Origin of the sequence: Streptosporangium vulgare (genome assembly GCF_042428775.1) — a bacterium.
In the GTDB taxonomy this organism is placed as follows: domain Bacteria; phylum Actinomycetota; class Actinomycetes; order Streptosporangiales; family Streptosporangiaceae; genus Streptosporangium; species Streptosporangium vulgare.
On sequence record NZ_JBHMBS010000007.1, the window covers coordinates 172,242 to 229,912 of the forward strand.

The window sequence follows — 57,671 nt, forward strand, 5'->3', positions numbered from 1 at the left end:
CACGTCTACGGCGTCGACCACGGGGTCTCCTTCTCGGCCGAGGACAAGCTCCGCACCGTGCTGTGGCAGTGGCGAGGCAAGCCCCTGTCCCGCGAGGCCATGAACGTCCTCACCCGCCTGGAGTCCGACCTGGAGCAGGGCCGCCTCGGCCGCCGCCTCCGCGAGCTCCTCACCCTCCACGAGGTCGAGGCCACCTGGTCGCGGGTCCGCAGGCTGCTCGACACCGGCCTGCACCCCCTTCCCTCCAAGGACTGGCCCGCCATCCCCTGGCCGCCGATCTGAGGCCACGCGGCGCTCTCCCGCCCCGGGCGCCGGGCGTCCCGCGAGGAGGCGGGGTCACCCCGCCGCGGCTCCGGTGACCTCGGTCCTCCTCCCGGCGGAGGGCCCCGGTACGCGCCCGTCTCCGGCGGGGGCGTAGCCTCCGGGCATGTGCACGGTTGTCGTCAGCATCGATCCGAGCGCCGAGATCCCCCTGATCGTGGTCGGGGTGCGCGACGAGTTCACCGACCGCCCCTGGGTCCCACCGGCCGCGCACTGGCCGGAGAGCGGGCCCGGCCTGATCGGCGGGCGTGACCTTCGGGCGGGCGGCACCTGGCTCGCCGTCGACCCCGGGGCCAGGCGGGTCGGTGCCCTCCTGAACGGGCTCGGCGTGCTCGCCCCCGAGGAGGGCCGTCGCTCGCGGGGCGACCTGCCGCTCCTGGCGGCGGCCGGGGGCGAGCCCGCGGAGAGCGATCTCGGGCACTACGACCCCTTCCACCTGCTGCGGGCCGATCCCGCCGGGGCCCGCCTGTGGCACTGGGACGGGATCACCCTGGAGCGGGACGACCTTCCCCCGGGAACCCACATGATCGTCAACAGCGGCTGGGAGCGCGGCGCGGAGAACGAGCGGGTGGCGTTCTTCCGCCCCCTGTTCGCCAAGGCGGGCCGTCCCACGGAACTCGACGGCCCCTGGGAGGAGTGGCGGGAACTCGCCACCGGGGCGGGCGTCCCCGCCGAGGACCCCCGTACGATGATCGTCCATCACGAACTGCCCGACGGGCGGACCTTCGGCTCCGGGTCCGTCACCCTGCTCGCCCTGGCGCCCGATGGCGTCCGCTACGACTTCACCGCCGCCCCTCGCGATCCGGGCGCCTTCCGCGAGATCCGCACGGAATGATCCGGTCGGCTCCCGGAGTTGAGGTGAGTGCCCGTACATCCACCGCCCCGGGCCAACCGGGGTGGTCTGACCGCTGGATAGGCTTCATTTTATGAAATCGTGGTCTGAGCCGAAGGTTCCTCGGCTTCCCGGTGCCGGTGTCCCGCTGCGGCTGTTCGACACCGCCGCGCGAGAGGTCGGCCCCACCAAGCCGGGCCGCACGGCGCGGATGTACGTCTGCGGCATCACGCCCTACGACGCCACCCATCTGGGCCACGCCAACACCTACCTCGCCTTCGACCTGGTCAACCGGGCCTGGCGCGACGCCGGCCACGAGGTGCACTTCACCCAGAACGCCACGGACGTCGACGACCCCCTGCTGGAACGTGCCGAGCGGACCGGTGTCGACTGGCGCGACCTGGCCGAGCGTGAGATCGAGCTGTTCCGGACCGACATGGAGGCGCTGCGCATCCTCCCGCCGCGTGACTACGTCGCGGTGACCGAGGTGATCGACCAGGTCGCCGACCTGATCGTGTCGCTGCGCGACAAGGGCGCCACCTACGAGCTCGACGGCGACGTCTACTTCGACGTGGCCGCGGCCCCCAAGTTCGGGGCCGTCTCCGGCTACTCCGAGGAGCGCATGCTCGCCCTGTTCGGCGAGCGCGGGGGAGATCCCGACCGGCCGGGCAAGAAGCACCCGCTCGACTGGCTGCTCTGGCGCGCCGAGCGCCCGGGGGAGCCGTCCTGGCCCTCGCCGTTCGGCCTGGGCAGGCCCGGCTGGCACATCGAGTGCACCGCGATCGCCCTGGCGAACCTGTCCAGCGGTTTCGACGTCGCGGGCGGGGGTTCCGACCTGATCTTCCCCCACCACGAGTGCGGCGCCCACGAGGGCCACGTGGCGTGCGGGGAGTGGCCCTTCGCGAAGGCGTACGTGCACGCGGGCATGGTCGCCCTGGACGGCGAGAAGATGTCCAAGTCGAAGGGCAACCTGATCTTCGTCTCCCGGCTGCGCCGGGAGACCGACCCGATGGCCATCCGGCTGGCCCTGCTGGCGCACCACTACCGTTCCGACTGGGAGTGGACCTCCGAGCAGCTGGGCTCGGCGGAGGTGCGGCTGGCGCGCTGGCGCTCGGCGGCGGGGCTGCAGACCGGCCCCGGCGCCGGTGTCGTGCTGGAGCGGGTGCGAGCCCGGATGGCCGACGACCTGGACGCCCCCGGAGCCCTCGCGGTCGTCGACGACTGGGCCGAGCGGGCCCTGTCCGAGGGGGGCAACGACCCGGACGCGCCGGGCCTCGTCAGGGCGACCGTGGACGCGCTGCTCGGGGTCGCGCTCTAGGGTCTCCGGGCCCCGGCGGTGCGGCCTCTGGATGCCCGGGGTCGCGCTCTGGGGCCTCCGGGCTCCGGGCGGTGCGGCCCCTGGAGCGCGGCGGCGTCCCGTTCCGGGGCGCCGCCGGCGCGGGGCCGTGAAAACGACGTGAAAACGACGGAGCCCGCACCGCTTGCGCGGTGCGGGCTCTGCCTGAAGCCTTTGAGGTCAAACCAGATCAGATGACCTGAACCTGGTCGGCCTGCGGGCCCTTCTGGCCCTGCGTGGTGACGAAGCTGACACGCTGGTTCTCCTCCAGGCTGCGGTAGCCGCCGGAGTTGATAGCCGAGTAGTGCACGAAGACATCGGCGGTGCCGTCATCCGGTGCGATGAATCCGAAGCCCTTTTCGGCGTTGAACCACTTAACGGTGCCCTCAGACAAAACTACTTCTCCTCATTGGGAGCCTCACCGAACCACCAGGTCGGCGGCACGGGGCTGCGTTGCGGACCCTACCATGCACCCGCGGAAACCATCCGGAGAAACTGTGTAACGTCCGCTGTCGGCGGACTTCTCATAAGCACTTGAGATGATAAGGCTAAGCGAGAACTACGACTGCAACCAGACAACCTTATCCGATGTCCTCGTGATGCGCAAGTCACAAGTTGGATGCGAAGAACCGCTCGCGTTCCTCCTCGGGGAGGTGGTCGACGAAGAGGGTGCCGTCGAGGTGGTCGGCCTCGTGCTGCAGGACGCGGGCGAGCATGCCCAGGGCGCGGACGGTGACGGGCTTGCCGAACATGTCGCGACCACGCGCGGTGACCATGTAGGAGCGTTCCAGCGGCCACCAGCGGTCCGGCGCGGACAGGCAGGCCTCGTCGGCCACGATCCTCCGCTCGGACAGCTCCAGGCGCGGGTTGACCAGGTGGCCGGACCTGCCGTCCAGCTCGTAGACGACGACCCTCAGGGGGACGCCGATCTGCGGGGCGGCCAGTCCCGCGCGGCCCGCGCCGGCCCGCATCGTGGCCTGGAGCGACTTGACCAGGACGCGCAGCGCGCGGTCGAAGGTGGTCACGGGCTCGGACACCGTGCGGAGCACGGGATCGGTGAACGGTCGGATCGGCTGGACGGCCACGCGCACTACTCCCCGAGGCGAACGAATTGGCACCGGAGACGATTCCCTTTGTCGCGCTGACTCAACCGTTACCCCGTCCCCCTTCAGGTTTCCGGAATGTTGCCGCTGTGCGACGTGTGCATTGCGTATTTCCATGGTTAGTTACACGTAACCGGCGCACCATCACAGATAGTAAATGTGCGTAATGCCGTCCTCCTAGATTTCGGGATCGACGCCCCCGAAACCGCAGGAGGAAAAGATGGCCAAGCCCTGGATCAGCGACTGGCGGCCCGACGACCCCGACTTCTGGCAGGGGCAGGGCAAGAAGGTGGCCCGCAGGAACCTGATCTTCTCCATCTTCGCCGAGCACCTCGGGTTCACGCTGTGGACCGTGTGGAGCATCGTGACCGTGCAGCTCGGCTCCTACGAGTTCTCCACCGACCAGCTCTTCTGGATCGTCGCGCTGCCCAACCTGATCGGCTCGGCGCTGCGCATCCCGTACACCTTCGCCCCGGCCAGGTTCGGCGGCCGGAACTTCACCGTGGTCAGCGCACTGCTCCTGCTCGTGCCCGCGGTGCTGCTCGCCGTCGCGGTCGGCAACCCGGCCACCCCCTACTGGGTGTTCCTGGTCATCGCGGCCACGGCGGGCCTGGGCGGCGGCAACTTCGCCTCCAGCATGGCCAACATCACCTACTTCTACCCCCAGCACAGGCAGGGGTCGGCGCTCGGGCTCAACGCGGCGGGCGGCAACATCGGGGTGAGCTCCGTGCAGCTCGTCATGCCCCTGGTGATCGGGGCGTTCGGCCTCGCCGCCGCCGGGCTGTTCTGGATCCCGTTCATCCTGGCCGCCGCGATCGGCGCCTACTTCTTCATGGACAACCTGACCTCCGCCAAGGCCAATCCCGCCGACCAGCTGAAGGTCGCCGGCCGGGCCCAGACCTGGATCATGTCGGTCCTCTACATCGGCACCTTCGGCTCCTTCATCGGCTACTCCACCGCGTTCCCGCTGCTCATCAAGAGCCAGTTCCCCGAGCAGGCCTCCCTGGTGGGGCTCGCCTTCATCGGCCCGCTGCTCGGCTCGCTGATCCGCCCGGTCGGGGGCTGGCTGTCGGACCGGCTCGGCGGGGCGAGGGTGACGCTCGTCAACTTCGCCGCGATGGCGGGCGCGGCGGCGCTGGTCTGGCAGGGTCTGTCCCAGCACGCCTTCACGCTGTTCTTCTGCGCCTACATGCTCCTGGTCGCCACCACCGGCATCGGCAACGGCTCCACCTACCGGATGATCCCGGCGATCTTCCGGGCGAAGGCCGTGGCGGGCATCGCCCCCGGTACGGAGGCCCACGAGGCCGCAGTGGCCGTCGGGAAGCGGGACGCCTCCGCCGCGATCGGGATCATCTCCGCGATCGGCGCCTTCGGCGGGTTCTTCATCAACCGTGGATTCGGCAGCTCCATCGCCGCGACCGGGGGAGCGGGCGCCGCGCTCGCCTTCTTCGCCGCCTTCTACATCGTGTGCGCGGCCATCACCTGGGCCTGCTATCTGCGTACCGCGGGATCCGTGCCGAGCCTGGCGGCGGCCCGCGTGTGACCCCGGCGCACGGGGCCCGTCGCTCACATCCGGCACCGGCCGCGCCGACGGACAACTCACATCCGCCTCATCGCGAATGTGAACGCGGTTAGCGGCTTGTAGCACATCGGTAACAGGGGAGACCTCGCGGTGAAACCGCCTGAAAGCACCATCGGATCCATGCCGGTCTCACTTCCCCCCCAGACGCCTGTGAAGGCTGGGGCGGATCGGACGAGAAGGGAAACACCCCCTATGTCACGGCTCGTCGTGGTAGGACACGGACCGACGTCGCACCGCCTGGTCGAGGCCCTCGTCGCCAAGGGCTTCGCGGGCAGCATCACGGTGCTGGGGGAGGAGCCCCGGCCGGCGTACGACCGGGTGGCGCTCACCTCCTACCTGACGGGCAGGAGTGTCGAGGACCTCACCTACCCGACGCCGGAGGGGGTCGTGCTGCGGCTGTCGTCCAGGGTCGTGGACATCGACAGGCCGGCGCGCGAGGTCGTCACCGCCGACGGCCACCGCGAGCCGTACGACGTGCTGGTGCTGGCCACCGGCTCCAGCCCGTTCGTGCCGCCGGTGCCGGGCAGGGAGCTGGACGGCTGCTTCGTCTACCGCACGATCGACGACCTCGACGCGATCAGGGAGGCCGCCTCGCACGCCACGAGCGGCGTCGTGATCGGCGGCGGGCTGCTGGGGCTGGAGGCCGCCGACGCGCTGCGCGGACTGGGCCTGGCGACGCACGTCGTGGAGATGGGCGGCTGGCTCATGCCCCGGCAGGTCGACGAGGGCGGCGGCGCCGTCCTGCGCGGCCACGTGGAGGCGCTCGGCCTGAGCGTGCACACCGAGGCGGGCGCCAAGGAGATCGTCGCGGGCCCGGACGGGCGGGTGGCGGGCCTGGTCAAGCCGGACGGCGAGACCGTCGAGGCGCAGATCGTGGTCTTCTCCGCGGGCGTGCGGCCCCGCGACGAGCTGGCCAGGCAGGCCGGCCTGGAGGTCGGCGGGCGCGGTGGGATCGCCGTGGACGACGGGATGCGCACCAGCGACCCGGCGATCTACGCGATCGGCGAGTGCGCCCTGCACGAGGGCATGGTCTACGGGCTGGTGGGGCCGTGCTTCACGATGGCCGAGGTCGCCGCCGACCGCGTCCTCGGTGGCGAGGCGGTCTTCACCCGCGCCGACCTGTCGACCAAGCTCAAGCTCCTCGGCGTGGAGGTCGCCCAGTTCGGCGCGATGGAGGGCGCGCTGGACGTGACCTTCATGGACCCGGTGGGCGGCGTCTACCAGAAGCTGTTCGTCAGCGACGACGCCCGCACCCTGCTCGGCGGGATCTGCGTCGGCGACGCCACCCCGTACAACACCCTCAAACCCTTCGTCGGCCGCGACCTGCCGGGCTCGCCGAGCGAGCTGCTGTTCACCGGCGGGCCGGCGAACACCGAGCTCCCCGACGACGCGCAGATCTGCTCCTGCAACAACGTCACCAAGGGCCAGGTGTGCGCGGCCATCGCCGAGCACGGCCTCACCGACGTCCCCGGCATCAAGGCGTGCACCCGCGCGGGCACCACCTGCGGCAGCTGCGTCCCGACGCTCAAGCAGGTCCTCGTCTCCTCCGGTGTCGAGGTCTCCAAGGCCCTGTGCGAGCACTTCGCCCACAGCAGGGCGGAGCTGTTCGACATCGTCCGGGTACGCGGCATCACGACGTTCTCGCACCTCATCGCCGAGCACGGCACCGGGCGCGGCTGCGACGTGTGCAAGCCCGTCGTCGCCTCGATCCTCGCCTCGCTCGGCAACGGCCACATCCTCGACGGCGAGCAGGCCGCCCTGCAGGACACCAACGACCACTTCCTGGCCAACATCCAGCGCAACGGCACCTACTCGGTGGTGCCGCGCATCCCCGGCGGGGAGATCACCCCGGACAGCCTCATCGTGATCGGCGAGGTGGCCCGCGACTTCGGCCTCTACACCAAGATCACCGGCGGGCAGCGGATCGACCTGTTCGGAGCCCGGGTCGAGCAGCTCCCGCTGATCTGGAAGCGCCTGGTGGACGCGGGCTTCGAGTCCGGGCACGCGTACGGCAAGGCGCTGCGCACGGTGAAGTCCTGCGTGGGCTCGACCTGGTGCCGGTACGGGGTGCAGGACGCCGTCGGCCTGGCCATCGCGCTGGAGCTGCGCTACCGGGGCCTGCGCTCGCCGCACAAGCTGAAGTCGGCCGTCTCCGGCTGCGCCCGCGAGTGCGCCGAGGCCCGCGGCAAGGACTTCGGCGTCATCGCCACCGAGAAGGGCTGGAACCTCTACGTCGGCGGCAACGGCGGCTTCACCCCGCGCCACGCCGACCTGTTCGCCTCCGACCTGAGCACCGAGGAGCTGGTCCGCGTCATCGACCGCTTCCTGATGTTCTACGTCCGCACCGCCGACCGCCTGCAGCGCACCTCCGCCTGGCTGGAGGCCCAGGGCCTCGCCTACGTCCGGGAGGTCGTCCTGGACGACTCCCTGGGGATCTGCGCCGACCTGGAGGCCCAGATGGAGCGGCACGTGGCCGGTTACGCCGACGAGTGGCGGGCCACGATCGAGGACCCGGAGAAGCTGCGGCGGTTCGTCTCCTTCGTCAACGCCCCCGGGACCCCTGACCCGTCGATCGCCTTCGAGCCCGAGCGCGACCAGGTGAAACCGGTCCTGATCCCGCTCGAGGTGGTCCGTTCCTGATCCGGACCGCCCGTACCCCGAGGACCCCAGGAGAGGAGGCCTTCACCGATGACCGCCCTGAGAGAAGACCTGGAGACGATCGCCTGGACGGCGGTCTGCTCCTACACGGACCTGCTGCCCGAGCGCGGAGCGTGCGCGCTCGTCGACGGCAGGCAGATCGCGTTGTTCCGCGCCTTCGACGGATCCCTGTTCGCGATCGGCAACCGCGATCCGTTCAGCGGCGCCCACGTCCTGTCCCGGGGGATCGTGGGCACCAGGGCGGGCGAGCCCGTGGTGGCCTCCCCGATGCACAAGCAGGTGTTCTCCCTCGCGACGGGGGTGTGCCTGGACGACCCCGCGGTGACCGTGCCGACCTATCCGATCCGCGTCACCGACGGGACGGTGGAGGTGGGGCCCGGGTGAGCGCGGGCGGGCACGGGGTGAGGCCGCGGGCGGCCGGATACCGAGGAAACATCGAGCGAGAAGTGGTGAACGACAGATGAGCATCGCCGTTCTGGACAGTCCCGTCGGCTCTCCCGAGACCGCGCCCGACGCGCTGGCCGGGTTCACGATCGGGGTCACCGCCACCCGGCGGCGCGAGGAGTTCTGCGCGCTGCTGGAACGCCGGGGCGCGAGAGTGGTGCGCGCCCCGGCGATCCGGCTGGTGCCCCTGGCCGAGGACGCCGACCTGCTGGCCGCGACCCGCGCCAGCCTGTCCGCCCCGGTCGACGACGTGGTGGTCACCACCGGTGTCGGCTTCCGCGGCTGGATGGCGGCGGCCGAGGGCTGGGGGCTCTCCGGCGACCTCTCCGAGCACCTGACCGCGGCCCGGCTGCTGACCCGCGGGCCCAAGGCGCGCGGCGCGGTCAGGGCGGCGGGCCTGACCGACCACTGGACCCCGCCCACGGAGTCGTGCGAGGAGGTCAAGCAGCACCTGCTCGCCCAGGACCTGCGCGGGCGCCGCATCGCCGTGCAGCTGCACGGGGAGCCGCTGACCGGTTTCGTGGCCGCGCTGCGCGAGGCGGGCGCGGAGGTCATCGAGGTGCCGGTCTACCGGTGGCTGCCCTACCGCGACGTGTCGCCGCTGCGGCGCCTGGTCAGCCAGGCGATCTCCGGCGGGGTGGACGCGGTGGCCTTCACCAGCGCCCCGGCCGTGCTGGCCATGCTCAACTCCGCCCGCGCCGACGGCCTGGAGGACGCGCTGATCGCGGCCTTCGCCGGGCCTGTCGTCGCCGCCTGCGTGGGACCGGTCACCGCCGCGCCGCTGGAGGCGCGCGGGGTGCCCACCGTGCAGCCCGAGCGCTCCCGCCTGGGCACGCTGGCCCGTACGCTCGCCAGGCACCTGCCCGAGCACAGCGTCACCCGCCTGGTCGCCGGCGGCCACCAGCTGGAGATCCGCGGCCACGCCGTCGCGGTGGACGGCGAGCTGAAGCCGCTGCCGCCCGCGCCGATGGCGGTCCTCAAGCGCCTGTCCGACAAGCCGGGACACGTGGTGGCCCGCTCCGACCTGCGGACCGTGCTGCCCGGCGGCCCGTCGCGCGACTCGGCCGAGCACGCGGTCGAGATGGCCATCACCCGCCTGCGCCGCGCCCTCGGTCCCGCGGGGATCGTCGAGACGGTCGTCAAGCGCGGCTACCGCCTGGCCTGCGACCGGGGCGAAGGCCTGTGACGACGCTCGTCCTGGCCGGGCACGGGACACGTAGCGCGAGAGGCGAGGAGACCCTGGCGGGACTGCGGGACCTGGTGCGCAGGGGCCGCCGGGGGACGCGGGTGGAGCAGGCGTTCCTGGAGATCAGCTCGCCGTCGCTGGCCGACGTGCTTCCCTGCCTGCCCGGCCCCGTCGTGGTGGTCCCGCTGCTGCTGGCGGGCGGCTACCACGTCCACATCGACCTGCCCTCCGTGGTCGCCTCGGCGCGGCCGGACGCCGTGATGGCGGCCCCGCTGGGACCGCACCCGCTGCTCACCGCCGTCCTCGCCAGGCGGCTGGCCGCCGCGGGGCTGAGGGCGGCCGACTCGGTGATCCTGGGAGCGGCGGGGTCGTCCGATCCGGCCGCGCTGGCCGACGTGCGGGCGGCGGCCCGGCTGCTGTCGGTGCGGCTCTCCCGCCCGGTCACCGCGGCCTTCGCCGCGACGGGCACCCCGTCGGTCGGCGAGGCCCTGGAGCGGCTGCGCTCGGGACCCGCGCCGCGGATCGCGCTCGCCTCCTACCTGCTCGCCCCCGGCTTCTTCCAGGACCGCCTGGAGGCGTCGGGGGCCGACCTGGTCGCCGCCCCCCTGGGGGTGGACGCCGACCTGGCCGCGCTGGTGTGGGCCCGGTTCGACCAGGCCCGCCTGGCGTCGATGGCGGCCGGCCTCGACCGGGGCGCCCGGTCCTCGAACGTCAGGACACCGGCGTGATCCACCCGGTGCCGGTGGTCGCGGGGGGGGGTGATCGAGCCCCGGCGGGACCGATCGCGGGGGGCGACCGGTCCCGCCGGGGCTCGATCGCGAAGGCAGGTCGGGCTCGCCAGGAGCCGAAGGGGGACGGGCTCGCCGAAGCTGAAGGCGGGTCAGGCCGGCGGGGGCTCCAGCCTCAGCTCCCGGACGATCTCCTCGGCCACCTCGTCCCGCGAGGGCAGGAAGTCGTCGGCGCCGAGAAGCGTCTCGTAGTAGGCGTGGCTGAAGCAGCCGGCGAGCAGCAGCCGGGCGCTGGCGACCGGGACGACGTCGGGGGAGACGCGCCCCGCCCGCTGCTCGGCCGCCAGGTACGCGGTGAGCGGGACGATCTCTGACATCGGCCCGATATCGCTGTCGCGCATCGCCTCGCGGAAGCGGACGGTGACCGAGGGGGAGGTGAAGGCGGGCAGCGACGCCGCCTGGACCTCGCAGTAGTAGTCGATGCCCGCCCGCGCGATGGGCAGCAGGTTCTCGCTCACCCGGCCCTTGCCGACCAGGTACATCAGGTCGTCGAGGATGCGCAGCCAGACCGGGAGCCGGTCCTGCAGCAGGGCGAGGAACATGTCGACGGCGTGGCCGGACGCGGTGCCGCGCGAGCGCGGTTGCGCGGCGTCGTCGGCCTCCTCGCGCTTCATGAACGCGGCCAGCTCCAGGACGCGGCGCCGCGCCTCCTGGGCGTTCCGGTGCGGATCGACGGTCCGCCGGTGCTGGTCGAGCTGGTACGGGTCGATATAGGGAGTCGCCATGGTCGCCCCAACATGCGCAGTCACATGGACAGATGGTCGTAACGGTGATGCGTCGTCCACCGGTGTCCACGGGGCCGTGTCCTGCTGGCCGTGGAGTCGCCGACGTCCGGTCTTTCCGCCCGGCTCGCCCCCGGCGATCCGGGGCGTGCCCGATCCGTGCCTGCCGACCCGGGACCGACCCCAGGCTCGACCGATTCAACCTAGGCGAAAAAGAGCCTCCGGTGGTAACCGTAGGCCGTGAGTTCAGCCGTCGGAGTCACGGTCGCGCCGGCGCAGATAGCGCTCGAACTCGGCGGCGATGGCGTCGCCGCTCGCCTCGGGCAGCTCGGCGGCGTCCTTGCGCTCCTCGAGCTCCTTGACGTACTCGGCGACCTCGCTGTCCTGGGAGGCGAGCTCGTCGACGCCGTGCTCCCAGGCCCGGGACTCCTCGGCCAGCTCGCCCAGCGGCATCGGGATGTCGAGCAGGTCCTCCATCCGGCTGAGCAGCGCCATGGTGGCCTTCGGGTTGGGCGGCTGGGCGACGTAGTGCGGCACCGAGGCCCACAGCGACACGGCGTGCAGCCCGGCGGCGCCCAGGGAGTGCTGCAGGACGCCGACGATGCCGGTCGGCCCCTCGTAGCGGCTCAGCTCCAGGTTGATCGCCCTGGCCAGGCCCTCGTCGGTCGCCGACCCCACGATCGGCACCGGGCGGGTGTGCGGCGAGTCGTTGAGCAGCGCGCCGAGCAGGACCGCCAGCTCGACCCCCAGCTCGCGGCAGACCAGCACGATCTCCTCGCAGAAGGCGCGCCAGCGCATGTTGGGCTCGATGCCGCGCAGCAGCACCACGTCACGGTCGACGCCCGGGGGCCTGGCCACCGACAGCTTGGTGGTCGGCCAGGTGATGGAGCGCGTCAGCCCCTCGCCCATCTCGACGATCGGGCGGGTCACCTGGAAGTCGTAGTATTCCTCCGGGTCCAGGGAGACCAGCGGGGTCGCCTTCCACTCCTCCTCGAGGTGCGCGATCACTCCGCTCGAGGCCTCACCCGCGTCGTTCCACCCCTCGAACGCGGCGATCATCACCGGGTCGACGAGCTCGGGCAGACCTTCGATCTCGATCACGCGCCCCCTCCTTCTCACCTCACGTCCTATCCGGCTAAGCCTATGCGGTGAGGGGGCCTTCACGTCACCTTCCCGACATGGTGCGGGCGATCGGGACGTCGCGGCCCGATCGCCCGCACCCGCCCGGCGGCGCCGGGCCTCGCGCCCTGTCCCACCGCTGTCCCACCGCTGTCCCACCGGGCCGGTGGGCTCCCGGCCACGGCGGCCACGGCGGGCCGGGGCCGCCGCCGATCAAGGGGGCGGCCCGAGGGCTCCCAGTACTCTTGTCCCATGACAAGCACTCCGTCTTTCCGTGAAGTCCTGGCCGAGCGCGTGATGGTCGCCGACGGGGCAATGGGGACGATGCTTCAGGCCCACGACGTCACCATGGATGACTTCCAGGACCATGAGGGCTGCAACGAAGTGCTCAACGTCACCCGTCCCGACATCGTCCGCGCCGTGCACGAGGCCTATTTCGAGGTGGGGGTCGACTGCGTCGAGACCAACACCTTCGGGGCCAACCTTTCAGCTCTCGGCGAATACGACATCTCCGAACGCGTCTTCGAGTATTCCGAGGCCGGTGCCCGCGTCGCCCGCGAGGCCGCCGACGCCTGGTCCACCCCCGACCGCCCGCGCTTCGTGCTCGGCTCCATCGGCCCCGGCACCAAGCTCCCCACCCTCGGGCACAAGCCGTACGCCGAGCTGCGCGACGCCTACTACGACAACGCCGCCGGCCTGGTCGCCGGTGGCGCCGACGCGCTGATCATCGAGACCTCCCAGGACCTGCTCCAGGTCAAGGCGGCGGTGATCGGCGCCCGCCGGGCCATCGCCGACTCCGGCCGTGACGTGCCGGTCATCGCCCAGGTGACCATCGAGACCAACGGCGCGATGCTGCTGGGCTCGGAGATCGGCGCGGCCCTGACCGCGATCGAGCCCCTCGGCGTCGACGTGATCGGCCTCAACTGCGCGACCGGCCCCGCCGAGATGAGCGAGCACCTGCGCTACCTGGCCCGCCACGCCCGGGTCCGCCTGTCGTGCATGCCCAACGCCGGGCTGCCCGTGCTCACCTCCGACGGCGCCTACTACCCGCTGAGCCCCGAGGAGCTGGCCTCGGCGCACGAGAACTTCACCCGCGACTACGGGCTGTCCCTGGTCGGCGGCTGCTGCGGCACCACCCCCGAGCACCTGCGCCAGGTCGTCGAGCGGGTCCGCGGGCGGGAGACGGCCCCGCGCCGCCCCCGCCCCGAGGCGGGCGCCTCCTCCCTCTACCAGAGCGTCCCCTTCCGCCAGGACACCTCGTACCTGGCCATCGGCGAGCGCACCAACGCCGTCGGCTCCAAGGTCTTCCGCGAGGCGATGCTCGCCCAGGACTGGGAGGAGTGCGTGGAGATCGCGCGGGGGCAGGCCCGCGACGGCGCGCACATGCTCGACCTCTGCGTCGACTACGTGGGCCGCGACGGCGTGGCCGACATGAGGGAGCTGGCCTTCCGCTTCGCCACCGCCTCCACGCTGCCGGTCGTCCTCGACTCCACCGAGCCCGCCGTCCTGGAGGCCGGGCTGCAGATGCTCGGCGGGCGCGCGGTCGTCAACTCGGTCAACTACGAGGAGGGCGACGGCCCCGAGACGCGCTTCCACCGGAACATGACCCTGGTCCGCGAGTACGGCGCCGCCGTGGTCGCCCTCACCATCGACGAGCAGGGCCAGGCCCGCACCGCCGATCTGAAGGTCGGGATCGCGGTACGTCTCGTCGAGGACCTGACGGCCAACTGGGGGATGAGAGTCGAGGACATCCTCGTCGACATGCTCACCTTCCCCATCGCCACCGGCCAGGAGGAGACCCGGCGCGACGCGCTGGAGACGATCGAGGCGATCAAGGAGATCAAGCGGCTGCACCCCGGCGTGCAGACGGTCCTGGGCCTGTCGAACGTCTCGTTCGGCCTCAACCCGGCGGCACGGATCGTGCTCAACTCGGTCTTCCTCAACGAGTGCGTCAACGCCGGTCTCGACGCGGCGATCGTGCACGCCTCCAAGATCCTGCCGATGGCGCGCATCCCCGAGGAGCAGCGCGAGGTCGCCCTGGACATGGTCTACGACCGGCGCAGAGAGGGCTACGACCCGCTGCAGCGGTTCATGGAGCTGTTCGAGGGCGTCGACGCCGCCGCGCTCAAGGAGAGCAAGGCCGAGGAGCTCGCCGCGCTGCCGCTGTGGGAGCGGCTCAAGCGCCGCATCGTCGACGGCGAGCGCAAGGGCCTGGAGGCCGACCTCGACGAGGGCCTCGCCCGGCGCCCCGCCCTGGAGATCGTCAACGACGTGCTGCTCGACGGCATGAAGACCGTCGGCGAGCTGTTCGGCTCCGGCCAGATGCAGCTGCCGTTCGTGCTCCAGTCGGCCGAGGTGATGAAGACCTCGGTCGCCTACCTGGAGCCGCACATGGAGCGGGTCGAGGGCGAGATCAAGGGCCGCATCGTGCTCGCCACCGTCAAGGGCGACGTGCACGACATCGGCAAGAACCTGGTCGACATCATCCTCTCCAACAACGGCTACGAGGTCGTCAACCTCGGCATCAAGCAGCCGGTGTCGGTCATCCTGGAGGCCGCCGAGGAGAAGAGGGCCGACGTCATCGGCATGTCCGGGCTGCTGGTGAAGTCCACGGTCGTCATGAAGGAGAACCTGGAGGAGATGAACTCCCGGGGCATCTCCGAGAAGTTCCCCGTCCTGCTCGGCGGGGCCGCGCTGACCCGCGCCTACGTCGAGCAGGACCTCGCGGAGCTCTTCCGGGGCGAGGTCCGCTACGCCCGCGACGCCTTCGAGGGACTGCGCCTGATGGACGCCTTCATGGCGGTCAAGCGCGGGGAGAAGGGCGCGAGCCTGCCGCCGCTGCGCGAGCGCCGGGTCAAGGGCGGCGCCACGCTGGTCAGGACCCCGGTGGAGGAGCTGCCCGCCCGCTCCGACGTCGCCGCCGACAACCCGGTGCCGTCGGCGCCCTTCCTCGGCGAGCGCGTCGTCAAGGGCGTGCCGCTCGCCGAGTACGCCGCGTTCCTGGACGAGCGGGCGACGTTCATGGGCCAGTGGGGCCTCAAGGCCGCGCGGGGCGGCGACGGGCCCTCGTACGAGGAGCTGGTCGAGACCGAGGGCCGCCCGCGCCTGCGGATGTGGCTGGAGCGGATGCAGACCGACGGGCTGCTGGAGGCGGCGGTCGTCTACGGCTACTTCCCGTGCGTCAGCGACGGCGACTCGCTGATCATCCTGGACGAGGGGGGCGACGAGCGCACCCGCTTCACCTTCCCGCGCCAGCGGCGCGACCGGCACCTGTGCCTGTCCGACTTCTTCAGGTCCAAGGACTCCGGCGAGGTCGACGTCGTCGCCCTCCAGGTCGCGACGATGGGCAACAGGGTCTCCGAGGCCGCGAACGAGCTGTTCGCCAAGGACGCCTACCGCGACTACCTGGAGCTGCACGGCCTGTCGGTGCAGCTGACCGAGGCCCTGGCCGAGTACTGGCACGCGCGCGTGCGCTCCGAGCTCGGCATCGGCGGCGACGAGTCCCTGGAGGACATGCTCAAGGTCAACGTCGCGGGCTGCCGCTACTCCTTCGGCTATCCGGCCTGCCCCAATCTGGAGGACCAGGTCCAGCTGATGGGGCTGCTCGACCCGGCGAGGATCGGCGTCGAGCTGTCGGAGGAGTTCCAGCTCCACCCCGAGCAGTCGACGTCCGCGCTGATCGTCCACCATCCCGAGGCCAACTACTTCAACGTATGACCGGCGTGTGATCGGCAGGGGGTTCACCGGGAATGGAAGCGGTTCTCTTCGACATGGACGGGCTTCTCGTCGACAGCGAGAAGATCTGGTTTCAGGTCGAGACCGAGGTGATGGAACGGCTCGGCGGTGAGTGGGGGGAGGCCCACCAGGAGAATCTGGTGGGCGGCTCCATGCCAGCCACCGTGGCCTACATGCTCGCCGTCTCCGGCGGGGGCGCCACCCCCGACGAGGTGGAGACCTGGATGCTGGAGGGCATGACCGCCAGGCTCGCGGGCGGGGTGGAGATGATGCCGGGCGCCGCCGAGCTGCTGGCGGAGGTGCGCGGGCACGGCCTGGCCACCGCGCTGGTCACCTCGTCGGTCCGGCCGATCGCCGAGGCGTGCCTGAGGAGCATCGGCGCGCACAACTTCGACCACGTGGTCACCGGCGACCACGTCACCAGGACCAAGCCCCATCCCGAGCCCTACCTGACGGGGGCCCGGCTGCTGGGTGCCGATCCGGGCCGTTGCGTCGCCCTGGAGGACTCCCCGAACGGGGTGACGTCGGCCACCGCGGCGGGCTGCCGGGTGGTGGCGGTGCCGAGCGTGCTGCCGATCACCGCCGCGCCCGGCCGCCTCGTCGTCGGCTCGCTGCTGGAGGTCGACGTGGCGATCCTACGCGCGCTGTCCTTGGGTGAGCCGTCCCCCGACGGGCTGTCCTCGGGTGAGCCGTCCCCCGATGGGCTGTCCTCCGGTGAGCCGTCCGGGGTCGGGGATCGCCCCTGATCTTTCCCGCGAGCCGGCCCGTATCCCCTAAGGGGTGATCCCTCCTCAGGAAGGAGGGCCTGTCCCGGTTCGACGTGCCAGGATGGAGATCGGGTAAGCCGATACGAGGGGCGGTCCGCTATGTCGTTCGAACAGATCGCGTGGTTGCCGATCTGCGCAGGGGTCACCGGCGTGGGACTGGTGCTGAGTGTGCTGCTGATGCGGCGCCGGGGCGCCGCGGCGGGGTTGCGCGCCGCGGCCTGGTCGCTGCTGCCGGTCGCCGCGTTCCTGACCGGCGCGCTGCCGACCCTGTGGAACATCGGCACGGCGGTCGTCACCTTCGTCGCCAACCTGGTGCTCAACCCCACGGTGTGGGCCGGGGTGGGGGTGGCCGGGCTCTCCGCGCTGCTCTTCCTGGTCTCCGGCTTCCTGCGCGGCCGCCGCCTCAGGGCCGCCGCCTCCTCCGGGGCCTCACCGGCGCCCGTCGCGAGTGCCCCGGCCGCGGGGCAGCGCCGGGCCGTGCCGCAGGGGACGCCGGGATCGACGGGAACGCCGGGCGCGACCGCCGTCACGCAGCCGCTGCCCAAGCGCACCCCCGCGCCCTCGCCCGTTTCCAGGACCGCCGGGTCCAAGCCCGCGGCGAAGCCGGCCGCCGACGACGACTTCTCCGATATCGAGGACATCCTGAAGCGCCGGGGGATCGGGTGACGCTATGTCACCGCATCGTTTCAATGTCACGAATCCGAGACATAAGCGGAACGGCTTCCGGACATTACCTTCAAGATCAAAACGAATGAATTTCACGTGAATCACAGTTGAGCCACATAGCGCCTCAGAGGACTGGTCAGCGCAGTTCAGCCCATAGATTCTGCGCACGGGACCACTAATAACGGCCCGTAGACTTACGGCGCGCTGCCCCGACCCGGGGGACGCGTTGACGGACAACGTCGTCTGGGATCCAGGGGGCCACTGTATGACCGCACCGCTCGACGTCCCCGGCACGGCCATGGAGGCCCAGCCGGAGGCTGTTCTCGAAGGGGTGGGCGGAAAAGCCATCGAAGGCCGGTCTCTCGGCCAGATCGCTTGGCTGCGCCTGAAGCGCGATAAAGCAGCGATTATCGGCGCTTTCGTCGTGGTCTTTCTGACGCTGATCGCGATCTTCGCGGAGCGTCCCTTCGGCGGGCTCATCGCGCTGTTCGGCGACTCTCCGAACATTCCGAACAACGACCTCATCGACCCCATGACGAGCGCCCCGATGGGCGCCTGGGGCGGGATAAGCCTTGAGCACCCGTTCGGGCTGGAGCCGGTCAACGGCCGTGACATCTTCGCCCGGATCCTGTCGGGCGCCCAGATCTCGCTGCTGGTCGCCTTCCTGGCCACGCTGGTCTCGGTGGTGCTCGGCTCGCTGCTGGGCGTGCTCGCGGGCTTCTTCGGCGGCTGGGTCGACACCCTCATCAGCCGGGCGATGGACGTCTTCCTCGCCTTCCCCCTGCTGCTGTTCGCGATCGCCATCGTCGGCGCCGTCCCCGACCAGGCCCTCGGGCTGAAGGGCAACGGCCTGCGGATCGCGGTGATCGTTTTCATCATCGGCTTCTTCAACTGGCCGTACATCGCGCGCATCGTGCGAGGCCAGACCCTGTCGCTGCGCGAGCGCGAGTTCGTCGACGCGGCCCGATCCCTGGGCGCGGGCAACAGATACATCATCTTCCGTGAGATGTTCCCCAACCTCGTGGCGCCGATCCTCGTCTACGCGACCCTGCTGATCCCCACGAACATCCTGTTCGAGGCGGCTCTGTCGTTCCTCGGCGTCGGTGTGAACGAGCCGCAGGCCTCCTGGGGCGGCATGCTCACCAGCGCGGTCACCTACTACACGATCGCGCCCCACTTCATGATCGTCCCGGGCCTGGCGATCTTCATCACCGTCATGGCCTTCAACCTTCTGGGCGACGGGCTCCGGGACGCCCTCGACCCGCGAGCCCGGTAGCGAACAAGCGACCGTCCTCTATATCACCGTCACTCATGACAAGGGGTATACCACCACGATGAGGAAGATCAACGTACTGGCGCTCGCCGCGCTGGGTACCGCTCTGACCATGGGACTGGCCGCCTGTGGCGGAACGGCCGGTGGCGGTGGCAACACGTCCTCCGGATCCCAGGGAACGGGTGCCGCGGCCTCCGCCGCCAAGTACAACGACGGCTACACCAAGGTCGTCAACCCGTCGGACGCCAAGGGCGGCACCCTCAAGTTCGCCCTCTCCGACGAGCCCGACTCGATGGACCCGGGCAACACGTACTACGCCTGGAACTGGAACTTCACCAGGCTGTACGCCCGTCCCCTGCTGACCTACTCCGCCGAGCCCGGCGACGCCGGTCTGAAGCTGGTCCCGGACCTCGCCGAGGGCCCCGGCGTGGCGAGCGAGGACGGCAAGACCTGGACGTACAAGATCAAGAAGGGCATCAAGTACGACGACGGCACCGAGGTCAAGGCCGCGGACGTCAAGTACGCCATCGCCCGCAGCAACTTCACCGAGGAGCTCACCGACGGTCCGAAGTACTTCGCGGAGTACCTCGACGCCGGTGACTACAAGGGTCCCTACAAGGACAAGAACCTCGACAACTTCAAGGGCATCGAGACCCCCGACGACCAGACCGTCGTCTTCAAGCTCAAGGCGCCCTTCGCCGAGTTCGACTTCCTCGTCGCCAACCCGCAGTCCGCGCCCGTCCCGCAGGCCAAGGACACCGGCATCGACTACGAGAAGGCCCTGGTCTCGACCGGCCCCTACAAGCTCGAGAGCTACGAGGTCGGCAAGCAGTTCAACCTGGTCAAGAACGAGAACTGGGACCAGTCGACCGACTCCACCCGCAAGCAGCTGCCGGACCGCATCGAGGTGCAGTTCAAGCAGAACGCCGACGACATCGACCAGCGGCTCATCAACGGCCAGATCCACGTCGACCTCGGCGGCACCGGCGTCCAGCCGGCGGCCCGTGCCAAGATCGTCACGGACCCCAAGCTGAAGGACTCCACGGACAACCCCTTCACGCCGTTCAACCGCTACGCGATGATGTCGACCGCGGTGAAGCCGTTCGACAACATCGACTGCCGCAAGGCCGTGCAGTACGCCACCGACAAGACCGCCACCCAGGCTCCCTGGGGCGGCCCGCTCGGCGGCGAGATCGGCACCACCGCGATGACCCCGACCACGGTCGGCTACAAGCAGTTCGACCTGTACCCCAACGGTGCCGACCACAAGGGCGACCTGAACAAGGCCAAGGAGCACCTGACGGCCTGCGGCCAGCCGAACGGCTTCGAGACCAACATCGCGGTCCGCGGTGACCGCGTGAAGGAGGTCCAGGTCGCCGAGGCCCTCCAGGCCTCCCTCGACCGCGTGGGCATCAAGGCCACCATCAAGAAGTACCCGTCGGGTGACTGGAGCGCGCAGTACGCCGGCCGTCCGGACTTCGTGCACAAGAACGGCCTGGGCATCATGATCGCCGGCTGGGGCGCCGACTGGCCGTCCGGCTTCGGCTTCCTGTCGCAGATCGTCGACGGTCGCTTCATCAAGGACTCCGGCAACTACAACATGATGGAGCTCAACGACCAGTCGGTGAACGACCTGCTGGACAAGGGCATCCAGACCACCGACACCGCGGCCCGCAACGAGATCTGGGCCCAGGTCGACCAGAAGGTCATGGAGTCTGCCGCCTTCATGTCCTTCGTCTACGAGAAGACGCTGATCTTCCGTCCGTCGACCCTGACCAACGTGTACGTGCACCCGGCCTACGGCATGTACGACTACACGTGGCTCGGCGTCCAGCAGTAGCCCTTCCCTAGTTAGCCAAAGGCAGGTGAAGGCCTGACAGTGCCCGGGAGCGACCCTCCCGGGCACTTTGGCCGAACGATCGTGGTCGCTTTCATCGTCCGCCGCGTGATCGCCGCCGTGCTGATGCTCGCCATCGTCAGCATGGCCACCTTCGCGATCTTCTTCCTCATCCCGCGTGCCCTGGGACAGACCCCCGAGGGCATGGCGTCGCGTTACGTCGGGCGAGACGCCACCCCTGAGGCGATCCAGGGTGCCGTCAAGCGGCTGCACCTGGACGACCCGATCCTGGTCCAGTACGGCCGGTTCGCGCAGGGCATCGTCGCCGGCCAGGACTACTCCCTCGGCCCGCGCAAGGCCGAGTGCCCGGCACCGTGCTTCGGCTTCTCGTTCAACAACAACCAGCCGGTCTGGCCGACACTGCTCGACCGGCTCCCCGCGACGGTCTCCCTGGCCCTGGGCGCCGCGGTCACCTGGGTCGTCGTCGGCGTCAGCGTCGGCGTCATCTCCGCGCTGAGACGCGGCAGCGTGCTCGACCGGGCCGTCATGACGGTCGCCCTGGCCGGAGTCTCGCTCCCCATCTACTTCACCGGCCTGGTGTCGCTGTCGCTGTTCGCCTACACGCTGGGGATCTTCCCCGGCGGAGGCAGTTACACCGGCTTCACCGAGAACCCGGTCATGTGGTTCCAGTCGCTCGTCATGCCCTGGGTCACCCTGGCGTTCCTGTACGCCGCGCTGTACGCCCGGCTCACCCGGGCGGGCATGCTGGAGACCATGGGCGAGGACTACATCCGCACGGCCCGGGCCAAGGGCCTCAAGGAGCGGACGGTCGTGACCAAGCACGCGCTGCGGGCCACGCTGACCCCGATCCTCACCATCTTCGGCCTGGACCTCGGCCTGCTGCTGGGCGGCGCGGTGCTCACCGAGAGCACCTTCTCCATCCCCGGCATCGGCAAGCTGGTCATCGACGCGATCCGGGGCAACGACCTGCCCGTCGTCCTGGGCGTGACGCTGTTCGCGGCGATCTTCATCGTCGTGGCCAATCTCATCGTGGACGTCCTGTACGCGGTGGTCGACCCGAGGGTGAGGCTCTCATGACGACTCCCGCACCGGAGTCCTTCCTGGAACTGCGCGACCTGCGCATCCACTTCCCGACCGAGGACGGCCTGGTCAGGTCCGTCGACGGCCTGTCGTTCAAGCTCGACCGGGGCAAGACCCTGGGCATCGTGGGCGAGTCGGGCTCGGGCAAGAGCGTGACCAGCCTCGGCATCCTGGGCCTGCACAAGGGCGGGCGGGCCAAGATCTCCGGTGAGATCTGGCTGGACGGCGAGGAGCTCGTCGGCGCGAGCGCCGACCACGTGCGGACCCTGCGCGGCAAGAAGATGGCGATGATCTTCCAGGACCCGCTGTCCGCCATGCACCCGTACTACACCGTGGGCGCCCAGATCATCGAGGCGTACCGGATCCACCACGACGTCAGCAAGGCCGTCGCCCGCAAGCACGCGATCGACATGCTCGGCCGGGTGGGGATCCCGCAGCCCGACAAGCGGGTCGACGACTACCCCCACCACTTCTCCGGCGGCATGCGCCAGCGCGCGATGATCGCGATGGCGCTCTCCTGCGACCCCGAGCTGCTCATCGCCGACGAGCCCACCACGGCCCTCGACGTGACCGTCCAGGCGCAGATCCTCGACCTCATGCGCGACCTGCAGAGCGAGTTCAACTCCGCGCTGATCGTCATCACCCACGACCTCGGCGTGGTCGCCGAGCTGTCGGACGACATCCTGGTGATGTACGGCGGCAAGTGCGTCGAGTACGGCACGGCCGAGGACACCTTCTACCGGCCCGAGCACCCCTACACCTGGGGTCTGCTGGGGTCGATGCCCCGCCTGGACCGCGAGCCCACCGAGCGGCTGCTCCCGATCAAGGGCTCCCCGCCCTCCCTGATCAACGTGCCGTCCGGCTGCGCCTTCAACCCCCGGTGCGCCTTCGCGGGCCGTACCGAGGGCAAGGCCACCTCGGAGGTGCCGCAGCTGCTGGAGACCGACGGCGGCCACCTGGTCCGCTGCCACATGCCCCGCGCGGAACGGCGGTCCATCTGGGAGAACGAGATCAAGCCGATGATGGAGAGCACGTGAGCGAGCGAGCCGGTCAGCACAGCACGCCTCGGGTTAGGGAGGACACGTGACCTCGGTCAACGTCGTTGACGACAAGGGCGGCGCGGCCGAGAGGTCTCCCTCCGACGCGCTGCTGTCCGTGCAGGGCCTGCAGAAGCACTTCCCGGTGACCAAGGGCCTGCTGCGCAGGCAGGTCGGCGCGGTCAAGGCGGTCGACGGGATCACCTTCGACGTCCGCAAGGGCGAGACGCTCGGTCTGGTGGGCGAGTCGGGCTGCGGCAAGAGCACCACGGGACGGCTCATCACCCGCCTGCTGGAGCCCACCGACGGCAAGATCGTCTTCGAGGGCCACGACATCACCCACATGTCCCAGGCCAAGATCCGCCCGCTCCGCCGCGACATGCAGATGATCTTCCAGGACCCCTACTCGTCGCTCAACCCCCGGCACACGGTCGGCGCCATCGTCGGCGCCCCGTACCGCATCCAGGGGATCCAGACCGAGCAGGGCACCAAGAAGGCGGTCCAGGAGATCCTGGAGCTGGTCGGGCTCAACCCCGAGCACTACAACCGCTACCCGCACGAGTTCTCCGGCGGCCAGCGCCAGCGCATCGGCATCGCCCGCACGCTCGCGCTCAAGCCCAAGCTCATCATCGCCGACGAGCCGGTCTCCGCGCTGGACGTGTCGATCCAGGCCCAGGTGGTCAACCTCCTGGAGGACCTGCAGAACGAGCTCGACCTGACCTACGTCATCGTCGCGCACGACCTGTCGGTCATCCGGCACATCAGCGACCGGGTCGCGGTCATGTATCTCGGCAAGATCGTCGAGCTGGCCGACCGCAAGGAACTGTACGACTCGCCCATGCACCCGTACACCACCGCGCTGATGTCCGCGGTGCCCGTCCCCGACCCGGCCCGGCGCAAGGACCGCGAGCGCATCCGCCTGCAGGGCGACGTGCCCAGCCCGCTCAACCCGCCGCCCGCCTGCCGGTTCCACACCCGGTGCTGGAAGGCACAGGAGATCTGCAAGACGGTGGAGCCGCCGCTGGCGACGCTGGCCCCGGGACACCAGGTGGCCTGCCACTTCCCGGAGAACGCCCCCGCCGGGCAGCAGGCCCCGCAGGCCGTCTCCGGCTGACCGCCCTCACCCCGCCCCACCCCCGCCCGTACGGACGCCCGTGCGGGCGGGCGCGTGAAGCGGGTCAGGGAAGCGCGCCCGGCGTGATCAGGCCGGTCTCGTAGGCGAGGACGACGGCCTGCACGCGGTCGCGCAGGCCCAGCTTGGTGAGCACGTTGCCGACGTGGGTCTTCACCGTCGTCTCGCTCACCACCAGCTGGGCGGCGATCTCCGCGTTGGACATGCCCTTGGCGATCAGCCGGAGCACCTCCAGCTCACGCTCGGTCAGCCGGTCCAGGCGCGCGGGGGTCGACTGCTGGTGCGCCGAGGGCAGATGCGCCCCGAACTTGTCCAGCAGCCGCCTGGTGACGCTCGGCGCGACGATCGCGTCGCCCGCCGCGACCACCCGGATGGCCTGCACCAGCTCCTCGGGCGGCACGTCCTTCAGCAGGAACCCGCTCGCCCCGGCGCGCAGCGCCTCCACGATGTACTCGTCGAGGTCGAAGGTCGTCAGCACCAGCACCCGCGGCACGTGCGCGCCCGCGGTGGCCTCCCGCACGATCCTGCGGGTCGCCTCGATGCCGTCCACGCCCGGCATCCGGATGTCCATCAGCACCACGTCGGGCAGCAGCGCCCGCGACTGGTCCTGCGCGGCCTTGCCGTCGCCCGCCTCGCCGACCACCGTGAGATCGGGCTCGGCCTCCAGGATCAGGCGGAAACCCGTGCGCAGCAGCGGCTGGTCGTCCACCAGCAGCACTCTGATCGTCATCACGTGTCCTTGAGGGGGAACCGGGCATTGACCTCGAATCCGCCCCCGTCGCGCGGGCCGATCCTCAGAAGTCCACCATAGAGGGCGACACGTTCCCGGATGCCCGCCAATCCGTGCCCGGCCACCTCCTCGTCCGCGTCGCGCGCCTCCGGGCCGAGGCCGTCGTCCTCGACCTGGATGGCCAGCTCGCCTGGCTCGTGGCGCACCGTCACCCAGGCCCGCGCCTGGGGCCCCGCGTGCCGCAGGCTGTTGGTCAGGGCCTCCTGGACCAGCCTGTAGGCGGCCAGGTCGACACCGGGAGGCAGCGACCCCAGCGATCCCGGTGATCCCGCCCTTCCCGGTGCTCCTGCCGCTTCCGCCGCTCCCGGCGTTCCCTCCGCCCCTCCCGCGGGAGAGGCGCCCCGCTCGTCCTCGATCCACAGCTGCGTCCGCAACCCCGCCTCGCGCATCTGGTCGACCAGGGCCGGGATCTCACGCACCCCCGGCTGCGGGTTGCGCTCCGCGGGCGTCCCGTCGGTCCTGAGCACGCCCACCATGCTGCGCATCTCCGACATCGCGGTCCGGCCGAGCTCCTCGATCGCCGACAGGGCCTCCCGTGCCCCGTCGGGGTTGCTGGCCAGCACCCGCCGCGCCGCGGCGGCCTGGACGGTCATCACGCTCACGTGGTGGGCGACCACGTCGTGCAGCTCGCGGGCGATGCGGGAGCGCTCCTCCGCCCTGGCCGCCCGGGTGTCGGCCTCCCGGGCGCGCTCCATGCGCCGCGCCCGGTCGCGCAGCTCCGCCTGGTAGGCCCGGCGCAACCGCACGCTCCGGCCGGCGACCCACAGGGAGGCGGTGAACACGGTCATCAGCAGGAGGCCGCCCCAGCCGCCGAGCCCGCCGAGCCCGTAGAGCCCGTAGAGCCCGTAGAGCCCGTAGAGCCCGCCGAGCCCGGCGCCCGCCGCCGACGACAGGACGTGACCGGTGAGGGCCAGGGCCGGAGCGCACAGGCTGAGCGCCAGGCCGCGCCCGGCGGCGATCGTGTAGACCAGCACCAGGGTGACGAGCCAGAGCAGGGAGGGGTTCCGGCCCGTGGCGGCCAGTGTGACCTCGGCCACGCAGACCAGCAGGAGCATCAGGAACGGCCGGTGGCGGCGCAACGTCACCGACAGGCAGCCGGCCACGATCAGGCCGAGGCCCATCGCGTCGGGCGCCCTCAGCCGGTCGGGGTCGCCGAAGACGTGGGCCGCCTGGGCGAAGGGGACCGAGGCGGCGGCCAGCGCTCCACCGAAGATCGCGTCAGGAATCAGCGGGTGCCCGCGGAACCAGGTCCGAAGGCTGCCGATGGTGTTGCGCACACAATCAATTTAGGCGCCCTTCTCCGGGCGCCACCCTGCCAGAGGTGGATATCGCCCTCATCCCCGCGAAGGATCCGCCCCGGGAAACGGTCGGGCACATGCCCGGGACAGACGGGCACCTGCCCGGGACCGGCCCGGGGAGCGCCGTGAGGCCGCGCCGGGGTCGGTCCGGGGAATGCTCAAAGCCGCGCCGGGGCCGGGCCGGGGAGCGCTGTGAGGCCGCGCCGGGGTGGGCCGGGCCGGGGGAGCGCCGCGGGGGAGCCGGGTCCGAGTGGCCGGGACCGGGAGACGCCGGGTCTGAGCGACCGGACCGGGAGGCGCCGGAATCGCCGCCGTCACGGCCGCTAGAGCTCGTCGGTGGCCGCCCTCGAACTCCTGGCGGGGCGCCGGTTGCTGCGGACGGTGTCGCCGGGCTGCCGCTCGGGCACGGGCGGGGGAGTGCCGCCGAACTCCGGGCACAGGTCCTGGTAGCTGCACCAGCCGCACAGCCTGCTGGGCCTGGAGCGCCACTCGCCCGTCTCCAGGGCCCGCTCGATGGCCTGCCACAGGGCCTGGACCTTGCGCTCGGTGGCGAGCAGGTCGGCCTCGTCGGGGACGTAGCGCAGGACCTCGCCGTCGCCCCCGAGATACATCAGCTGGAGCATGCGGGGCACCGAGCCGCGCAACCGCCACAGGACCAGCGCGTAGAACTTCATCTGGAACAGCGCCTTGGCCTCGAAGGCGGGCCCGGGGGCGCTGCCGGTCTTGTAGTCGACGACGCGGACCTCGCCGGTGGGCGCCACGTCCAGCCGGTCGATGTAGCCCCGCAGCATCAGGCCGCTGCCGAGCACCGCCTCCACGTAGAGCTCCCGCTCGGCGGGCTCCAGGCAGGTGGGATCCTCGAGGGAGAAGTAACGCTCCAGCATCTCGCGGGCCTGGGCCAGCCACTCGGCGCGGTCGTCGTCGCCGGTGAACATGCCCGCGTACGACGGATCCTCCTCCTGGAGCCTGTGCCACTGCGGCTCCAGCAGGTCCTGGGCCGCGGTGACCGTGCGCTGCGGGGCGGGCAGGTCGTACAGGCGCTCCAGCACCGAGTGGACCATCGTGCCGCGCACCGCGGCGGGCGACGGCGGCTCGGGAAGCCGGTCGATCACCCGGAAGCGGTAGAGCAGCGGGCACGTCATGAAGTCACCCGCGCGCGAAGGCGACAGGGCTCCGACGATCGTGGGCTCGGTCAGCGACATGACCGCACTGTAGGTCACGGTGACGACAGTTTGTGCCCGAGGCGCCCTCGCGGCGTCTGCCGGAGGCCCGGCGGCGCGTACCATCGAGGCCTGAGGGTGGATGGGACGAGGAATGGTGAGCCAGCGGTGAGCAGCGACAGCCCACGCCAGGACAATCCGGGGTTGCGGATGGGCCGCCCGTTCGGCATCCCGATCTACGTCTCGCCGACCTGGTTCATCGTGGCGGCGTTCATCACCTACTCGTTCCAGAGCGTGGTGGCCTACCGGCTGCCCGACCTGAGCACCCCGCTCACGTACGTCGTCGCGTTCGTCTTCGCGGTGCTGCTGTACGTCTCGGTGCTCCTGCACGAGCTGGCCCACTGCGTGGTGGCCAGGATGTACGGCCTGCCGGTCCGGCGGATCACGCTCTACCTGCTCGGCGGCGTCTCGGAGATCGAGCGCGAGCCGGAGACCCCCGGCAGGGAGTTCATGGTGGCCTTCGCCGGGCCGCTGCTCTCGCTCGGGCTGGCCGCGCTCGGCTTCGCCGCCTCCTACGTGATCGCCCCCGGCACGATCATCGCCGTCCTGGTCTTCCAGCTCTGGCTCGCCAACCTGATGGTCGGGGTCTTCAACCTGCTGCCGGGACTGCCGCTCGACGGCGGGCGCATGCTGCGGGCGGGCGTGTGGAAGATCACCCGCAAACCCGTCTCCGGCACGATCGCGGCCGCCTGGGCCGGCCGGGTGCTGGCCGTCGCCCTGGTCGTGCTCCCCATAGGCCTGGCGCTGGTGGCCGGGCAGGAGCCGGAGACGACCATGATCGTCTGGACGATGCTGCTCGCCGCCTTCATCTGGTTCGGCGCCACCCAGGCACTGCGCGGCGCCCGCGTGCGGGCCCGCATCCCCGAGGTCAACGCCCGTGCCTTGGCCAGGCGGGCCATCGCGGTGACCGGCGACGTGCCGCTGGCCGAGGCCCTGCGCCGGGCCACGGAGGCGCGGGCGGGGGCGATGGTGGTGGTCGACCACGAGGGCCACCCCACGGGCATCGTGAACGAGGTCGCGGTGGAGGCCACCCCGGAGAGCCGCCGCCCCTGGGTGACGGCGGGTTCGCTGGCGCGCAGCCTGGAGCCGTCGCTGGTGCTCGCCGCCGACCTGGAGGGGGAGCCGCTGATCGAGGCCATGCGCGAGTCCCCGGCGGGGGAGTACCTCCTGGTCGAGCGCGGTGGCGAGATCTTCGGCGTGCTCGCGACCTCGGACGTGAACCGCGTGTTCAGCGGGGTTTAAGCGAACCACAGGTCGTTCACAGGCGTCTCACTGGATACTCGCCGATGACGGGGACAGGGACGGGGCGGCAGGAGAGGATCATGCCCGTTCGTCCTACTCGTCTTCGGCACTTACCAGGACTAGGGTTTTGACCAGCGATCGGGCTGGCCAAGTAGCTTAAGGGACGTCAATTGGCACCCCCCCAAACACCGGCTCCGGCCGGCGATCTGACGCCGGATCTCCTCGGCGCCCCCGAATGGACCGATCAGATGGTCGCGGCCGCGGGCATTCCCATGTACGACATCCCCTTCCTCACGGTCGGCGGCGGCATGGGCTCCTTCGTGACGCTCGACTACCTGAGGATCTACGGTGTGCCCACCTCGCAGATGCGGGTGGTGTCCAACATCGACCATCCGTGGCAGACCTACGAGTTCCTCACCAGGTGCTCGCAGATCCCCCGGAGCGAGCGGATCCGCTCCGACTCCTCCTCCCGCCCCGACAACCTGTGGGGATTCCCCTCCTACGCCCTGGAGGAGGCGTGGAAGGAGAAGAAGCCGTCCTACCTGTGGCAGATCCTCACCGAGCCGCTCCTGAACGACTACTGGACCCCGCGCGCCGGCACCGTCTTCGAGAACCTCGAACGCGAGGCCAAGCGCATCAACTACTGGGACATGCTGGTCAAGGGCCAGGTGCGGATGGTGCGCCGCAGGGCGGGCGGCGGCTACTTCACCGTGGTCACCCCGCCCGACGGCGCGGCGCCGACCAAGCGCATCATCTTCCGCTCGCGCTTCGTGCACGTCGCGATCGGCTACCCGGGCCTGAAGTTCCTGCCCGACCTGCAGGAGTTCCGCACCAAGCACGGTGACTACCAGCACGTCGTCAACGCCTACGAGCCGCACGAGCAGGTGTACGAGTTCCTGAAGACCCGGCCGGGCACCGTGGTCATCCGCGGCGGCGGCATCGTCGCCTCCCGGGTGCTCCAGCGGCTGTTCGACGACCGGGAGAAGTACAACCTGCAGACCCAGATCATCCACATCTTCCGCACGTTCGTCAGCGGCTCGCACGGCCCGCACATCTGGTCGCGCCGCAAGGGCGGCGACGGCTGGGCCTACCAGGGCTTCAACTACCCCAAGTCGGTGTGGGGCGGCCAGCTCAAGGCGGAGATGCGCAAGCTGGAGGGGGCCGACCGCGCGAAGAAGTACAAGCAGATGGGCGGCACCAACACCCCCTTCAGGCGGCGCTGGCAGGAGCAGATGCGGGCGGGCCGCAGCGGCGGCTACTACCACCCCGTGCAGGGCACCGTCGACCGGGTGGAGCAGAGCCGCGACGGGCGGCTCGTCAGTTACGTGCGCAGCGGCGACGGCATCGTCCGGGAGCCGGTGTCCGACTACATCATCGACTGCACGGGCCTGGAGGCCGACATCGCCGAGCACCGGATCTTCGCGGACCTGCTCCAGTACGGCGGGGCGGGCCGCAACCCGGTGGGCAGGCTGGACGTGGAGCGCCACTTCGAGGTGAAGGGGACGGCGAGCGGTGACGGCGCCCTCTACGCCTCCGGATCGGCCACCCTCGGCGGCTACTTCCCCGGCGTCGACACCTTCCTCGGCCTGCAGATCGCGGCCCAGGAGATAGCCGACGACCTGGCGAGGCGAGGATTCGTCAAGAAGATGGGACCGCTGCGGTCGACCTCGCAGTGGTTCAAATGGGCCCGCAACTCGTCGGTGTAAGGAGTATCTCCCGTGGTTCCGACCCTGATGGGCCGTATTCAGACGCGCCTGTTCATGCTCGCCACCGTCGGTGTGGTCATCACCCTGCTCATCGTTCCGCTGCTTCCCGGTTCCGGGCCGCTCTCCGGACGCTACGTCAACGGCCTCCTCGTGATCGCGGCGGTGGCCGTGCTGGGGGTCGTCTGGGAGCTGATATACCACTTCCTGATGCAGTTCAGATGGGAGAAGGACTGGCCGACCCTGTTCGGGCTGCTGACACTCGTGCCCGAAGGTCTTGTGCTGTACTTTTTGCTACGGTCCGGTGCAGTTGATTTCATCGATCCGGTCCCGCCGGCCGCCTTCTGGACGCACTTCACCGTCGTCTGGGTAAGCATCTGGTTGGTGACGAACGGTCCCATGAGGGTGCCGTTCATCCGGTGGCGTTTCCGGGGAGGGAGAGTTCTGTGACCGACCAGGGCTTCGGGGTGGTGCGTCCGCTTCCGGGCAACGGGCTGGTGGCCCATGAGGGCGGCCTGCTGCTGGTGTGCGACGCGGCCGAGGCCGTCGTCGAGGATCTGCTGGGAGCGCTTCGGGAGACCGCGGCCTCCGGCGGCGACGGCCGGGCGCTGGCCCGCCGGGTCGCCCAGATCCTCGCCGTGATGATGGGCGAGCCGGTGGCGTGCGCCGTCGCCGGTCCCGTCAGCGGGGGAGTGGCCGTGCTGGTCAGCGGCCCGGCGTTCGCGTCGGTGACCGGCGCGAACGGTGAGATCCAGCTCGCCGGCCGTGACGCGCTCACCTGGTCCGACCGGCTGGTCCCCGGCCCGGTGACCCGGGTGGAGCTGCGCCTGCCCGACGCCGGGGACGCGCACCCGCTGTCCCGGCTGGACGCCGGGGTGATCGTCGCGGGTGGGGTCTGGTGCGACCTGACCGAGGCGGGCGCCGCCCCGCGGGCCGTGCCGCGGACGGAGTCCGCCCCCCAGGGGCAGCACGCCCAGCAGGTCCAGCAGGACGTCCAGCACGCCGCGCCCCGGATGGAGCCCGCGGCCCCCGCACCCACCCCGATGCCCGCGCCGCCCGAGCGGGCGGCGCCCCCCGAGTGGTCGGCCCCTCCGGAGGCCGCCCCGCCCGCGCCCTACCCGATGGGCCCGGCCGAGCCCTACCCCCCGGTCGCCCCGCCGGTCGAGCCGCGGCGCGAGCCGCAGCCGCAGGGCTGGCACTCCGAGCCGATGCCGCAGGGCCCGCTCTCCTCTCCCGGCCACTCGGGCGCCCACTCCGGCGGCCCCTCCACCGGGCCCGCCCCCGCGGTCGTCCACCACGAGGACATCGACACCGCCATGGCGAGCGGCATCGGCGGGGACCCCGTCGACGTGCGCGACCAGCCGTTCGAGTACGAGCTGCTGACGCCCGGGGGCTCGCAGCCGGGGAACGAGCCCTCCGGCCCCGCGGCCGAGCCCGAGGCGCGGCCGCTGGTCTACGGGGTCGACTGCAAGAACGACCACTTCAACGACCCTCGCGTGCCCTACTGCGCGGTCTGCGGCATCGCGCTGGTCCAGCGCACCCTGGTCCCCTACAAGGGGCCGCGCCCGCCGCTGGGGGTGCTGCTCCTCGACGACGGCCTGACGTTGCGGCTCGACACCGACTACCTGGTGGGCCGCGACCCCGAGCGGGCTCCCGAGGTGGCCGACGGCTCGGTGCGCCCGGCGAAGGTCACCAGCCCCGACGGCTCGGTCTCCCGGCGCCACCTGCGGGTGGCGCTGGACGGCTGGGACGTCAACCTGGTCGACCTGGGGTCGGTGAACGGCACCCAGATCCAGCCGCCCGGCGACCCCAACTTCTACGACATCCCGCCGAACGAGCCGGTCGCGATCCTGCCCGGCACCACCGTGCGGATCGGCGTCTCGCGCACCATGCGCTACGAGTCGCACCGCAACCGCTGAGAACGCTCACCCCTGAGAACGCCCGTCGCCGGGAACGCTCACCGCTGAGAACGCCCGGCGACGAGAACGCCTCGCGCCTTCCGGGCGGCACGGCCACGGCCGTGCCGCCCGGCGTGTTCTCCGGGGACCTCCCAGATTCCGGGCCTCACAGAGCAGTCGCCGCTCCCGGTGCTCCCGGGGCTGGAGGGTGGGACGGGCGGGTGGTCAGGGCCGCACGACCGGGGTGACGGGTGAGAGCAGGCCGCGCAGGGCGGAGACGGCCCCGGCCCAGTCGACCGGGTCGGCGTCCTGCTCGGCGCGGACCAGCAGGTGGGCGCCCTCCGGGGCGTTCACGGTGTCGGCGGCCACGACCAGAGCGCCTTCCGGGACCGGGCCCGAGCCGGCCTCCACCCCGAGCCTGACCAGTCGCTGGGCCAGCGCCGAGGCCCGGTTTCCTCCGGTGAGCACGAGGGGGCACCCCAGCAGCATCGCGAGGGTGAGTGCCACGTGGGCGGCCGCGTCGTCGCCCGAGCCGTGGTGCACCGCCACCGGCCCCGGCTCGGAGCCCGGCCCCGCCCCCTCGAACAGGAACGGGGACTGGGACACGGCCGCGGTCACGGTCACCACGCGGCAGGTTGCGCCGTCGCGCACACCGGCGTGGCCGGGGACCCCGGCGGGCAGCACGAGCAGGTCGGGCAGGGCGCCGGAGGCCAGCCCCGGCAGCTCGCCCGCCACGTCCGCGCTGAACCGGCTCACCACCCTGCTGTCCGAGCCGCGCTCGCGGGCCGTGGCGGCCAGCGTCTCCAGCTCCTGAAGGGTCTCGGCCAGTTCGGCCAGCTCCGAGGAGAGGCCGCTGCCGACCTCCAGGCGCCCCGCCGGGTAGGGGCGCAGGTGACCCAGGACCACCTCGGACGGGGCTTTCGAGAGGGCCAGGGTGGTGGCCAGGCCGACCAGCGGGGCCTGCTCGGCGGGAGGCTCCGGCACGATCACCAGCACCCGGTGGGCGGCGGTCACCCCGAGGGCGGCGCGCTCGGCGTCGGCGATGTCGCGGGCCACCCGCCGGTCGGGGTAGAGCCTGCGCACCAGCGGGCCGGTCATCGCGGTCGTGACCAGGGCCATGACCACCATCAGCGAGTACAGCTCGTCGTCGAGCACGCCCTTCTGCAGGCCGACGGTGAGAATGACGATCTCGGTGAGCCCTCGCGTGTTGAGCAGGGCGGCCAGCGTCCAGGACTGCCGGGCGGGCAGCCGCTGCGTCCGGGCGGCGGCGTAGGAGCCGAGCAGCTTGCCGCCGATCGCGACGGCCAGGATCGCGGCGAGGGTGCCGAGGCTGGACAGGTCGAGCTCGCGCAGGTTGACGTTGAGACCCGCCACCACGAAGAACATCGGCAACAGCAGCAGCACGGCGAGCTGCTCCAGCCGCTCCAGGATCTCGTGGTTGAGCCGCTCCGCCCCCTCGCGGGGCATCACCGTGCCGAACACGAACGCCCCGAAGATGAAGTGGACGTGCATCCACTCGGTGGCCCAGGCCGACCCGATCAGGCCGATGAGCACCAGCGAGAGCAGGCCGGGCGTGAGCCGCCCCGCCCTCTCGTACGCGGGCACCAGGCGGGCCAGCAGCGGCTTGACCACCAGGAACATCACCAGCGCGTACGGCAGGGCGAGCAGGACCTTCCACTGTCCCTCGGCCTCGCCCGCCCCGGCGATGCCCACCACCACCGCCAGGACGGTCCAGGCGAGCACGTCGATGACGGCCGCCGAGGCGAGGGCGAGGCCGCCGAGCGTGATGCGCTGCATTCCCCGGTCGGTGAGGATCCTGGCCAGCACCGGGAACGCGGTGGCGGCCATCGCCGCGCCCATGAACAGCACGAACGGCAGGGTCCTGTCACCGCCCACGTGCTCGCCCGCGATGGAGAGCGCGAGCACGCAGCCCAGGACGAACGGCACCACCGTCGAGCCGAGCGCCACGGTCACCGCGATCCGGCCCTTGCCCCTGACCAGCTTCTGGTCCAGCTCCAGGCCGACGACGAACATGAACAGCACGAGGCCGACGTTGGCCAGCGCCTGCAGCGGGGGCCGCATCTCGGGTCCGAACAGCCGGTCGCCGATCAGGGGCCCCAGCAGGGTGGGGCCCAGCAGGATGCCCGCCACGATCTCGCCGATGACCGGTGGCTGTCCGAGTCGCCTGGCGAGCGCGCCGAACAGCCGGGCCGCCGCGAGGACGATGACAAGGTCGAGCAGGAGCAGGTCCATATGGAGCACTTGCCAGCACGCTTTCCGTATGCAAAGAAAAGCCCTGAGAATGTCGAGGGCGACGTTACCGTGTGGGGAATGTCGTCGCGAACGTTGCGCGGGCATGGAGGGAGACCGTTGGTGGAAGGCATCGCCGATTACGAGTTCGTCCGGTCGTTGGGGGCGGGCAACCACGGCGAGTTCTACTTGGCGAAGAAGCCGGAACGGTTGCCCGTCGAGGCGGACCTGGTCGCGGTGAAGGTGGTGGGCGGCACCGGGAACGACGCGTTCCGCCGCGCCACGAGGGAGCTGAAGGCGTTCGCCGCGGTGCGCTCCCCGTACCTGGTGCGCCTCTACGACGCCGGACAGCAGGGCGGGGTGTTCTACTACTCGATGGAGTACCTGCCGGGCGGCTCGCTGGCGCGTCCCGCGGAGCCCCCCTCGCGCGAGCGGGCGCTGCGCGCGATCGCCTGCGTCTCGCACGCGGCGCAGGCGCTGCACGAGGAGGGGATCGTCCACCGCGACATCCGTCCCGGCAACGTGCTGCTCACCGACGACGGCGGCAAGCTCTCGGACCTGGGCCTGTCGCAGGTGCTGATGCCGGGCGCGACGGTGACCGGGATGGGCGACATCGGGTCGGTGGAGTTCACCGATCCCGCCCTGTTGCAGGGGGAGACCCCCACCCCCGCGGGGGACGTGTGGTCGCTGGGCGCGACGCTGCACTGGGCGGTGAGCGGCAACGGCCTCTACGGGGAGCTGCCCACCCACGACCCGCTGCTGACCCTGCGCAAGCTGAACAGCACGCCGCCGTCGATCGACCCGGGCCTGGAGCCCGAGCTGTCGGACCTGGTCCAGGCCTGCCTCGGCGACGCGGCCAAGCGGCCCACCGCGAGGGGAGTGGCCGACCGGCTCTACGCGCTGCTGGTGTGAGCACTCTCGCGGTTCGAGGACCCTCGCGGTCCGGCGAGGGTTCCCCGGGCCGGACCGCCGCGGCCCGGGACGCCCTGCCGGGCCGGGACGTCCCATCGAGGAGACACGGGAGGGCGACCAGCTCTACGGCACCCGGGTCGTCAACGCGCCGGGACGTCCCATCGAGGAGACACGCGCCCGGCCTCGCGTGAAGGCCGGTCCTACCCGTCGGCCCCGCCGGCGGGGCGGAGGCGGCCCAGTTCGGCGTCGAGCATCCGTTCCAGGCGCTCGGCGCCGAGCCTGTCCGGATAGAGCAGGTGGTGCGCGCTCAGCCCGTCGACGAGGGCGAGCAGCCGCTCGGTGACGTCGTCGAGGTCGTCGGAGGTGGCGATCTCCCCGCCTCCGGCCGCCGCGCCGAGCAGGCTGCGTACCAGATAGCGCAGCTCCTCGGCCTCGGCGCGCTGTGCCTCCAGCATCGCCGGGCTGGTCATGCTGCGGCTCCAGAAGCCGATCTCCAGCGCGCTCTCCCCGGCGCGCTCGTCGTCCAGCGGAAGGTTGTCGAGGAGGAGCTCGCGCAGCGCGGCGAGCCCGGTGAGGCCGGCCAGCTTGCCGCGCAGGCGCTCCACGATGCGCCGGTGCGAGGAGCGCAGCGCCGACAGCATGATGTCGTCCTTGTCGGCGAAGTAGTGGGTCAGCACGCCGTTGGAGTAACCGGCCTCCCTGGCGATGGCCCTGGTCGTGGCGGCCTCGATCCCCTCGCGCAGGATGACGCGGCGCGCGGCCTCGACGACCTCCTCGCGGCGCTCGCCATGATCGACGATCTTCGGCACCTCGTTCCTCCCCGGTTTCGCGACGGATCCGTTGACATTTTAGTCGGTCGCCCGTCTATTATCCGCTGAGACACGAGGAGGACTCACCATGACCGTCGTCACCCTCGGCGTGCACATCGTGGACGTGCTCGCCAGACCGGTGGAGTCGATCCCCGCCGGGCAGGACACCCATCTGCTGGAGCAGATCCGTGTCACCGCCGCGGGCGCCGCCGCCGCGACCGCCGTCGACCTGGCCGCGCTCGGCGTCCCGGTGGCCTCGGTGGGGGCGATCGGCGACGACGAGCTCGGAGACCTGCTCGTCATGATGATGGGGCGGCGCGGGGTGGACGTGAGCGGGATCGTCCGCAGGCCGGGGGAGCAGACCGCCGCCTCGATCCTGCCGATCCGTCCCGACGGCGGGCGCCCGTCCTTCCACGTCCCCGGCGCCAACCTGGGCCTGTCCACCGCCGACGTCGCCCGGGAGACCGTCCTCGGCGCGCGGGCCGTGCACCTGGGCGGCATGGACGTCACCTGGGGCCTGTACGACCCGGCGTTCTACGCGCTGCTGGACGAGGCGCGGGCGGCGGGCACGATCGTGACCATGGACCTGCTGTCCAACATGCCGGACCTCATGCAGGGGGTCCGCGCCTTCCTGCCGCACGTCGACTACCTCCTGCCCAACGAGGAGCAGGCGCTGCTGATGAGCGGCGCCACCGGGGTGGAGGAGGCCGCGTCGGCCCTGCTGGCCCTGATGCCGGAGGGGACCTCGGCCGTCCTGGTCACGCTCGGCGCGGACGGGAGCCTGATCGCCGACGCGGAGGGCCTCACCCGCGTGCCCGCCCTCGACGTGCCGGTGGTCGACACCACCGGGTGCGGCGACGCCTACTGCGCCGGGTTCGTCGCCGGTCTGGTCGACGGCCACGACGTGGCCGGCGCCGCGCGGCTCGGCACCGCGCTGGCCGCCCGCGTCGCCGGGGGCCTCGGCTCGGACGCGGGCCTGGACGGGGCGCGCGAGCTCCGGGACGAGAAGTGACCCCGCCGCCCGTACGACCCGCCCCCCGGGGCCGTACGGGCGGCGGGAGCGGCGCCGAACCGCCGGAACGCATCCAGACGTGAACCCAGACGTGAAAGGACGACGCATGTCCATCGACGCCAAACTCAGGGAGCGGGCCGCGAAGGTCGTCCCCGGCGGCATGTACGGCCATCTCAACGCGGCCCTGCACGGTCCCGCCTACCCGCAGTTCTTCGTCGGGGGCGAGGGCTGCCGCCAGCGCGACGCCGACGGGCGCGAGTACGTCGATCTCATGTGTTCCTGGGGGCCCGTGGTGCTCGGCCACCGCCACCCCGCCGTCGAGGGCGCCGTCGCGGCCCAGCTCGCCGCGGGCGACTGCCTCAACGGCCCCGGTCCCGTCTACGTGGAGCTCGCCGAGCTGCTGGTGGAGACCGTCCCGCAGGCCGACTGGGTGATGTTCTCCAAGAACGGCACCGACGCCACCACCCAGGCGCTGATGGTCGCCCGCGCCGCCACCGGCAGGACGAAGGTCCTCATGGCGCACGGCGCCTACCACGGGGCCGACCCGTGGTGCACGCCCAGCACGGCGGGGACCACCCCCAACGAGCGCGCGGACCTGGTCGAGTTCACCTACAACGACCTCGCCAGCGTCGAGGCCGCCGCGGCCCAGGCGGAGGGCGACGTCGCCGCGATCATCGTGACCCCGTTCAAGCACGACTCGTTCGAGGACCAGGAGCTCGTCGCCGCGGAGTTCGCCCGGGGGGTGCGGGCCCTCGCCGACCGGATCGGCGCCGCGCTGGTGATCGACGACGTGCGCGGGGGCTGGCGGATCGACCTGGGCGGCTCCTGGGAGCCCCTGGGAGTGCGCCCCGACCTGTACGCCTTCAGCAAGGCCATGGCCAACGGCCACCCGATCGCCGCCGTCACCGGGGTGGACTCCCTGCGCGGGCCCGCCCAGACGCTCTACTCCACCGGCTCCTTCTGGTTCAACGCCGCCCCGATGGCCGCGGCCAAGGCCACGATCGAGACGCTGCGCGCCGTCGACGGCATCGCCCTGATGGAGCGCGCGGGCACCCGCCTGCGCGAGGGCCTCGCCGCCCAGGCGGCCTCCCACGGCTTCACGGTCAACCAGACGGGGCCGGTGCAGATCCCGTGGCTCTCCTTCGAGGGCGACGCGACGCTCGACAAGGGCATGTTCTGGGCCGCGGCCTGCCTGGAGGAGGGGGTCTACCTCCACCCGTGGCACAACTGGTTCCTGTCGGCCGCCCACACCGACGCCGACATCGACCGGGCACTCCAGGGCACCGACGCCGCCTACGCCAAGCTCAGGGCCCGCTTCGGCGCCGACTGAGCCCCGGCCGGATACCGGACGCCAGGGGACGCCCGGCGGCCGGAGGCCGGGACGGACGGCCCGGCCGGGACGGCGGCGTACAGCGTACGGCTCCAGCCGGGAGGGCGAGCCGGTCAGGGCGGCGTACGGCCCCGGCCGGGACGGCGGTTCGTGCCGAGTTCGGCTCGTCGCGGAAGCGGCCCCGGCCGGGACGGCGGGGGGCGGCTAGTTCCGGGCGTCGCCCCGCAGGCGGTACCACTGCAGGTCGTCCAGGCGCGTGCCGCCGGGGCCGGGCAGCAGCCCGTGCAGCAGGGCCTCCCGGGTGAAGCCCGCCCGCTCCAGCACGCGGTGCGAGGCGATGTTGCCGGGCGAGGTGCCGGCGATGATCCGGGCCAGGGAGGTGTGCTCGAAGGCCCAGCCGACCAGCAGGTCCACCGCCCTGGCGGCGAAGCCCCTGCCCCGGAACTCCGGCAGCACGCTGTAGCCCGTCATGGCCTGCCCCAGCAGGGGGATCACCCCGCTGAGCTGGATGTCCCCGGCGAACGCGCCCGTCTCGGCGTCCAGGATCACGAGCTCGGCCCCCGTACCGGCGAGCCAGTTCGCGCCCGCGGTGCGGCACCGCTCCTCGACCTCCTCGAAGGTGGCGGTCTCGGAGGGGACGCTGTACCTCACGACGTCGGGCAGGTTCCGCAGGGCCAGGTAGTCGGCGGTGTCGGCGGCGGTGAGCGGCCGAAGCCGCACCATCCCGTCGGTCAGCGAGCCACCGGGGAGCCCCGGCAGGAGGGGCCTCACGCGCTCGCCGGAGTCGCCGGGCAGGCGCGCGAAGGCCACCAGGTCGCGGCGGGTGCCGTCACGCTGCTCCTCGGCCCCGCGCCGCACGCCCTCGCGGTGGAAACCGGCGGCCAGGGCGACCCGCTGGCTGGCCAGGTTCTCCACGCCGGCGAACAGCTCGACGCGCTTGACGCCGTGGCCGAACCCCCACCGGGTCAGCGCGGCGGCGGCGGCCGTGGCCACCCCGCGCCCCCGCGCCCACGGCGCGACCAGGTAGCCGATCTCGGTCATGCCACGGGGACGGGCCATGAGGCCCATGTTGCCCAGCCACTCGCCCGTCCCCGCGTCCGCGATCGCGAACGGGGCCCCTCCGCCCTGCCACTCCTGCCGGGTGTGCTCCAGGTACTGGAGCGCGTCGTCCAGGGTGTACGGCACGGGGATGAGGGGGAGGAAGCGGACGATCTCCGGGTCGGCGCAGGCCCGGACGATCGCCTCGGCGTCGGCCGGGGCGAGGGGCCTCAGGACGACGGGGCCGGCTGGAATCACATCTTGGGGAAACACACCCAACAGCTACCAGGTGCTGTCCCGGGGGGCGAGCCATTTTGCGGTGTTTTGCGGCTTCTTGTGGATCACCCGCAGCCGTCCGCACTCGTCCGCCCGTTTTGGCGCCCCGTCTTCGCGCCACGCGACCGCGTCCGTGGCGTCCGTGGCGTCCGTGGCGTCCGTGATGTCCTCGGCGTCCCCCGCTTCCTGGCCTCCCCGGCCTCCCCGGCCGTCCGAGGACACCGCCGCGCGCCGATAACCTTGCGGTCATGGGTTTTCGCAGGCATGGGCCGTTTCAGGCCGGGGATCAGGTTCAGCTCACCGACCCCAAGAACAAGCGCCACACGGTGACGCTGAAGGAAGACGGCGTGTTCCACACGCACAAGGGCGGAATCCCGCACAGTGAGCTGATCGGCCAGCCCGAGGGCTCGGTCGTGCGCTCGTCCGGCGGCACCCAGTATCTGGCGTTCAGGCACCTCCTCCAGGACTACACGCTCTCCATGCCGCGCGGCGCGGCGGTGATCTATCCCAAGGACTCGGCCCAGATCGTGGCGATGGCCGACATCTTCCCCGGCGCCCGGGTGGTGGAGGCGGGCGTCGGCTCCGGCGCGCTCACCTGCTTCCTGCTGCGCGCCGTCGGCGCCGAGGGCAGCCTCACCTCGTACGAGCGGCGCCAGGACTTCGCCGAGATCGCCACCAAGAACGTGGAGAAGTTCTACGGCGGCCCGATGAAGCAGTGGCGCCTGGTGGTCGGCGACTTCGCCGAGGATCTCGACGAGAGCGACGTCGACCGGATCATTCTGGACATGCTCGCCCCCTGGGAATGTGTGGACGCCGCGGCCCGCGCTCTCACCCCCGGCGGCGTGATCTGCTGTTATGTGGCGACCACGACTCAGCTGTCGCGTACGGTCGAAACTCTGCGGGAGCACGGGAGTTTCACCGAGCCCCATGCGTGGGAGACCCTGGTTCGTGACTGGCATGTCGAGGGACTGGCGGTGCGGCCCGACCACAGGATGGTCGGCCACACCGGGTTCCTGGTCACGGCCCGTCGCATGGCCGACGGGGTGACGCCACCACCTCGACGTAGACGTCCGGCGAAGGGGGCACATGGCGAGGAGTCCACGACTTCCACGTCTTCCGCCACATGATGACGATTCGGCCACGACGGTCCGTGAGGGCGTGACACGGAAGCAGACCTTCGTGTTCTTATACTTCTAGGACTAAAAGCACCAAAAAGGATTAATCATCACGCACTTAATGTAGTCATATGAACACCGCTCAGCCAGGTAAGGGACAGCCCTTAGATGGGTAGGGTTTTGAGTAGTCGGTCTCGACTGGGAAGGAGGTGACGCCGTGGCAGCTCGCGACGACGCTGAGGCTCGTGCCGCGCAGCGCGAACGGGAGGTCGCCGACCTCACAACACAGGTCTCCTTCCTGCAGGAGGAGATCACCGCGTTGCGTCGGAAGCTGACGGAGTCTCCCCGGCAGGCCAGGATTCTCGAAGAGCGTCTCCATGACGTGCAGGCGAACCTCGCGGCCGTAACCGGCCAGAACGAGCGTCTGGTGGCCACCCTCAAGGAGGCCAGGGACCAGATCGTCGCCTTGAAGGAGGAGGTAGACCGGCTGGCGCAACCGCCGTCCGGGTTCGGTGTGTTCCTCGAAACCAGAGAAGACGGCACGGTGGAGGTCTTCACCGGTGGCCGCAAACTCAGGGTGAACGTGAGTCCCGCGGTGGACGTCGAGGCGTTGAAGCGTGGCCAGGAGGTCATGCTCAACGAGGCGCTCAACGTGGTCGAGGCCCTCGGCTTCGAGGACCTGGGCGAGATCGTGATGCTCAAGGAGCTCCTCGAGGACGGCCAGCGCGCGCTGGTGATCTCGCACGCCGACGAGGAGCGGGTGGTGAAGCTCGCCGAGTCGCTGATGGACCAGCCGATCCGGGCGGGCGACTCCCTGCTGCTCGAGCCCCGCTCGGGCTACGTCTACGAGCGCATCCCCAAGTCCGAGGTCGAGGAGCTCGTCCTGGAGGAGGTGCCCGACATCTCCTACGAGGAGATCGGCGGGCTCATGCGGCAGATCGAGCAGATCCGGGACGCCATCGAGCTCCCGTACCTGCACGCCGACCTCTTCCGCGAGCACAAGCTCCGCCCGCCCAAGGGCGTCCTGCTCTACGGGCCGCCCGGCTGCGGCAAGACGCTCATCGCCAAGGCCGTCGCCAACTCCCTGGCCAAGCAGGTCGCGGAGAAGACCGGTCAGTCCGGCAAGAGCTTCTTCCTCAACATCAAGGGTCCCGAGCTTCTCAACAAGTACGTCGGCGAGACCGAGCGGCACATCCGCCTGGTCTTCCAGCGGGCTCGTGAGAAGGCCTCCGAGGGCACGCCGGTGATCGTGTTCTTCGACGAGATGGACTCGATCTTCCGGACCCGAGGCTCGGGCGTCTCCTCCGACGTGGAGAACACCATCGTTCCCCAGCTCCTGTCGGAGATCGACGGCGTCGAGGGCCTGGAGAACGTGATCGTGATCGGCGCCTCCAACCGCGAGGACATGATCGACCCGGCGATCCTGCGGCCCGGCCGCCTGGACGTCAAGATCAAGATCGAGCGGCCGGACGCCGAGGCGGCCAAGGACATCTTCTCCAAGTACCTCATCCCCGAGCTCCCGCTGCACGACGAGGACCTCTCCGAGCACGGCGCCAACCGGCAGGAGACCATCTCCGGCATGATCCAGCGGGTCGTCGAGCGGATGTACACCGAGAGCGAGGAGAACCGCTTCCTCGAGGTGACCTACGCCAACGGCGACAAGGAGGTCCTGTACTTCAAGGACTTCAACTCCGGCGCGATGATCCAGAACATCGTCGACCGCGGCAAGAAGATGGCGATCAAGCAGTTCCTGGAGACCGGCCAGAAGGGCCTGCGGATCCAGCACCTGCTGGCGGCCTGCGTGGACGAGTTCTCCGAGAACGAGGACCTGCCCAACACCACCAACCCCGACGACTGGGCCCGCATCTCCGGCAAGAAGGGCGAGCGGATCGTCTACATCCGCACCCTCGTGACGGGCAAGCAGGGCACCGAGGCCGGACGTTCCATCGACACGGTGGCCAACACCGGCCAGTACCTGTAACACGTGTGACCGGCGGCGCGGCTCCCCCGAGGGGAGCCGCGCCATCGGTGTTTCTTGCCGTTTTTAATCCCTTTTGTCGCGCGAATCCGTATCTCCTTTCACACCCGTCCCGAAAATGGACAGAAATGGACAGCCGTCACGGGAACCCGAATGATCGAGACGCCGTCCAAGTGGCGTGCGTGAACATTCCGGTCCGGCCGCCCGGTGAACGGCACGGGCTCCCGCGAGGCGCTTCGGGGAAGCGGCCGCCTCGCCGAGCTCGACCTCCTGCGCTTCCTCGCCGCCATCGCGGTGCTCGCCTTCCACTACTTCATCGCCTTCGCCTCGGTGTGGGGCGAGCGTCCGGCGGAGCTGTTCCCGGCGATCTCCACCGTCTCCGGGCTCGGCATCCTCGGCGTCGAGCTCTTCTTCATGATCAGCGGCTTCGTGATCCTGATGAGCATCTGGGGGCGGGGCCTGGGGGCGTTCGCCCTCTCCCGGCTGGTGCGGCTCTTTCCCGCCTACTGGGTCAGCGTGGCCGTCACCGCGGCCGTCTACGGGCTCACCGCCGCCACGGCCCTGGACCCCAAGCTCAGCCTCGGCGAGTACGGGATCAACCTCACGATGCTCCAGCGGGCCTTCGGCGTCTACGACGCCAACGGCGTCTACTGGTCGCTCTGGGTGGAGCTCCGCTTCTACGTGCTGATCTCGATCCTGGTGATCGTGGGGGTGACGCTCAACCGCTGTCTGGTCTTCATGGGCGTCTGGCTGCTGGCGGCCGGGTTCTTCACCGGGAGCGAGGAGGCCTGGGTCGACCTGGTGGTCATGCCCAAGTACGCGGCGTACTTCGTCGGCGGCATGGCGTTCTTCCTGATGACGAGGTTCGGCCCCCGGCTCGTCCTGTGGTGCCTCGCCGGGATCAGCGGTGGGCTGGCGGTCAGCGCGGCGCTCGACCGGGTGGCCGGGCGGATCGAGAACGTCGGCTACGCCGCGATGCCCGTGCCCGAGTGGGCCGTGGTCGCCACCGTGATCGGTTTCTACGTGCTCATGGCGATGGTGGCGCTCGGCTGGCTGGGGTGGCTGCGCTGGCGCGGCCTGGTCGTCCTGGGGGCGCTGACCTACCCGCTCTACCTGTTCCACACCCCGGCCGCCGTGCTGATCGTCCCCGCCCTGCGGGACACGCTGCCGCCCCCGCTGACCGCGCTGGTCACCGTGCTGGCCGCGATGGCGTTCTCCTATCTGGTGTACCGGCTCGCCGAGCGCCCGCTTCAGGAGTTCGTCAAGTCCAGGAGGCGGAGAAGCGCCGCATCCCCGTCCCCGTCACAGCTCCCCGCGCTCTCCTCGATCCCCCTCGCAACGGGCGAAAAGGCTTCGGTGCCATAACTGTCCGACCACCGGGCATAGTGAAGGGTCTAGGGTCGGGAATAGATACCACGGAGAGAATCAGTCCCGGACGAACAGAGGGTGCGCATGACGGTACGGCGGGTGATGGGCATCGAGACCGAATACGGCATCTCCGTGCCCGGACAGCCGGGGGCCAACGCGATGGTGACCTCCTCTCAGGTCGTGAACGCCTATCTGGCGGCCTCGGCCGCGAGGGCGCGGCGCGCGCGATGGGACTTCGAGGAGGAGAACCCGCTGCGGGACGCACGGGGGTTCGACCTCGCGCGGGAGGTGGCCGACCAGAGCCAGCTGACCGACGAGGACCTCGGCCTGGCAAACGTGATCCTCACCAACGGGGCCCGGCTGTACGTCGACCACGCCCACCCCGAATACTCCACGCCCGAGTGCACCAACCCCCGGGCGGCGGTGATCTGGGACAAGGCGGGCGAGCGGGTGATGCACGACGCGGCGGTCCGCGCCTCGGCGATGCCGGCCAACGCCCCGATCCAGCTCTACAAGAACAACACCGACAACAAGGGCGCCTCCTACGGCTGTCATGAGAACTACCTCATGCGCCGGGCCACCTCGTTCGCCGACATCGTCAGGCACCTGACGCCGTTCTTCGTCTCCCGGCAGGTCGTCACCGGCGCGGGCAAGGTCGGCATCGGCCAGGACTCCCGGGGCGAGGGTTTCCAGATCAGCCAGCGGGCCGACTTCTTCGAGGTCGAGGTGGGCCTGGAGACGACGCTCAAGCGGCCGATCATCAACACCCGGGACGAGCCCCACGCCGACCCGGAGAAGTACCGCCGCCTGCACGTCATCATCGGCGACGCCAACATGTCGGAGATCTCGACCTACCTGAAGCTGGGATCGACCGCGCTCGTCCTGGCCATGATCGAGGACAACTACTTCACCCGCGACCTCGCCGTGGACAACCCCGTCCAGGCCCTGCGCGCGGTCTCGCACGACCCCACGCTCAAGTACGAGATCTCCATGCGCGACGGCCGCAAGCTGACGGCGGTGCAGCTGCAGATGGAGTATCTGGAGCTCGCCCGCAAGTATGCCGAGGAACGCAGCGCCAACGGCATGGACGAGCCCACCAAGGACATCCTGGAGCGCTGGGAGTCGGTCCTCACCCGCCTGGCGGAGGACCCGATGCAGCTGTCCGGGGAGCTCGACTGGGTGGCCAAGCTGGAGCTCCTGGAGGGCTACCGCACCCGTGACGGCCTGCCCTGGTCGCACCCGCGCCTGCAGCTCGTCGACCTCCAGTACTCCGACATCCGACCGGACCGGGGGCTCTACAACCGGCTGGTCGCCCGGGGCCGCATGCAGCGCCTGGTCACCGAGGAAGAGGTCCAGCGGGCCATCGAGGTGCCGCCCAACGACACCCGGGCCTACTTCCGCGGCCGCTGCCTGAGCCAGTACAGCGAGTCGGTGGCCGCGGCCTCCTGGGACTCGGTCATCTTCGACATCCCCGGCCGCGAGTCGCTGCAGCGCGTCCCCACCCTTGAGCCGCTGCGCGGCACCAAGGCCCACGTGGGTGAGCTGTTCGACCGCTGCCGTACCGCCGCGGAGCTGGTGACGGCGCTGACCGGCGAGCAGTGACCTCCTGACAGCGACCTCCTGGCAGTGACCTCCTGAGAAGGGGGAGGTGGCCCGGCCGGGCCACCTCCCCCTTTCGGCGTGCCTGAACCCCCTGCCAGCCGGATCCCGGCAAACCGGACACCCGGATTGACGGGGGACGGAGAACCGGGGTACGTTCCGGGTGTTTTGTGGCGGTGCGAGGGAAATCCGGTGAGATTCCGGTGCGGTCGCGCCACTGTAACCGGCTCCACGGAGCCGGAAGCCAGGTCACACTCGGCCGCCACCGACCTACGAAAAGGGACGCGTAAATCCCGGAGGAGGTAGCCGTGAGCCAGATCTCGGCACCGCACGCCCAGCCCATCCCATGGCACTCGCTCACCCGCTGGCTGCTCGCCGTACCGGTGCTGCTGCTCCTCGCCTACCTGGTCACCTTCGACCAGGGAGCGATCTCCCAGGCGGGAAACTACCTGCACGAACTCATGCACGACGGGCGTCACCTGCTCGGCGTGCCGTGCCACTGAGCCACAGGTGATCACCAAACTCATCGTCCGGGGCCTCGTCGTCGGACTGCTCGCAGGGCTGCTCGCGGCCGTCTTCGCCTACACCGTCGGCGAACCGCGCATCGACCAGGCCATCGCGCTGGAGGAGGCGGCCGCCGCGGCCGCCGCCCCGGCCGAATCGCACGACGACACCGGGACCGCCGCCCACTCCCACGACGAGGAGGAGGCACTGGTCAGCAGGGACGGGCAGCGCTTCGGGCTCTTCCTCGCCCTCGGCCTGTACGGCCTGGCGGTCGGGGGCCTGTTCGCCCTCGTCTACGCGGCCGTACGCGGCCGGGCGGGACCCCGCTCGGAACCGGTGCTCGCGGTCACGCTCGCCGCCGCCGCGTTCACCTCCGTCGTTTTCATCCCTTTCGTGAAGTATCCCGCCAACCCGCCGGCCGTCGGTGATCCGGAGACCATCAACCAGCGCACCGTGCTCTACCTGGTCGCGGTGGTCATCGGGATCCTCGCCGTCGCCGCCGCGGTCGCCGCCTACCGCTACGCCTCGCGGAGCGAACCGTGGGTGCGCTGGCTGTCGGCGGGCGTCACCCTCCTCGTGCCCGTCGTCGCGGCCTGGATCCTCCTGCCGGAGATCTCGGAGGTGCCCCGGGGCTTCCCCGCCGATCTCCTGTGGGACTTCCGGGTCGCCTCCATAGGGACCCAGGTGGTCTTCTGGGCCGGTGTCGGCGCGCTGTTCGCCTTCGCCGCCCGCAGGCGCGGCCCGGTGTGACGACCCCCTCGGGGGTCACCCGCCTGCTCCTGGTCTGCCACGCCTCCACCTCGGCGACGGTACGGGCCGCGTTCCCGGGTGACGAACCACTCGACGAACGCGGCCTGCGCCGGGCCGAGGGGATGGCGCGGGACCTCGGCCCGGGGCCCGCGGCCTGCCCCTCCGAGCTGCGCTGCGTCCAGACGGCGGCGGCGCTCGGCCTGCGGGCCGAGCACGACCCGCTGCTGGCCGACTGCGACTACGGCCGCTGGAGCGGGATGACGCTCGGCGAGGTCGAGGCCGCCGAACCCGAGGCGCTCGCCTCCTGGCTCGGCGACCCCGGCGCGGCGCCGCACGGCGGGGAGCCGGTCACCGCGCTCCTCGCCCGGGTGTCCGGCTGGCTCGCCGTCCGGGCCCCCGGCAGGGCCGTCGCGGTCACCCACCCGGCGGTGATCCGCGCCGCGGTCGTCCACGCCCTCGGAGCCCCCGCCCAGGCCTTCTGGCGCGTCGACGTCGCGCCGCTGGCCCGCGTGACGCTCACCGGGCGCGGCGGCCGCTGGCGGCTCAGCTACCTCCCATGACGGTTCGGGCGCCCGGCGACCCTTTGACCCGACAAGACGGACAGGAGATCCCGAAGGTGCGTGACGCCCGCTATCCCTTCACCGCGATCGTGGGGCTGGAGGACCTGAAACTCGCGCTGATCCTCAACGCGGTCTCCCCCCGCGTCGGGGGAGTGCTGGTCAGGGGGGAGAAGGGCACCGCCAAGTCCACGATCGTGCGGGCGCTGGCCGCGCTTCTGCCACCCGTCGAGGTGGTGACCGGCTGCCGCTTCTCCTGCGACCCGGCCGCCCCCGACCCCGGCTGCCCGGACGGGCCGCACGAGGGCCGTACGGAACCCGGGGACCTGCCCGCCACCGTCCGGCCCGACGGAGCTCAGCCTGGTGAAACCCATCCCGACGGAGCTCAGCCTGGTGGAGCTCAGCCCGATGGGGCTCAGCTTGGCGTGGCTCGGTCCGCCGCCGTGCGGGACGGCGCCGCGCGGCCCGCCCGTCTGGTCGAGCTGCCCGTCGGCGCCTCCGAGGACCGCCTCGTCGGCTCCCTCGACATCGAGCGCGCCCTCACCGAGGGCGTGAAATCCTTCGAACCCGGCCTCCTGGCGAGCGCCCACCGGGGCGTCCTGTACGTGGACGAGGTCAACCTCCTCCACGACCACCTGGTGGACCTGCTGCTCGACGCCGCCGCCCTCGGCACCTGCTACGTCGAGCGCGAGGGGGTCTCGGTACGGCACGCCGCCCGGTTCCTGCTGGTCGGGACGATGAACCCCGAGGAGGGGGAGCTGCGCCCGCAGCTGCTCGACCGCTTCGGGCTGACCGTGGAGGTCCGGGCCTCGCGGGAACCGTCCCAGCGGGTGGACGTGGTACGGCGCCGCCTGGCCTTCGAGGCCGACCCCGACGCCTTCGCCGCCGCCTGGTCGGACGAGGAGAGGGCGCTGGCCGCGCGCATCGCCGGGGCGCGCGCCCGGGTCCCCCAGGTCGTCCTGCCGGACGCGGCACTGCTCAGGATCGCCACCGTCTGCGCGGGGTTCGAGGTGGACGGGCTCCGGGCCGACCTGGTCACCGCCGGTGCGGCGATCGCGCACGCCGCCTGGCAGGGCCGCACCACCGTCACCGCCGACGACGTGCGGGAGGCGGCCAGGCTCGCGCTCCCGCACCGCCGACGCCGCGACCCCTTCGACGCGCCGGGCCTGGACGAGTCCAGGCTCCAGGACCTCCTGGACCAGATCCCCGACGATCCCGAGGACCCGGAGGACCCGGACGACTTCGACGGTCCCGGGGGCGCCGACCCCGGCGACGGCCCGGACGGACCGGTGCCCGGCGGCGGCCCCGAGGACGGGGACGCCACCTCCGGCGACCCGGGCGATCCGGGCGTTCCCGGTGATCCTGGCGGAAGCGAGGATGGGGACGGCTCCCGGCCCGCTCTTCCGGACGTCCCGGGCGGTCCCGACCCCGGGACGCGGGAGCCCGCCGCCACCGCGGATCCCGGCGAGCCGCCGGAGAAGACCGGGGGAGTACCGGCCCGCGAGCAGGCCTTCGACGCCGAGCCCGGGGGCAGGACCAGGCTGTTCACCGTCCCGGGCGTCGGCGCGGGGGCCCCCGGGCGCCGGTCGCGCGCCAGGACGCCCCTGGGCCGTACCACGGGGGCCCGGGTCCCCGAGGGCCACCCCGGCTCCCTCCACCTGCGGGCCACCGTCGGCGCCGCGGCCCCGTACCAGGTCGCGCGGGGCAGGAGCGGGCCGGGACTGCTGCTGCGGCGCGGCGACCTCAGGGAGGCGGTCCGCGAGGGCCGCGAGGGCAACCTGGTGCTGTTCGTGGTGGACGCCAGCGGTTCCATGGCCGCGAGGCAGCGCATGCGGGCGGTCAAGACCGCGGTGCTCGGCCTGCTCCTCGACGCCTACCAGCGCCGCGACAAGGTCGGGCTCGTCACCTTCCGGGGCGCCCGCGCCGACCTGGTCCTGCCGCCGACCTCCTCCGTCGAGGCGGGCGCGGCCCGGTTGCGCGAGCTGCCCACCGGGGGGCGTACCCCGCTGGCCGCCGGTCTGCTGCGGGCCGCCGAGGTGCTGCGGGTCGAGCGCCTGCGCGACCCCTCCAGGCGTCCGCTGGTGGTCCTGGTCACCGACGGGCGGGCCACCTCGGGCACCGTCGAGGAGTCCCACCGCGCGGCGGGACTGCTGGCCGGGGTGGCGGGGGTGGTGGTCGACTGCGAGGGCGGCCACGTGCGCCTCGGCCTCGCCGCCTCGCTGGCGGCGCGGATGGGCGCGGAGACCGTACGCCTCGACGACCTCACCGACCTGGCCGGGATGGTCCGCGAGCGGCGCGGCGCCGCGTGAGCGCGATGGACCGGCCGGGACGGCGGGACGGTGAGGACGCCGCGCCGCGTGACCCTGAAAGGGCCGGTGAGGACGGCGGAACAGCGAGGACGGCGGGGCGCGGTGAGGACGCCGCGCAGCGTCGGGGTGCACGGCGGGCGGGGACACCGCGCCGCACGACATGAGCCGCACGACGGTGACACGACATGAGCCGCACGACAGTGAAGGGAGGGCGACGATGCCGCAGGGCAAACCCGTCAGCGTGCCCGAGGACGGCCTGACCACCAGGCAGCGCCGCACCCGGCCGCTGCTGATCGTCCACACGGGACCGGGCAAGGGCAAGTCCACCGCCGCCTTCGGCCTGGCCCTGCGCGCCTGGAACCAGGGCTGGCCGATCGGGGTCTTCCAGTTCGTGAAGTCCGCCAAGTGGCGCATCGGCGAGGAGCGGGCGCTGCGGGTGCTCGGAGACTCCGGCGAGGGCGGTCCGGTCTCCTGGCACAAGATGGGCGAGGGCTGGTCCTGGATCCAGCGCCCCGGCAGCGAGGAGGACCACGCCGCCGACGCCCGCGAGGGCTGGGAGCAGATCAAGCGCGACCTCGCCGCCGAGACGTTCCGCCTGTACGTGCTCGACGAGTTCACGTACCCGATGAAGTGGGGCTGGATCGACGTCGACGAGGTGGTCGAGACCCTGCGCGGGCGCCCCGGCGGCCAGCACGTCGTCGTCACCGGCCGTGACGCCGACCCCCGGCTGCTCGACGCCGCCGACCTGGTCACCGAGATGGGCAAGGTCAAGCACCCCATGGACGCCGGGCAGAAGGGTCAGAAGGGCATCGAATGGTAGCCCGGCTGGTCATCGCGGCCCCCGCCTCCGGAGCGGGCAAGACGACCGTGGCGACCGGTCTGATGGCCGCCCTCGCCCGCCGGGGCATGGCGGTCTCCCCGCACAAGGTGGGGCCCGACTACATCGACCCCAGCTACCACGCCATGGCCACCGGCCGCCCGGGGCGCAACCTCGACCCCTGGCTGGTGGGGGAGGAGCTCGTCGCCCCGCTGTTCCTGCACGGCGCGGCCGGGGCGGACATCGCGGTCGTGGAGGGCGTGATGGGCCTGTACGACGGCGCGGGCTCCACCGAGTTCGCCTCCACCGCGCACGTCGCCAGGCTGCTCGGCGCCCCGGTGGTCCTGGTCGTGGACGCGGCCAAGCAGAGCCGCTCCGTGGCGGCGCTGGTGCACGGTTTCGCCTCCTACGACACCCGGATCAGGCTCGGCGGGGTGATCCTCAACCGGATCGGCTCCGAGCGGCACGAGGCGATCTGCCGCGAGGCGCTCGCCGAGAGCGGCGTCCCGGTGCTCGGCGCGATCCGCCGCAGCGACGCCGTCGCCACCCCCTCCAGGCACCTGGGCCTGGTCCCCGCCGCCGAGCGCCGCACCCAGGCGGGGCGGGCCATGGACGCCGTCGCGGACCTGGTCGCCGCCTCCTGCGACCTGGAGGGACTCCTGCGCCTGGCCCGTACCGCGCCGTCGTTGCCGGCCGTCCCGTGGAGCCCCGGACCGCCCGCCGCTCCCGTCACGAGGATCGCGGTCGCCGGAGGGCAGGCCTTCACCTTCGGCTACACCGAGCAGGCCGAGCTGCTGGCGGCGGCGGGCGCCGAGGTCGTCCCCTTCGACCCGCTCGTCGACGAGGCCCTCCCCGAGGGGGCTCGCGGGATCGTCATCGGGGGCGGTTTCCCCGAGGTCTACGCGGCCGAGCTGTCGGCCAACGAGCCGCTGCGCGAGCGGGTCGCCGCGTTCGACGGGCCGATCTCGGCCGAGTGCGCGGGCCTGCTGTACCTCGCCAGGAGTCTGGACGGCAGGCCGATGTGCGGGGTCCTCGACGTCGAGGCCAGGATGACCGGCACCCTCACCCTCGGCTACCGGGACGCGGTGGCCGTCCGCGACTCGCCGCTCACCAGGGACGGGGAGCGTTACCGGGGGCACGAGTTCCACCGCACCGCGGTCGAGCCCGCCCCCGACCGGCCGCTGTTCCGCTGGCGTGGCGGCGCCGACGGGTTCGCCGACGGCCGGGTCACCGCCTCCTACCTGCACCTGCACTGGGCCGGCAGCCCCCGGCTGGCCTCCAGGTTCGTCGAGGCCTGCCGCCGCGTCCCGGTCGTCCGGCCTCTCCCGATCCGAATCCCGGCCAGGACCGGCTTGAATGGGCCCGAGCTGTTTCGTGATGGTTAGGGAAGATCAAGAAATGTCGATATTCGACCTTTTTGTGGTTTTTTGAGTGCCGCTTGTTCTGATCAATCCTGTCCGTTCGGGAAAACGCCTCCGGCCTGGCCGTCGCGGAACCCCCGGCCTTCCCGGACACGTTCGCCTCGCGGGGTTTGGGCCCGGGCCACGGGAGAAAAGCGGAAGGACGGCCGTCCCCATTCCGAATGGCCGGCCGAAGATCGTACGAGATCCCGCGGGGTGCCGGGTGAAGGTCCCGTGGGGTGCCGGGTGAGGGGCCTGCGGGGTTTCAGGCGAAGGCGTCCGGCGGCAGCCGGGCGGCGGGCAGCCGCGGCGGGGCGAGGGCGACCCCCTCCGTGTGGAGGATCGCCGACAGCATGCGGCCCGCCTGCCCCATGCTGATGCGGGCCGCCGGGTCGCGCCGGAGCAGGCCCTCCAGCACGGGCCACAGCACTCCCGCCCGAGCCACCTGCTCCTGGTGCCCGCCGCCCATGGGGTCACGCGGCGCCGGCGTACGGGAGAGGGGGCGCGGCGGCCGGCCCTCCACCGCGAAGTACAGGCTCGCCCCGAACGACCACAGATCGCCCGCGGGGGTCGGCGGCCCGCCCCGCAGCCGCTCCGGCGCGACGAAGGTGGGAACGTGGACGGTCGGCACGGTCGCGGAGGCGTCCGGATCGCCGTGCAGTGCCGCGATGCCGAAGTCGGCCAGCACCACCCGGTCGCCGGTCAGCAGGATGTTGCGCGGGTTGATGTCCCGGTGCAGGACGCCCGCCCCGTGCGCGTGACGCAGCCCGCCCAGCAGCTGGAAGCCGATCCACGCCGCCCAGTGGACCGGCAGGCGGCCCAGGTGCCGTACGGTCTCCTTGAGCGTGAGGGCCTCCAGCAGCTCCATGACGATCCAGAGCCGCCCGTCCTCCTCCAGGAGGTCGTGCACGGAGATCACCGCCGGGTGGTTCAGCCTCCCGGCCGAGCGTGCCTCGCGCAGTGCCCGTCGCCGCGCGTCGTGCATGTCCGCCCCGTCCTCGCCGAACCGGGGCTGGATCTCCTTGATCGCCACGTTCCGCCTGAGCAGGGAATCGTGGGCCCGCCACACCGTGCCCACGCCGTCCCGCCCGATCGGCGAGGCCAAGTGATAACGATCACCTAGTAAACGTGCCTTTCCCGCATCTGTTCCCATGAATCACCTGTTGCACGATAGAAGCCGGGCCCCTCAGCTGATTCATATTTTCACCTGAAACAGTGCACTATGTGATTACCGACGGTGATTCTCTGTAACGATTCAGACGCATCGGCACGGTGGAATTTTGTTCCATGTCCGTAAAGCCTGATTGTGGAATCAGGAAGACGCCCCGGGGGGCGGCGAAAGCGTTTCGGAAACGCTCGCGAACGGTCTCAGGCCGCGCTGAAACAGCGCACGTCCTCCAGCATCTTCGAGGTCCGCTCGGCGCTCAGCCGCGCCCGCGGATCCTTGCGCAGCAACCCCCGCAGCACCGGCTCCAGGGCGCCCGCCCGCTTCGGCGCGCGCGGTGGCTCGCGCAGCGCCGCCACCAGCGCCGCCATCGAGTTCACCGTACGGAACGGGGTCCTGCCCTCCACCGCCATGTACAGCGTCGCGCCGAACGACCACATGTCCGCCTCGCGGGTGCCGCCCCTGCCCTGCAGCGCCTCCGGCGCGATGAACGCCGGGGTGCCCCGCGTCGAGGTCGTCGCCGCGCCCTCCGGGGCGGCGAAGCCGAAGTCGGCCAGCACCACCCGGTCGCCGGTCAGCATGATGTTGGCGGGCTTGATGTCACGGTGGATCACCCCGCCGTCGTGCGCGTGCCGCAACGCCTCCAGCAGGCGGCACCCCATCGCCGCCACCAGGTCCACCGGGAGCGGGCCCGCCTGCACGAGCGTGTCGTGCAGCGTCAGCGCCTCCAGGAACTCCATGACGATCCAGAGGCGCTCGGCCTCCTCGGTGAGGTTGTGCACCGTCACGATGCCCCGGTGGCTCAGCCGCGCCGCCATGCGCGCCTCTCTCACCACCCGCCGCCGCTGCTCGGCCGCGGCGGCCCCCGGTGGCAGGAGTATCTCCTTGAGGGCCACCTCTCGCTCCAGAAGCAGGTCGTATGCGCGCCAGACGACGCCGGTCGCCCCCTGGCCGACGCGTGAGACGAGCTTGTATCTGCGCGCGATGATGGTGCTCACCTCCCAATGATCGCAGTTTCCAGCCCCGAAGGCCTACCTGGAACGTTCCTTATCTCTCCAGGAGTGTCGGATCTGCCCGGATTCCGCGGGTGACGATGCTCACACGGGGGCGTACGGGCTCGTGGGGCTCGTGCGCGCCCCGGGCGAGGCCCGGCCGAGGCCCGGCCGAGGTCCGGCCGAGGCCCGGGGAGGCCCGGGAAGACCCGGGGGAGCCTCGCGGGGCGCGCGGAGGCTCACAGGAGGCCGACGCCGAGCAGCAGCGTGCCCGCGCCCAGTGACACCCCGCCCGCCGGGACCAGCCAGATCAGTCTGTTCGGCTTCGTGTCGGAGGGGCGCACCACGGACAGGAAGAAACCCAGCGGCATCAGGATGGGCGCCGCCACGATCAGGATCCGGGACAGGTCCTTCAGGCCGCCGGACAGGTCCGCCTGGTCGATGTAGAGCAACGCGACGAGCGCGAAGAGCACCAGGACGCCCGCGTGCGCGTGCCCGGCCCGCCACAGGCCGCGCCGCACCGGATTGTCCAGGTAGCCGGGGATGCCGCGCATGATGTGCCCGAGCAGGGAGACCCCGCCGAAGGCCACGGCGGGCACGGTGATGAGGAGTATTCCCGCGGTGTTCAGCGACGACGGTGACATGGGAGGGCCTCTCGTTGGATAGTGGAGCTAGCCAATTATTGGATAGGGTGGCTATCCAGTCAAGCGGGTGCGGATTTGCCTTGGGGTCCCGGGGAGGGTTCCCTGGCGGGTAGGACCTCGGCACGGCCCGTACGGGCTCCCGTAAAGATCGCGGGACGATCCGCGCGCAATGTCGCCCGGTTCGGGGAAGATATGAATCAGATCCGTCCCCCAGGTGGAGGTGCCACACATGGCAAGCAAGGACACCGGCGGCCAGAAGCAGACCGGCCGTACCGACAAGGAGGTCGAGGAGACCGCTCCGGCGGAAACCTCCGACGTCCAGGAGCGTCACGAGAAGCTCTCCGATGACGTCGACGCGATCCTCGACGAGATCGACGAGGTCCTTGAGGAGAACGCCGAGGAGTTCGTGAGGAGTTACGTGCAGAAGGGCGGACAGTAGGTCCGCCCGGTGGAATCCAGGGTCGGGGGTGAGGGCGGGCCCGGCGAGCAGCCGGAGGATCCGTCCTGACCGCGGCCCGGCCCGGCAGCCGCCGGGCCCGGCGGGCGGGTGACGTACGGCCGTCCCCGCCGGGAGCGCCTTTCCGGTCGTTCCGCCGCCGAGCGCCGTGAGCACGTCGAGCCGATCAGGGGAGGCCCCTCCGGGAACGGTTCCCGGAGGGAATGAGAACCGTCCGGAGTGTGTGGCGGGAAGGCGCGGGCCGGGTCGGCCGCGACCGTTCCCGATCCGGCGGGCCGGTCGTTTCCCGCCGGCTCCGCCACCTCCGCCATCTCTGTCGCCCTGGCCATCCCTGTCACCCGGGGCATCTCTCCCCCGTCGCCCCCGTCGCCCCCGTCGTCCCCGGTCGTCTCGGTGGCGAGGCCCGACATGGTGAGGAACCGTGAGCGCAGGCTCCCCGCGACGCCCATCCGCGGGCGCCGTCCCCGCGTCTTTCGCGGGCACCGTCCCCCGCGTCCCCCATGTCCCTCCCGCGTCCCCCCGCGTCCCCCCGTGTCTCCTCGTGTCTCCTCGTGTCTCCTCGTGACGCCGCCCGCGCCCCTTCGCGGGTCCCGTGAGCGCCGTCCGCGCCTCCTTCTCGGGTGTCCCGTGCCCGTCCCCTTTCGCGGGCGCGCTCCCGTCCGACCCCGCCGACGGGTAGGCCGAGAGCGGCGTCGCCTTCGCGGTATCCGTCGCGTTCGTCGTATTTGTCGTGTTCGGTGGTATCCGTGACGGATCCGGCGGCCGGTGCCGATCATCCGCAAAGATTCAAAAGCCCGGCGCGGGGGGTTCGCGCTGAGCTGATCCAGGGAAGTGCAAGCAGCACGGCAAGATGAGTAAGGTCGGGCCTTAAAGGACTGCACCTTTGGAGGGAGTCGCGTGGGATCTCACAGGGACCTGCCCGCCGGCATGGTGAATCACATCTTTACCGACACCGGGAGCTCCTCGTTCACCGAGTTCGTCAGGTCCCATTCGCCGGACTTGCTGCCTGGCCGTAACGAGGCTTTGGCGACTCCGGTGGGCGACCAGATCCCGCACGCCACCACGATCGTCGCGGCGATGTGCGCCGGTGGCGTGGTGATCGCGGGCGACCGCCGGGCGACCTCCGGCAACATCATCTCCCAGCGTGACATGGAGAAGGTGTTCCGCACCGACGACCACTCCGGCATGGGCATCGCCGGGGCGGCGAGCACCGGCATCGAGATGGCCCGCCTCTACCGGGTGGAGCTCGAACACTACGAGAAGCGCGAGGGCCGCACGCTCTCGGTGACCGGCAAGGCCAACCGGCTCGCCACGATGATCCGCGGCAACCTGCCGATGGCGATGCAGGGACTCGTGGTCGTCCCGCTCTTCGCCGCCTACGACCCCGACGTCGACGGCGGCCGCATCTTCAGCTACGACGTGGGCGGCGGCCCCTACGAGCAGCGCCAGCACCACGCCATCGGGTCGGGCTCGATCTTCGCGCGGGGCGCTCTGAAGAAGCTCTACCGCGAGGGCGCCTCACCCGAGGACACCGTGCTGACGCTGATCCAGGCCCTCTACGACGCGGCCGACGACGACTCGGCGACCGGCGGGCCGGACGTGATCCGCAAGATCTGGCCCGTCGTCGCGGTGATCACCGCCGACGGATACCGCCGCCTCCCCGACGAGGAGGTCGGAGAGCTCGTCCGGGTCGCGGTCGAGTCCCGGGCGGACCGCCCCGACGGCCCCGTCGCCCCGCTGCGCTAACACGAGAGGATCACCCCAGGTGTCCATGCCTTTTGGATATGTCTCGCCCGAGCAGCAGATGCGGGACAAGGCGGACTACGCGCGCAAGGGGATCGCGCGGGGCCGTAGTGTCGTCGTCCTGCAGTACGTGGACGGCATCCTGTTCGTCGCGCCCAACCCGTCCCGGGCCCTGCACAAGATCAGCGAGATCTACGACAAGATCGGTTTCGCCGCGGTCGGCCGCTACAACGAGTTCGAGGCCCTGCGCCTCGGTGGCATCCGATACGCCGACATCAACGGCTACACCTACGCCCGCGACGACGTCACCGCCCGGGGCCTGGCCAACCTCTACGCCCAGAACCTCGGCCAGATCTTCACCGAGTCGCTGAAGCCGTTCGAGGTGGAGATCGTGGTCGCCGAGGTCGGCGACTCCTCCGACGAGGACCACATCTACCGGCTCACCTTCGACGGCTCGGTCTTCGACGAGGCGGGCCTGGTGGCGATGGGCGGCCAGGCCGAGGCGGTGGCGGGCCGTCTCAAGGAGCGCTACCACGACGGCCTGTCGCTGGCCGAGGCGCTGGAGGCGGCGCTGTTCGCGCTGACCGAGCCGGGAGGCGAGCGCTTCCCGGCGGGCCAGCTGGAGGTGGCGGTGCTCGACCGTAACCGGCCGCACCGCAAGTTCCTGCGGCTCAACGGCCCCAGGCTGGAGCGGCTGCTGGCCGAGGGGGCCCCCGCGGCCGAGTCGGCCGCCCAGGCGGCCAGGGACGAGAACCCCCTCTCCGCGCCCGAGACGCCCGGCGCCCCGCCGACCGCGCCCGACGGTGACATCGACACCGGATCCAGCGGCTGACCACTCCCGCCGACGACACGGAGC

At 71.3% G+C, this 57,671-nt stretch carries 49 protein-coding genes and 1 riboswitch (1 of these 50 only partly in view); of the genes, 36 read left to right on the plus strand and 13 right to left on the minus strand.

The features are described 5' to 3' along the window. From ACFFRH_RS17120 to mshC, 3 genes are all read left to right on the plus strand, one after another. Positions 1–282 carry the final stretch of an Rv2133c family protein gene (locus ACFFRH_RS17120; protein ID WP_386157608.1) on the plus strand. The gene continues 480 nt to the left of window position 1, outside the view, so the window shows 282 of its 762 coding nt (coding positions 481–762); the start codon falls outside the window, past its left edge; the stop codon is at positions 280–282. Positions 283–427: 145 nt separating this feature from the next. After that, positions 428–1,156: an NRDE family protein gene (locus ACFFRH_RS17125; RefSeq protein ID WP_386157611.1), complete on the plus strand. Its 729-nt coding sequence runs from the start codon at positions 428–430 to the stop codon at positions 1,154–1,156. A 91-nt stretch (positions 1,157–1,247) separates the two neighbouring features. Beyond that, the gene (mshC, locus tag ACFFRH_RS17130; RefSeq protein ID WP_386157614.1) at positions 1,248–2,471 is read left to right on the plus strand and encodes a cysteine--1-D-myo-inosityl 2-amino-2-deoxy-alpha-D-glucopyranoside ligase; all 1,224 of its coding nucleotides are present in this window, start codon (positions 1,248–1,250) and stop codon (positions 2,469–2,471) included. A 208-nt stretch (positions 2,472–2,679) separates the two neighbouring features. Here the strand turns inward: mshC and ACFFRH_RS17135 are convergent, their stop codons facing one another. Together ACFFRH_RS17135 and def are read right to left on the minus strand one after the other, a co-directional pair. Continuing rightward, positions 2,680–2,883: a cold-shock protein gene (locus tag ACFFRH_RS17135; protein ID WP_344903117.1), complete on the minus strand. Its 204-nt coding sequence runs from the start codon at positions 2,881–2,883 to the stop codon at positions 2,680–2,682. A gap of 214 nt (positions 2,884–3,097) precedes the next feature. Further along, entirely contained in the window at positions 3,098–3,574 is a 477-nt protein-coding gene (gene def, locus ACFFRH_RS17140; protein ID WP_386157618.1) for a peptide deformylase, read from the minus strand. Positions 3,575–3,812: 238 nt separating this feature from the next. Here def and ACFFRH_RS17145 point away from each other — a divergent pair, with 238 nt between their 5' ends. The 5 genes from ACFFRH_RS17145 to ACFFRH_RS17165 all read left to right on the plus strand — a co-directional run bounded on the left by ACFFRH_RS17145 (position 3,813) and on the right by ACFFRH_RS17165 (position 10,190). Continuing rightward, on the plus strand, positions 3,813–5,135 hold the full coding sequence (locus ACFFRH_RS17145) for an MFS transporter (protein ID WP_386157620.1): 1,323 nt from the start codon (positions 3,813–3,815) through the stop codon (positions 5,133–5,135). 231 nt (positions 5,136–5,366) lie between these two features. Continuing rightward, positions 5,367–7,814 (plus strand): nitrite reductase large subunit NirB, encoded by a 2,448-nt coding sequence (nirB, locus tag ACFFRH_RS17150; RefSeq protein WP_386157622.1) that lies wholly within the window; start codon positions 5,367–5,369, stop codon positions 7,812–7,814. A gap of 48 nt (positions 7,815–7,862) precedes the next feature. Then, positions 7,863–8,216 (plus strand): nitrite reductase small subunit NirD, encoded by a 354-nt coding sequence (gene nirD, locus ACFFRH_RS17155; protein ID WP_386157625.1) that lies wholly within the window; start codon positions 7,863–7,865, stop codon positions 8,214–8,216. 76 nt (positions 8,217–8,292) lie between these two features. Next, positions 8,293–9,462: a uroporphyrinogen-III synthase gene (locus tag ACFFRH_RS17160; RefSeq protein ID WP_386157628.1), complete on the plus strand. Its 1,170-nt coding sequence runs from the start codon at positions 8,293–8,295 to the stop codon at positions 9,460–9,462. Further along, positions 9,459–10,190, plus strand: coding sequence for a sirohydrochlorin chelatase (locus ACFFRH_RS17165; RefSeq protein WP_386157631.1), 732 nt, complete (start codon positions 9,459–9,461; stop codon positions 10,188–10,190). The genes ACFFRH_RS17160 and ACFFRH_RS17165 overlap by 4 nt, the downstream gene beginning before the upstream one ends. 152 nt (positions 10,191–10,342) lie before the next feature. Here the strand turns inward: ACFFRH_RS17165 and ACFFRH_RS17170 are convergent, their stop codons facing one another. Both ACFFRH_RS17170 and ACFFRH_RS17175 read right to left on the minus strand, forming a co-directional pair. Next, positions 10,343–10,975, minus strand: coding sequence for a hypothetical protein (locus ACFFRH_RS17170; protein WP_386157634.1), 633 nt, complete (start codon positions 10,973–10,975; stop codon positions 10,343–10,345). 243 nt (positions 10,976–11,218) lie between these two features. Continuing rightward, positions 11,219–12,073 (minus strand): PAC2 family protein, encoded by an 855-nt coding sequence (locus ACFFRH_RS17175; RefSeq protein WP_350967829.1) that lies wholly within the window; start codon positions 12,071–12,073, stop codon positions 11,219–11,221. Positions 12,074–12,343: 270 nt separating this feature from the next. Between ACFFRH_RS17175 and metH the strand changes: the two genes are divergently transcribed. The 8 genes from metH to ACFFRH_RS17215 all read left to right on the plus strand — a co-directional run bounded on the left by metH (position 12,344) and on the right by ACFFRH_RS17215 (position 23,621). After that, on the plus strand, positions 12,344–15,808 hold the full coding sequence (metH, locus tag ACFFRH_RS17180) for a methionine synthase (protein WP_386157638.1): 3,465 nt from the start codon (positions 12,344–12,346) through the stop codon (positions 15,806–15,808). Between the two features lie 32 nt (positions 15,809–15,840). Then, positions 15,841–16,572: an HAD family hydrolase gene (locus tag ACFFRH_RS17185; protein WP_386157641.1), complete on the plus strand. Its 732-nt coding sequence runs from the start codon at positions 15,841–15,843 to the stop codon at positions 16,570–16,572. A 120-nt stretch (positions 16,573–16,692) separates the two neighbouring features. Then, positions 16,693–17,259 (plus strand): cellulose synthase, encoded by a 567-nt coding sequence (locus ACFFRH_RS17190; RefSeq protein WP_386157644.1) that lies wholly within the window; start codon positions 16,693–16,695, stop codon positions 17,257–17,259. A 265-nt stretch (positions 17,260–17,524) separates the two neighbouring features. After that, positions 17,525–18,535, plus strand: a complete 1,011-nt coding sequence (locus ACFFRH_RS17195) for an ABC transporter permease (protein WP_386157647.1) — start codon at positions 17,525–17,527, stop codon at positions 18,533–18,535. A gap of 58 nt (positions 18,536–18,593) precedes the next feature. Next, entirely contained in the window at positions 18,594–20,372 is a 1,779-nt protein-coding gene (locus ACFFRH_RS17200) for an ABC transporter substrate-binding protein (RefSeq protein ID WP_386157650.1), read from the plus strand. A gap of 81 nt (positions 20,373–20,453) precedes the next feature. Then, on the plus strand, positions 20,454–21,467 hold the full coding sequence (locus ACFFRH_RS17205; RefSeq protein WP_386157652.1) for an ABC transporter permease: 1,014 nt from the start codon (positions 20,454–20,456) through the stop codon (positions 21,465–21,467). Beyond that, positions 21,464–22,507: an ABC transporter ATP-binding protein gene (locus tag ACFFRH_RS17210; protein WP_386157655.1), complete on the plus strand. Its 1,044-nt coding sequence runs from the start codon at positions 21,464–21,466 to the stop codon at positions 22,505–22,507. Before ACFFRH_RS17205 ends, ACFFRH_RS17210 begins: the two co-directional genes overlap by 4 nt. Positions 22,508–22,553: 46 nt before the next feature. Then, positions 22,554–23,621 carry an ABC transporter ATP-binding protein gene (locus tag ACFFRH_RS17215; RefSeq protein WP_386157658.1) on the plus strand — a complete coding sequence of 356 codons (1,068 nt, stop codon included), beginning with the start codon at positions 22,554–22,556 and terminating at the stop codon, positions 23,619–23,621. Positions 23,622–23,685: 64 nt separating this feature from the next. Here the strand turns inward: ACFFRH_RS17215 and ACFFRH_RS17220 are convergent, their stop codons facing one another. From ACFFRH_RS17220 to ACFFRH_RS17230, 3 genes are all read right to left on the minus strand, one after another. After that, positions 23,686–24,369: a response regulator gene (locus tag ACFFRH_RS17220; RefSeq protein ID WP_350967820.1), complete on the minus strand. Its 684-nt coding sequence runs from the start codon at positions 24,367–24,369 to the stop codon at positions 23,686–23,688. After that, the gene (locus ACFFRH_RS17225) at positions 24,369–25,706 is read right to left on the minus strand and encodes a sensor histidine kinase (RefSeq protein ID WP_386157663.1); all 1,338 of its coding nucleotides are present in this window, start codon (positions 25,704–25,706) and stop codon (positions 24,369–24,371) included. Before ACFFRH_RS17225 ends, ACFFRH_RS17220 begins: the two co-directional genes overlap by 1 nt. Before the next feature lie 344 nt (positions 25,707–26,050). Next, positions 26,051–26,929, minus strand: coding sequence for a RecB family exonuclease (locus tag ACFFRH_RS17230; protein WP_386157667.1), 879 nt, complete (start codon positions 26,927–26,929; stop codon positions 26,051–26,053). 168 nt (positions 26,930–27,097) lie between these two features. On the opposite strand from ACFFRH_RS17230, the gene ACFFRH_RS17235 reads away from it, so the two are divergent. From ACFFRH_RS17235 to ACFFRH_RS17250, 4 genes are all read left to right on the plus strand, one after another. Next, on the plus strand, positions 27,098–28,189 hold the full coding sequence (locus ACFFRH_RS17235; RefSeq protein WP_386157933.1) for a site-2 protease family protein: 1,092 nt from the start codon (positions 27,098–27,100) through the stop codon (positions 28,187–28,189). A 170-nt stretch (positions 28,190–28,359) separates the two neighbouring features. Then, positions 28,360–29,895, plus strand: coding sequence for a hypothetical protein (locus tag ACFFRH_RS17240; RefSeq protein WP_386157670.1), 1,536 nt, complete (start codon positions 28,360–28,362; stop codon positions 29,893–29,895). 12 nt (positions 29,896–29,907) lie between these two features. Then, a complete protein-coding gene (locus tag ACFFRH_RS17245) occupies positions 29,908–30,342 on the plus strand; it encodes a hypothetical protein (protein ID WP_386157673.1) in 435 nt (144 codons plus the stop codon). Continuing rightward, the gene (locus ACFFRH_RS17250) at positions 30,339–31,811 is read left to right on the plus strand and encodes an FHA domain-containing protein (protein ID WP_386157675.1); all 1,473 of its coding nucleotides are present in this window, start codon (positions 30,339–30,341) and stop codon (positions 31,809–31,811) included. The genes ACFFRH_RS17245 and ACFFRH_RS17250 overlap by 4 nt, the downstream gene beginning before the upstream one ends. Before the next feature lie 204 nt (positions 31,812–32,015). On the opposite strand, the gene ACFFRH_RS17255 is transcribed toward ACFFRH_RS17250, so the two are convergent. Continuing rightward, positions 32,016–34,043 carry a cation:proton antiporter gene (locus ACFFRH_RS17255; protein ID WP_386157936.1) on the minus strand — a complete coding sequence of 676 codons (2,028 nt, stop codon included), beginning with the start codon at positions 34,041–34,043 and terminating at the stop codon, positions 32,016–32,018. A gap of 120 nt (positions 34,044–34,163) precedes the next feature. On the opposite strand from ACFFRH_RS17255, the gene ACFFRH_RS17260 reads away from it, so the two are divergent. After that, complete coding sequence (locus tag ACFFRH_RS17260) at positions 34,164–34,952, plus strand: serine/threonine-protein kinase (protein ID WP_344743385.1); 789 nt, start codon at positions 34,164–34,166, stop codon at positions 34,950–34,952. 200 nt (positions 34,953–35,152) lie between these two features. Here ACFFRH_RS17260 and ACFFRH_RS17265 read toward each other — a convergent pair whose 3' ends face one another. Next, positions 35,153–35,761, minus strand: coding sequence for a TetR/AcrR family transcriptional regulator (locus ACFFRH_RS17265; RefSeq protein ID WP_344743384.1), 609 nt, complete (start codon positions 35,759–35,761; stop codon positions 35,153–35,155). An 88-nt stretch (positions 35,762–35,849) separates the two neighbouring features. Between ACFFRH_RS17265 and ACFFRH_RS17270 the strand changes: the two genes are divergently transcribed. Continuing rightward, entirely contained in the window at positions 35,850–36,773 is a 924-nt protein-coding gene (locus ACFFRH_RS17270) for a carbohydrate kinase family protein (protein WP_386157680.1), read from the plus strand. A 106-nt stretch (positions 36,774–36,879) separates the two neighbouring features. Then, a complete protein-coding gene (locus tag ACFFRH_RS17275; protein ID WP_386157683.1) occupies positions 36,880–38,103 on the plus strand; it encodes an aminotransferase class III-fold pyridoxal phosphate-dependent enzyme in 1,224 nt (407 codons plus the stop codon). Positions 38,104–38,307: 204 nt separating this feature from the next. Here the strand turns inward: ACFFRH_RS17275 and ACFFRH_RS17280 are convergent, their stop codons facing one another. Next, the gene (locus tag ACFFRH_RS17280; protein WP_344743383.1) at positions 38,308–39,399 is read right to left on the minus strand and encodes a GNAT family N-acetyltransferase; all 1,092 of its coding nucleotides are present in this window, start codon (positions 39,397–39,399) and stop codon (positions 38,308–38,310) included. A 266-nt stretch (positions 39,400–39,665) separates the two neighbouring features. Here ACFFRH_RS17280 and ACFFRH_RS17285 point away from each other — a divergent pair, with 266 nt between their 5' ends. The 10 genes from ACFFRH_RS17285 to ACFFRH_RS17330 all read left to right on the plus strand — a co-directional run bounded on the left by ACFFRH_RS17285 (position 39,666) and on the right by ACFFRH_RS17330 (position 51,799). After that, entirely contained in the window at positions 39,666–40,544 is an 879-nt protein-coding gene (locus ACFFRH_RS17285) for a tRNA (adenine-N1)-methyltransferase (RefSeq protein WP_344743382.1), read from the plus strand. 205 nt (positions 40,545–40,749) lie between these two features. Next, complete coding sequence (gene arc / locus ACFFRH_RS17290; RefSeq protein WP_344743381.1) at positions 40,750–42,513, plus strand: proteasome ATPase; 1,764 nt, start codon at positions 40,750–40,752, stop codon at positions 42,511–42,513. A 204-nt stretch (positions 42,514–42,717) separates the two neighbouring features. Further along, positions 42,718–43,875, plus strand: coding sequence for an acyltransferase family protein (locus ACFFRH_RS17295; RefSeq protein ID WP_344743380.1), 1,158 nt, complete (start codon positions 42,718–42,720; stop codon positions 43,873–43,875). Between the two features lie 87 nt (positions 43,876–43,962). After that, complete coding sequence (dop, locus tag ACFFRH_RS17300) at positions 43,963–45,480, plus strand: depupylase/deamidase Dop (protein WP_344743387.1); 1,518 nt, start codon at positions 43,963–43,965, stop codon at positions 45,478–45,480. A gap of 154 nt (positions 45,481–45,634) precedes the next feature. Then, positions 45,635–45,768: riboswitch (adenosylcobalamin (AdoCbl) riboswitch) on the plus strand. 17 nt (positions 45,769–45,785) lie between these two features. Further along, a complete protein-coding gene (locus ACFFRH_RS17305) occupies positions 45,786–45,980 on the plus strand; it encodes a CbtB domain-containing protein (protein WP_344743379.1) in 195 nt (64 codons plus the stop codon). Positions 45,981–45,987: 7 nt separating this feature from the next. After that, on the plus strand, positions 45,988–46,731 hold the full coding sequence (locus tag ACFFRH_RS17310; protein ID WP_344743378.1) for a CbtA family protein: 744 nt from the start codon (positions 45,988–45,990) through the stop codon (positions 46,729–46,731). Next, positions 46,728–47,291, plus strand: coding sequence for a histidine phosphatase family protein (locus ACFFRH_RS17315; RefSeq protein ID WP_344743377.1), 564 nt, complete (start codon positions 46,728–46,730; stop codon positions 47,289–47,291). The genes ACFFRH_RS17310 and ACFFRH_RS17315 overlap by 4 nt, the downstream gene beginning before the upstream one ends. Next, complete coding sequence (locus ACFFRH_RS17320; RefSeq protein WP_344743376.1) at positions 47,288–49,597, plus strand: magnesium chelatase subunit D family protein; 2,310 nt, start codon at positions 47,288–47,290, stop codon at positions 49,595–49,597. The genes ACFFRH_RS17315 and ACFFRH_RS17320 overlap by 4 nt, the downstream gene beginning before the upstream one ends. A 217-nt stretch (positions 49,598–49,814) precedes the next feature. Next, on the plus strand, positions 49,815–50,417 hold the full coding sequence (cobO, locus tag ACFFRH_RS17325) for a cob(I)yrinic acid a,c-diamide adenosyltransferase (RefSeq protein WP_344743375.1): 603 nt from the start codon (positions 49,815–49,817) through the stop codon (positions 50,415–50,417). After that, positions 50,411–51,799, plus strand: a complete 1,389-nt coding sequence (locus tag ACFFRH_RS17330) for a cobyrinic acid a,c-diamide synthase CobB (RefSeq protein WP_386157693.1) — start codon at positions 50,411–50,413, stop codon at positions 51,797–51,799. Before cobO ends, ACFFRH_RS17330 begins: the two co-directional genes overlap by 7 nt. 280 nt (positions 51,800–52,079) lie before the next feature. On the opposite strand, the gene ACFFRH_RS17335 is transcribed toward ACFFRH_RS17330, so the two are convergent. From ACFFRH_RS17335 to ACFFRH_RS17345, 3 genes are all read right to left on the minus strand, one after another. After that, positions 52,080–52,919 (minus strand): serine/threonine-protein kinase, encoded by an 840-nt coding sequence (locus ACFFRH_RS17335; RefSeq protein WP_344743374.1) that lies wholly within the window; start codon positions 52,917–52,919, stop codon positions 52,080–52,082. A 263-nt stretch (positions 52,920–53,182) separates the two neighbouring features. Further along, positions 53,183–53,977, minus strand: a complete 795-nt coding sequence (locus ACFFRH_RS17340; protein WP_344743373.1) for a serine/threonine-protein kinase — start codon at positions 53,975–53,977, stop codon at positions 53,183–53,185. Between the two features lie 233 nt (positions 53,978–54,210). Continuing rightward, positions 54,211–54,615, minus strand: a complete 405-nt coding sequence (locus ACFFRH_RS17345) for a hypothetical protein (protein ID WP_344743372.1) — start codon at positions 54,613–54,615, stop codon at positions 54,211–54,213. 229 nt (positions 54,616–54,844) lie between these two features. On the opposite strand from ACFFRH_RS17345, the gene ACFFRH_RS17350 reads away from it, so the two are divergent. The 3 genes from ACFFRH_RS17350 (at position 54,845) to prcA (ending at position 57,647) form a co-directional block, all read left to right on the plus strand. Further along, positions 54,845–55,054 carry a ubiquitin-like protein Pup gene (locus ACFFRH_RS17350; RefSeq protein ID WP_329079325.1) on the plus strand — a complete coding sequence of 70 codons (210 nt, stop codon included), beginning with the start codon at positions 54,845–54,847 and terminating at the stop codon, positions 55,052–55,054. 945 nt (positions 55,055–55,999) lie between these two features. After that, a complete protein-coding gene (gene prcB, locus ACFFRH_RS17355) occupies positions 56,000–56,818 on the plus strand; it encodes a proteasome subunit beta (RefSeq protein ID WP_344745683.1) in 819 nt (272 codons plus the stop codon). Positions 56,819–56,843: 25 nt separating this feature from the next. Beyond that, positions 56,844–57,647, plus strand: coding sequence for a proteasome subunit alpha (gene prcA, locus ACFFRH_RS17360; protein WP_344745678.1), 804 nt, complete (start codon positions 56,844–56,846; stop codon positions 57,645–57,647). Positions 57,648–57,671: the final 24 nt, after the last annotated feature.

Excerpts from the sequence above, each read along its gene's own strand:
- ACFFRH_RS17125 (WP_386157611.1), top strand. The coding sequence starts at position 428 with ATGTGCACGGTTGTCGTCAGCATCGATCCGAGCGCCGAGATCCCCCTG.
- mshC (WP_386157614.1), top strand. The coding sequence starts at position 1,248 with ATGAAATCGTGGTCTGAGCCGAAGGTTCCTCGGCTTCCCGGTGCCGGT.
- ACFFRH_RS17145 (WP_386157620.1), top strand. The coding sequence starts at position 3,813 with ATGGCCAAGCCCTGGATCAGCGACTGGCGGCCCGACGACCCCGACTTC.
- nirB (WP_386157622.1), top strand. The coding sequence starts at position 5,367 with ATGTCACGGCTCGTCGTGGTAGGACACGGACCGACGTCGCACCGCCTG.
- nirD (WP_386157625.1), top strand. The coding sequence starts at position 7,863 with ATGACCGCCCTGAGAGAAGACCTGGAGACGATCGCCTGGACGGCGGTC.
- ACFFRH_RS17160 (WP_386157628.1), top strand. The coding sequence starts at position 8,293 with ATGAGCATCGCCGTTCTGGACAGTCCCGTCGGCTCTCCCGAGACCGCG.
- ACFFRH_RS17170 (WP_386157634.1), bottom strand. The coding sequence starts at position 10,975 with ATGGCGACTCCCTATATCGACCCGTACCAGCTCGACCAGCACCGGCGG.
- metH (WP_386157638.1), top strand. The coding sequence starts at position 12,344 with ATGACAAGCACTCCGTCTTTCCGTGAAGTCCTGGCCGAGCGCGTGATG.
- ACFFRH_RS17185 (WP_386157641.1), top strand. The coding sequence starts at position 15,841 with ATGGAAGCGGTTCTCTTCGACATGGACGGGCTTCTCGTCGACAGCGAG.
- ACFFRH_RS17190 (WP_386157644.1), top strand. The coding sequence starts at position 16,693 with ATGTCGTTCGAACAGATCGCGTGGTTGCCGATCTGCGCAGGGGTCACC.
- ACFFRH_RS17195 (WP_386157647.1), top strand. The coding sequence starts at position 17,525 with ATGACCGCACCGCTCGACGTCCCCGGCACGGCCATGGAGGCCCAGCCG.
- ACFFRH_RS17200 (WP_386157650.1), top strand. The coding sequence starts at position 18,594 with ATGAGGAAGATCAACGTACTGGCGCTCGCCGCGCTGGGTACCGCTCTG.
- ACFFRH_RS17210 (WP_386157655.1), top strand. The coding sequence starts at position 21,464 with ATGACGACTCCCGCACCGGAGTCCTTCCTGGAACTGCGCGACCTGCGC.
- ACFFRH_RS17220 (WP_350967820.1), bottom strand. The coding sequence starts at position 24,369 with ATGACGATCAGAGTGCTGCTGGTGGACGACCAGCCGCTGCTGCGCACG.
- ACFFRH_RS17230 (WP_386157667.1), bottom strand. The coding sequence starts at position 26,929 with ATGTCGCTGACCGAGCCCACGATCGTCGGAGCCCTGTCGCCTTCGCGC.
- ACFFRH_RS17235 (WP_386157933.1), top strand. The coding sequence starts at position 27,098 with ATGGGCCGCCCGTTCGGCATCCCGATCTACGTCTCGCCGACCTGGTTC.
- ACFFRH_RS17255 (WP_386157936.1), bottom strand. The coding sequence starts at position 34,043 with ATGGACCTGCTCCTGCTCGACCTTGTCATCGTCCTCGCGGCGGCCCGG.
- ACFFRH_RS17270 (WP_386157680.1), top strand. The coding sequence starts at position 35,850 with ATGACCGTCGTCACCCTCGGCGTGCACATCGTGGACGTGCTCGCCAGA.
- ACFFRH_RS17275 (WP_386157683.1), top strand. The coding sequence starts at position 36,880 with ATGTCCATCGACGCCAAACTCAGGGAGCGGGCCGCGAAGGTCGTCCCC.
- ACFFRH_RS17285 (WP_344743382.1), top strand. The coding sequence starts at position 39,666 with ATGGGTTTTCGCAGGCATGGGCCGTTTCAGGCCGGGGATCAGGTTCAG.
- dop (WP_344743387.1), top strand. The coding sequence starts at position 43,963 with ATGACGGTACGGCGGGTGATGGGCATCGAGACCGAATACGGCATCTCC.
- ACFFRH_RS17320 (WP_344743376.1), top strand. The coding sequence starts at position 47,288 with ATGACGGTTCGGGCGCCCGGCGACCCTTTGACCCGACAAGACGGACAG.
- cobO (WP_344743375.1), top strand. The coding sequence starts at position 49,815 with ATGCCGCAGGGCAAACCCGTCAGCGTGCCCGAGGACGGCCTGACCACC.
- ACFFRH_RS17330 (WP_386157693.1), top strand. The coding sequence starts at position 50,411 with ATGGTAGCCCGGCTGGTCATCGCGGCCCCCGCCTCCGGAGCGGGCAAG.
- ACFFRH_RS17345 (WP_344743372.1), bottom strand. The coding sequence starts at position 54,615 with ATGTCACCGTCGTCGCTGAACACCGCGGGAATACTCCTCATCACCGTG.
- ACFFRH_RS17350 (WP_329079325.1), top strand. The coding sequence starts at position 54,845 with ATGGCAAGCAAGGACACCGGCGGCCAGAAGCAGACCGGCCGTACCGAC.
- prcB (WP_344745683.1), top strand. The coding sequence starts at position 56,000 with ATGGTGAATCACATCTTTACCGACACCGGGAGCTCCTCGTTCACCGAG.
- prcA (WP_344745678.1), top strand. The coding sequence starts at position 56,844 with ATGCCTTTTGGATATGTCTCGCCCGAGCAGCAGATGCGGGACAAGGCG.